Source organism: Paraburkholderia mimosarum LMG 23256 = NBRC 106338 (assembly GCF_000739815.1).
Classification (GTDB): Bacteria; Pseudomonadota; Gammaproteobacteria; order Burkholderiales; family Burkholderiaceae; genus Paraburkholderia; species Paraburkholderia mimosarum.
On record NZ_BBJJ01000010.1, the window covers coordinates 1 to 56,993 of the forward strand.

Consider the following 56,993-nt stretch of genomic DNA (forward strand, 5'->3'; position numbering starts at 1 on the left):
CGGACGCCGCCGCCGTCGCGCGCCTGCGCCGCGCGGGCGCGGTGCTCGTCGGGCGCACCAACATGAGCGAGTTCGCGTTCTCGGGGCTCGGTTTGAATCCGCACTACGGCACACCGCTCTCGCCCTACCACCGAGGCGTGCCGGGCGACGCGCGCGTGGCGGGCGGCTCGTCCTCGGGCGCCGCGGCCTCGGTCGCGGACGGCATGGCCGCCATCGCGCTGGGCACCGACACGGGCGGCTCCATCCGCATTCCGGCCGCGTTCTGCGGCCTCACGGGCTTCAAGCCCACCGCCGCACGCATCCCGAAACGAGGCGCCGTGCCGCTCTCGCCCACGCTCGACTCGTTCGGCCCGATCGGCAACACCGTGGCGTGCTGCGCGCTCGTGGACCGCGTGCTCGCCGGGCTCGAGCCTCACGTGCCGGCCGCGCGCCACCTCGAAGGCGTGCGCCTCGGCGTGCTGACCAACTACGTGACGGACGGCATCGACCCCGAGGTCGCCGAGACCATCGATACGGCGCTCAAGCACCTCGACGCCGCGGGCGCGATCGTGAGCGAGGTCCGCTTCGCCGCCTTCGAGCGCCTCGCCGACATCAACCGGATCGGCTTTTCGCCGATGGAAGCCTATGCGTGGCACCGCGAGCTGATTGCGAAGCATCGCGACCGGTACGACCCGCGCGTGCTCGTGCGCATCCTGAAGGGCGAGGCGGCCACCGCCGCCGATTACCTGGACCTCATCGCCGCGCGCGCGGCCGTGATGGAAGAGGCTCAGGCCACGCTCTGGTCGCGCTTCGACGCCGTGATCGCGCCGACCGTGCCGATCGCGCCGCCGCCCGTCGCCCCGCTCGTCGCCGACGACGACGTCTTCGCGCGCACCAACGCCCTCGTGCTGCGCAACCCGAGCGCGTTCAACTTCCTCGATGCCTGCGCGCTCTCGCTGCCTTGCCACCACTACGGCGCGGCGCCCGTCGGGCTGATGCTCGCCGCCGCGCCCGGGGCCGACGATGCGCTGCTCGCGATCGGCCGTGGCGTCGAGGCGGTGCTCGCGCCGCTGCGCTGATGTGCGCATGAGCGGCACAGCCAACCCCTGCGCGCGCGCAAGGACGCGTCCCACGCCGCGCGCGACCTTCGCGCTAGAATCCCGTCACGCCGTCGCAGCCGCCCTGGCACTGCGCCAAACAACCGAACGAACGAGTCACATGAACGACGATAATGCGCTGTTGCGCCGCGAGCGCCGCCTCCTGGTCCTCCTTGGCGTGATCTGCCTCGCGCTGCTGGGCGGCGCCTTGTACTTCCAGTATGTCGAGCACCAGGACCCCTGCCCGCTGTGTATCCTGGGACGCTACTTCCTGATTCTGATCGCGGTGTTCGCGTTCTTCGGCGCGCGCATGACGAGCTGGCGCGGCGTGCGCGTGCTCGAAGCGCTCGTGGCGCTCTCAGCGTTCGGCGGCGTGCTCGCGGCCGCGCGGCTCGTCTGGGTGCAGGCGTTCCCGAGCTTTAGCTGCGGCTTCGATACCCTGCAGCCCATCGTCGACGGGCTGCCGTTCGCGCACTGGCTGCCGGGCGTATTCAAGGTGCAGGGCCTCTGCGAAACGACTTACCCGCCGACGCTGGGCCTGACCGTGCCCGTGTGGTCGCTGATCGCGTTCGCGATCGCGTTCCTCGCGGTGATTCACAGCCTCTGGCGTAACCGCCGCCGCCAGGTGTCGTGGCCCGGCATCCGCCGCTGAACGACTCGCGGCGCGGGCTGCCGCTTGTCTCTGCCGCCCGCGCCTTCGCCCCAGCTTAGCGCCCCTCCCCGCCTCATCCGCCGCCCGTCCTGCGGACGGCGTGTCCCGTTCGGGGCGACTTGCGCGCCACCCTGCGCAGCTGCCCCGGTTTGCGCACGTCATCGGCACGGCCAGGACCGTCCACGCACGAATGCCGCGCCATGCGGCACGCTGAGCGAGGCGCAGCGGCGCATCGTCATGACCCAGGCCGCATAACCCCCATCTCGCGGCGGAAATACTTTCGCGACACGAGCAGTGCTATCTTCGGAACTGGATGGCGATCTACGTGCGCGAGGCCGGCTTTGGCGCGCCCCTCCCGTAACGCGCGCCTGATCCGCAATGTCCCCGGGTTCACCATGACAACGCAAACCATCCGCTTCCTCCACCGAGGCACCGTGCACGAAGTGCACGATCTGCCTCCCACCCGCACGGTGCTCCAGCACCTGCGCGAGGACCTGCGTGCGTGCGGCACCAAGGAAGGCTGCGCGGAAGGCGACTGCGGCGCCTGCACCGTCGTCGTCGGCGAACTCGATGGCGAAGGCCGTCTCGCGCTCAAGGCCGTCAACGCCTGCATCCAGTTCCTGCCTACGCTCGATGGCCAGGCGCTCTATACCGTGGAAGACCTGCGCCAGCCGGACGGCGCGCTACACCCCGTCCAGCAGGCGATGGTCGATTGCCACGGTTCGCAGTGCGGCTTCTGCACGCCGGGCTTCGTGATGTCCTTGTGGGCGCTCTATGAGAACCAGCCCGCCGGGGCGGCCCTGCCGGGCCGCGACGAAATCGACCAGGCGGTCTCCGGCAATCTGTGCCGCTGCACCGGCTACCGCCCGATCATCGAAGCCGCCCTGCGCATGTTCGATGAAACCTGCTATCCGCGCGTGGCGCTCGATCGCGGGAGCGTCGAAGCGCAACTGCGCGCGTTGCAGCGCTCTGGCACGTTCGAGTATCGCGGCCCGGATGTGCGAGGCGCCGCGCACGGCGAAAGCACGTTCTACGCACCGCGCACGCTCGAAGCCTTCGCGACCCTGCGCGCCTCGCACCCCGAGGCGCGCGTGCTCGCTGGCGGCACCGACGTCGGCCTGTGGGTCACCAAGCAGTTCCGCGATCTGGGCGAACTCATCTACACCGGCAACGTCGCGGAGCTGAGGGCGATCGCTCGCGACGCGCAGACGCTCACGATAGGCGCGGCGGTCCCGCTCGAAGAAGCCTGGGCGGCGCTCGCCATCGATTACCCCGAACTGGCGGAACTGTGGGCGCGCTTCGCCTCGCTGCCCATCCGCAACGCGGGCACGCTGGGCGGCAACGTCGCGAACGGTTCGCCAATCGGCGATTCGATGCCCGCATTGCTCGCGCTCGACGCCACGCTCGTGTTGCGCCGCGCGGCGCGCGTGCGCGCGCTGCCGCTTGCGGCTTTCTACACGGGCTATCAAAAGAACGCGCTCGAAGCCGGCGAGTTCGTCGAGTCGATCCGCGTGCCGCGCCCCTCGCCGACGCTGCGCTTTCGCACCTACAAGATCGCGAAGCGCTACGACCAGGACATTTCGGCCGTATGCGCGGCGTTTGCGCTCGACGTGCGCGACGACGGCACGATCGCGAACGCGCGCATCGCCTACGGCGGCATGGCCGCGATCCCGCAGCGCGCCGCGCACGCCGAGGCGCTCCTCACCGGCGCACGCTGGGACGAACACGGCGCGCAGCGCGCGATGGAAGCGCTCGCCTCCGACTATCGGCCGCTCACGGATATGCGCGCGAGCAGCGCGTATCGCCTGAAGGTCGCGCGCAATCTGCTGTGGCGCTGCTGGCTCGAAACGCGCGACGATGCGCCGCTCGCGCTACGCGACGTCGACGCATTCGCGTTCGCCTTCGCCGACGACGGCGAAACGGTAGCCGCGGGAGCCAAGCCATGAACGACCAGGCCGAACCGCTCGTCATGCCCCCGCAGCACGGCAATGCGCACATCCAGGAGCCCGCCCCCGAACGCGCGCTCGGCGCGCCGCTGCCGCACGAATCTGCCGAAGCGCACGTCAGCGGCGAAGCGCGCTACACCGACGACATCCCCGAACTGCACGGCACCGTGCATGCGGCGCTCGGCCTCTCGCGCCACGCCCATGCGCGCATCGTCGCGCTGGATCTCGAGCGCGTGCGTTCGTCGCCGGGCGTGCTCGCGGTCCTCACTGCGGCCGACATCCCCGGCACCAACGACTGCGGGCCGGTCGTGCACGACGACCCGGTGCTGGCCGGCGAGCTGGTGCAGTACCTCGGCCAGCCCGTGTTCGCCGTGATCGCCACGAGCCACGAACTCGCACGCCGCGCCGCGGCACTCGCGGCGAGCGAGGACGTCGTGCGCTACGAGCCGCTGGGGCCGGTGCTCACCATCGACGAAGCGCGAAGGCGCCAGCATTACGTGCTGCCGCCACTGCGTCTCGTGCGTGGATCGCCCGTCGAGCGCATCGCCGCGGCGCCGCATCGCCTTGCGGGCAGTTTCACCGTGGGCGGCCAGGAGCAGTTCTATCTCGAAGGCCAGGTGGCCTATGCGCTGCCGCAGGAGCAGACGGGCATGCTCGTCTACAGCTCGACGCAGCACCCGAGCGAGATGCAGCAGGTAGTCGCGCATCTGCTCGGCTGGCCCGCGCACCGCGTGAGCTGCGAATGCCGGCGCATGGGCGGCGGTTTCGGCGGCAAGGAATCCCAGTCGGCGCTGTTCGCCTGTGTCGCCGCGCTCGCGGCGCACAAGCTGCAGCGCCCGGTGAAGCTGCGCGCGGATCGCGACGACGACTTCATGATCACCGGCAAGCGTCACGACGCGCTCTACGCGTACGAAGCCGGCTACGACGACGAAGGACGGCTGCTCGGCGCGCGCGTCGAGATCGCGCTGCGCGCGGGCTATTCCGCCGATCTTTCGGGCGCGGTCGCCACGCGCGCGCTCTGCCACTTCGACAACGCCTACTATGTTTCGGACGTCGAAATCATCGCGCTCTGCTGCAAGACGAATACGCAGTCGAATACCGCTTTTCGCGGCTTCGGCGGCCCGCAAGGCGCACTCGTGATGGAGGTGATGCTCGACGAGATCGCGAAGACGCTCGGCCGTGATCCGCTCGACGTGCGGCGCGCGAATTACTACGGCATCGGCGAGCGCGACGTCACGCCGTATGGCCAGTGCGTCGAGGACAACGTGCTCGCGCCGCTCACCGACGAGTTGCTCGCGTCGAGCCGCTATCGCGAGCGGCGCGCAACGATCGCCGAGTACAACCGCGCGAGCCCCGTGCTCAAGCGCGGCATCGCGCTCACGCCGGTCAAGTTCGGCATCTCGTTCAACGTGCCGCATCTGAATCAGGCCGGCGCGCTCGTCCACGTGTACCGCGACGGCTCGGTGCTCGTGAACCACGGCGGCACCGAAATGGGCCAGGGGCTCAACACCAAGGTCGCTCAAGTCGTGGCGGGCACGTTCGGTTTGCCGCTCGCGCGCGTGCGCGTGAGCGCAGCCGATACGTCGAAAGTGGCCAACACGTCGGCAACGGCTGCCTCCACCGGCAGCGACCTCAACGGCAAGGCGGCCGAAGACGCCGCCCTTGCCATCCGCGCGCGCCTCGCTGCCCTCGCTGCCGCCCAGTACGGCGGCGCAGCCGAGGCGGTGACATTCGAGAACGGCGTCGTGCGGGCGAACGGCAGCGCCATCGCCTTTGGCGAATTCGTCGAAGTCGCTTACATGAAGCGCGTGCAACTGTGGTCCGACGGCTTCTACGCCACGCCCAAGGTGCACTGGGACGCGCGCACGCTCACCGGCCATCCGTTCTACTACTTCGCGTATGGCGCGGCGGTGTCCGAAGTCGTCGTCGACACGCTCACGGGAGAATGGAAGCTCGTGCGCGCCGACGTGCTGCACGATGCCGGCCAGTCGATCAATCCGGCCATCGATCTCGGCCAGGTGGAAGGCGCATTCATTCAGGGGATGGGCTGGCTCACGACCGAAGAGCTCTGGTGGAATGGCGACGGGCGGCTCATGACGCACGCGCCGTCCACGTACAAGATTCCGGCGGTGAGCGACACGCCGGAGGCGTTCAACGTGCGGCTCTATCGCAACGGCGGCAACGACAACGCGGAGCCGACCGTGTTTCGCTCGAAAGCCGTAGGCGAACCGCCGCTGCTGTTGCCGTTCTCGGTGTTCCTCGCGATTCGCGACGCCGTGGGCGCGGCGGTGCCCGAAGCGCGCGAGGCCGCGCCGCTGCGCGCGCCCGCGACGCCCGAAGCGATCCTCGATGCGATCGACACGCTCCGGGAGAGCAGCCGAAACATGAACTAAGCGCGCGAACCTGGCGGCGCTTCGCTCACTCCAACCGCGAAGCGCCACCCGCGCGAGGCCACGAAGATCAACCGGCGGCACAGGCAACGACGTGCCGCCCCGAAGGGAGAACCGCCAGATGCAAGCCTGGCTTTCCGATCTGCAGCAACTGCTCGCGCACGGCGACGCCGCCGTGCTGGTCACCGTCGCGCGCACCGAAGGATCGGCGCCGCGCGAGGCCGGCACGAAGATGATCGTCACGCGCGAAGCGGCCCGCCACACGATAGGCGGCGGCCACCTCGAATGGAAGGCCATCGAGATCGCACGCCAGGTGCTGCGCGACGGCATGCGCACGGCGCACGCGCGGCGTCTCGAGCGCCTCGCGTTGGGGCCGAGCCTGGGACAGTGCTGCGGCGGCGCCGTGGTGCTTGCGTTCGAGCGGCTCGACGTGGCCGATCTCGGTTGGCTCGCCACGCTCGCGCGGCGCCTCGCGGCAGGCACATCGACCGTGCGTAGCGTATCATTTCGCTCCTCGCGCAACGGGACCCCGGAGGCCGAGGGCACCGCAGCCGATCCGCCGATGCTTTCCGAGCCTGAAGCGGGCGTGGAAGCGCCCGACTGCCTGCTTTGGGAAACGGGCAGCACGATGCTGCTCACCGAGACCATCGCGCCGAACGACTTTCCCGTGGTGCTGTTCGGCGCGGGCCACGTGGGCGCGGCACTCGCGCGCGTGCTCGGCACGCTGCCCTGCCGCGTGCTGTGGGTCGACGAGCGCGACGCCGCGTTTCCGACGCCCGAGGCGTTCGCGCTGCTCAACGCGCCCAACGTGGCGATCGACGCCAACGACGCGCCCGACGAAGCCGTGGACACCGCACCGCCCGGCACGAGCTTCATCGTGATGACGCACGATCATTCGCGCGACCTCGATCTGGCCGAGCGCATCTTGCGCCGCGGCGATTTCCTGTTCTTCGGCATGATCGGCTCGCACACGAAGCGCAAGCAGTTCGAGCACCGGCTCGCCGCGCGCGGCATCGACCCCATGCAGATCGCGCGCATGCATTGCCCGCTCGGCGTCGACGGTATCGTCGACAAGTCGCCTGAAGTGATCGCGATCTCGGCCGCCGCGCAACTGCTGCAGGCGATCGAGGCGGCGAAACCGGCGAGCGCGACGCAGGCCGCTGCAACCCATTCCGCGTGAAGTCAAACAGTGAAGACCCCATAAGCCCAATCGAACCGACCATGACGATCACGACTACTGCGAACGCCGTCGCACATACACAGGCGCTCATCGAAAAGTCCGCCAACGCGCCCAAGGCCGAGCTGCATATCCATATCGAAGGCTCGCTCGAACCCGAGCTGATCTTCGCGCTCGCCCAGCGCAACAACGTGAAGCTCGCGTACGACTCGATCGACGCGCTGCGCGCCGCCTATGCGTTCACCGACCTGCAGTCGTTCCTCGACATCTACTACGCCGGCGCGAGCGTGCTGCTCGCAGAGCAGGACTTCTACGACATGACAATGGCCTACTGCGAGCGCGCACTGGCCGACCACGTCGTGCACGCAGAAATCTTCTTCGATCCGCAAACGCATACCGAGCGCGGCGTGCCGATCGAGACGGTGGTGGCCGGCATCGACCGCGCGCTCGCCGACGCCGAAAAACGCGGCCTCTCGAGCAAGCTCATCCTGTGCTTCCTGCGCCATTTGAGCGAAGCCGATGCGCTCGCCACCTTCGAAGCCGCGCGCCCGCTGTTCTCGCGCTACGCGCGCCTGATCGGGGTGGGTCTGGACTCCTCCGAGCGCGGCCATCCGCCTTCGAAGTTCGAGCGCGTGTTCGAGAAGGCGCGAGCGATGGGCCTGAAGCTCGTCGCGCACGCGGGCGAGGAAGGCCCGCCCTCCTACATCTACGAAGCGCTCGATCTGCTCAAGGTCGACCGCGTCGATCACGGCGTGCGCAGCATCGAAGACCCCGCGCTCGTCACGCGTCTCGCGGACACGCGCGTGGCGCTCACCGTATGCCCGCTCTCGAACACCAAGCTCTGCGTGTTCGACGACATGACGCAGCACACGCTCAAGCAACTGCTCGACAAGGGCGTGGCGGTGACCGTCAACTCCGACGACCCGGCCTACTTCGGCGGCTACGTCAACGAAAACTACCGCGCGATCATCGAAGCGCTCAAGCTCGACGACAACGAGGTGTACACGATCCTGCGCAACGGCTTCGAAGCGTCGTTCGTGACGCCCGATGAGCGCGCCGCGCTGATCGCGAAGCTCGACGCGAACTGGAGCCGCACGGCCAGCTAGGACGCAGCTCGATTCGCACGACAAGCCCCAGCCCGGGCTGCAACACCCCTCCGGCCCGGCGCGCGAGCGCCGGATCGCGGGCCGTCTCGCGCTGCGTTTTCCGCATCGGCGCGTGGGGACCGGAGCAAGCACTGGATAACTAACTGTTTATTGGATATCGGAGACGAAGTTCACATGACTCAATCGGCTTACCGCGCAAAACAGTTGACGTTCACCGGCGACCCTGCGCAATCGTCCGACGCCGCCGTCTATGACGAGGACGGCGTCGTGATCGTCGAAGACGGCCACGTGGTCGCCTCGGGCTCGTGGTCCGCGCTGAAGTCGCGCGTGAACGAACGCGCGACGGTCCACGACCTGCGCGACAAGCTGATCGTGCCGGGCTTCATCGACACGCACATCCACTATCCGCAGACGGACATGATCGCCTCGCCGGCACCTGGGCTGCTGCCGTGGCTGAACACCTATACGTTCCCGACCGAGCGCGGCTTCGGAAACGAAGCCGTGGCAAAGGAGACGGCGCGCTTCTTCGTCGACGAACTGCTCGCCTGCGGCACGACGACGGCGCTCGTGTATTGCACCGTGCACAAGCAATCGGCCGATGCGCTTTTCACCGCGAGCGAGGCGAAGAACCTGCGCATGGTCGCGGGCAAGGTGCTGATGGACCGTCACTGCCCCGAATTCCTGCGCGACACGCCGCAAACGGGCTACGACGACAGCGCGGAGCTGATCGGCCGCTGGCACAACCGCGGGCGTCAGATGTACGCGCTCACGCCGCGCTTCGCGCCCACTTCCACCGAAGCGCAGCTGGAGGCGTGCGGCGCGCTGGCGAAAGCGCACGCCGACGTATTCATCCAGAGCCACGTGGCCGAGAACCCGGACGAAGTGAAGTGGGTCAAGGAACTCTTCCCCGGCCATCGCAGCTATCTCGACGTGTACGACCACTACGGACTGTTGCGCCGCCGCGCCGTGTACGGCCACTGCATCTGGCTCGACGACGAAGACCGCCGGCGCATGGCGCAAACGGGCGCGGTTGCCGCGCACTGCCCGACCTCGAACCTGTTCCTCGGCAGCGGCCTGTTCGACTTCGACAAGGCGGGCGCAGCGTCGATGCCCGTGACGCTCGCCACCGACGTGGGCGGCGGCACCTCGTTCTCGATGCTGCAGACGATGAACGAGGCCCACAAGGTCGCGCGCATGGGCGGTCATCACCTCACGGCCACGCGCATGTTCTGGCTCGCGACGGCGGGCGCGGCGCACGCACTCGATCTCGCCGACCGCATCGGCACGCTTGCGCCGCAAAGCGAAGCGGACTTCGTCGTGCTCGATCCGCGGGCCACTCCGCTGCTCGCGCGGCGCACCGCGCGCGCCGAATCGCTGGAAGAGCTGCTGTTCGCATTCGCCCTGCTCGGCGACGATCGTGCCGTGTTCGAGACCTATGCGGCGGGCCAGCGCGTGCACAGCCGTGACGGCACGGGCCTCTGACACTCTTTCGCGAACCATAAAAAAGACGCGCCGGACACGAGGTCCGGCGCGTCTTTTCGCACTGCAAGCGCGGCGAACGTGCCTGAATGGGCCTATTTCGCCGGGGCCGCCTGCGGGGCGGCCGAATTGCCGTGGCCCGCATCCGTCGGCGCCGCACCGGTCTCGTTTGGCGTGCCGCCGCCCTTGCCAACCGGAATCTTGACCTCCGTCACCGTGCCGTTCGTCAGCGGGAAATTCCCCAGCGCGCTCTGCACGAGAAAAGGCATCGCGCGCACGAGCGAGGGGTCGTCGCCGGAGGTGCGCGCCGTCACGTTGTAGACCTCCTTGCCGCTCGCTCTGTCGGTGATGCGAATGCCGAGCGCATGCGAATACACCGGATACGTCTGGTTCACATAGGTGGGCTGATACGGTCCCCAGGCGCCCCATGGGTTCCATGGCCCCCAGTACGGGCCCGGCCAGGGGTTGTAGAACACGGGCTGCGCGACCGTGACCGTGTCCGTGCGGCTGCCATAGGCCAGGGCCACCAGATAGTGCGCCTGCGGCTCGGCCACCAGGCGGAACGCGTGCATCGCCAGCCCGTTGGCGACGAACTGCTCGTAGGTGCTCTGCTCGATGCTCTGATTCTGCTCGGGGCTGCGTTTGAACGCGAAGGTACGCATGGCATCGCTGCCGCCGTCCCATGCGGAGAAAGCGGTCACCTGGCTCGTCACGTAAGTCGTGCACCCGGACAGCGTGAGAGCGAGCGCCGCCAGCATCAGGAGCGCGCGGCGGGTCCATCGGTCATGCATCATGGTCTTCTCGTAGCAGTGTTGCGTCAGTTGGAAGAGTGCAGTCGTGGGGCCGCCCTCTCCGATACGTTATGGCTTGCGTGTTTATTCCGGGACCGCTCCTCGAACAATCCCGGGCCGGTCGGGCGTTATCGCGCGGTCCGCGAGCCATCCAGCAGGGCCCGATCATACTGACTCGCGCCGCCGTGCGAAAGTTCGGCTGCCGGGCCGTCCGCCTGCGGGCGGCTCCCAGGCGCTGACGGACAAAGCGGCCTGAGCCTTTGTACAATGGGGCGAACCGCCGCGTTTGCGCCGTCCCGCAAGGGCAGGCGAAGCGCGCCGGGCGCCGACGCTGTCGGCCACCCGATCCACCCGATCCGACCCGCCCTGTCCAGACTATGTCCGATACCGCCACGCCCTCCGTGATCCGCCGCGAAGACTACGCGCCGCCCGCGTTTCTGATCGATACCGTCGACCTCGAATTCGACCTCGTGCCCGAGCGCACCATCGTCAAGAGCACGTTGCGCGTGCGGCGCAATCCCGATGCAAGTCGCGCAGGCAACACCAGCGCGCATCTCGAACTGATGGGCGAGCAGCTCGAATTCATCGGCGCGGCCATCGACGGCAAGCCGTACGCGAACGTACGCGTGCACGAGCACGGCCTCACCGTCGAGAACGTGCCCGACGCCTTCGAACTCACGCTCACCGGTGCGTGCGACCCGGCCGCCAACACGACGCTCTCGGGGCTGTACGTGTCGGGCGGCAACTTCTTCACGCAGTGCGAGGCCGAGGGCTTTCGCCGCATCACCTGGTTTCTCGATCGCCCCGATGTGATGGCGACCTACACGGTCACGCTGCGCGCCGACAAGACCTCCTACCCGGTACTGCTCTCGAACGGCAACCTGATCGCGCAAGGCGATCTGTCCGACGGCCGCCACTATGCCAGATGGGAAGACCCGTTCCGCAAGCCCAGCTACCTGTTCGCGCTCGTGGCGGGCAAGCTCGTGGCGCTGGAAGAGCGCATCAAGAGCGGCTCGGGCAAGGAAAAGCTGCTGCAGGTGTGGGTCGAGCCGCACGATCTCGACAAGACGCGCCACGCGATGGACTCGCTCATCCACTCGATCCGCTGGGACGAGCAGCGCTTCGGCCTCGAACTCGATCTCGACCGCTTCATGATCGTCGCCGTGAGCGACTTCAACATGGGCGCGATGGAGAACAAGGGGCTCAACATCTTCAATACGAAGTACGTGCTCGCGAATCCGGAAACGGCCACCGACGTGGACTTCGCGAACATCGAGGCCGTGGTCGGCCACGAGTACTTCCACAACTGGACCGGCAACCGCGTGACCTGCCGCGACTGGTTCCAACTGAGCCTGAAAGAAGGCCTCACGGTGTTCCGCGATCAGGAGTTCTCGGCGGCGATGTCGGGCGGCGACGAAAACGAGGCAGCGCGCGCGACCAAGCGCATCGAGGACGTGCGCGTGCTGCGCCAGATGCAGTTCGCCGAAGACGCGGGCCCGATGGCGCACCCGGTGCGACCCGAAAACTACGTCGAGATCAACAACTTCTACACGATGACCGTCTACGAAAAAGGCGCGGAAGTCGTGCGGATGTATCAAACGCTGCTCGGGCGCGACGGTTTCCGTAAAGGCATGGATTTGTACTTCCAGCGTCACGACGGCCAGGCCGTGACCTGCGACGATTTCCGGCACGCGATGGCCGACGCCAACGGCCGCGACCTCGCGCAGTTCGAGCGCTGGTATAGCCAGGCGGGCACGCCGCGCATCTCGGTGACGACGAGCTATGACGAAGGCACGCACTGCTACAGCGTGACGCTCGCGCAGGGTTACGCCAATGGCTCACCCGCCGCGCGCGAGACGCAGAAAGGCCCGCTGCACATTCCGTTCGCCATTGGCCTGATCGGCCCGGATGGCGCCGACCTGCCGCTGCGCCTCGAAGGCGAGGCCTCGGCGCAGGGCACGACGCGCGTGCTGGAATTGACCGAAGTGCAGCAGACGTTCACGTTCGCCGACGTGATGGTCAAACCCCTGCCCTCGCTGTTGCGCAACTTCTCGGCGCCCGTCATCGTCGACTACGACTACGGCAACGACGAACTCGCGTTCCTGCTCGCGCACGACAGCGATCCGTTCAACCGCTGGGAAGCGGGCCAGCGCCTCGCCACACGCGAGCTGCTCGCGCTCGCGGGACGCGCCGCCGCGAATCAGCCGCTCCAGGTGGCCGACGCGCTCGTCGACGCATTCCGCCGCGTGCTGACCGACGAATCGCTCTCGCCGTCGTTCCGCGAACTGGCGCTCATGCTGCCTTCGGAAACCTATCTCGCCGAGCAGATGACGGAGTCGGATCCGGCCGCCGTGCATGCCGCCCGTCAGTTGGTGCGCAAGCAGTTGGCAACGGCGCTCAGGCGCGAATGGCTCGCGGCCTACGAACGCAACGTCACGCCGGGCAAGTACGAGCCGACGCCCGAGGCGGCTGGCCGTCGCGGGCTGAAGAACCTCGCGCTCTCGTATCTCTCGGAACTCGACGATACTGCGCAAGCAGTAGGCCTCGCCACCGCCCAATACGAGGCCGCGAACAACATGACCGACCGTTCGGCGGCGCTCTCGGCGCTGCTGAACGCGCAGGCGGCCACCGGCGACGATGTCGCGAGCAAGGCGCTCGAAGACTTCTACGTTCGCTTCGAGAACGAACCGCTCGTCATCGACAAGTGGTTCGCGCTGCAGGCCACGCAGCGCGGCACCGCGCAACGCCCGACCATCGAGACCGTGCGCGCGCTCATGGGCCACCCGGCGTTCAACATCAAGAACCCCAACCGCGCGCGCTCGCTCATCTTCAGCTTCTGCGCCGCGAACCCCGCTCAGTTCCACGCGGCGGACGGCTCGGGCTACGCGTTCTGGGCCGATCAGGTCATCGCGCTCGACGCGCTCAATCCCCAGGTCGCCGCGCGCCTCGCCCGCAATCTCGAATTGTGGCGCCGCTTCACGCCCGCGTTGCGCGATGCGATGCGCACGGCGCTCGAGCGGGTTGCGAGCGAGGCGAAATCGCGCGACGTGCGGGAGATCGTCGAAAAAGCCCTGGCCTGATCAGACGCAATGCGACCCAATGCGCGGCGCTTCCAGGCGCCGCGCGATAGCCAGTCGACCGACCACTCAACCGGCCTTCGCGCCGGTTTTTTTTGCGCATTTTTTCGATTATTTTCTGGCGGCGCGAGGCGCGCCGTCACCGGGCGAAAGCCTGCACCGGTAAGCCGCGCCACGTCCGCGCGCGAGATTTGCTGATCTGTGCGGCGGGCGGTCACAGGCGAGCGGGTAGAATTGCGCTATTCCCAAGCGCATCCGGAGTACCGCAATGGCTTTGCAACGTCGCACCACCCTCACCAAGTACCTGATCGAGCAGCAGCGCCAGCACCGCAATCTGCCCGCCGACCTGCGTCTGCTGATCGAAGTCGTCGCGCGCGCCTGCAAGGCGATCAGCTTCAACGTCAGCAAGGGCGCGCTCGGCGACGCCCTCGGCACGGCCGGCAGCGAGAACGTCCAGGGCGAAGTCCAGAAGAACCTCGACATCCTCTCGAACGAGATCCTGCTCGACGCCAACGAATGGGGCGGCAACCTCGCCGCGATGGCCTCGGAGGAAATGGAAACGTTCTTCCCGATTCCGGCCAACTATCCGAAGGGCGAATACCTCCTCGTGTTCGATCCGCTCGACGGCTCCTCGAACATCGACGTTAACGTGTCGATCGGCACGATTTTCTCGGTGCTGCGCTGCCCGGACGGCCAGCAGGCGACGGAGGAATCGTTCCTGCAGCCCGGCACGAAGCAGGTCGCCGCCGGCTACGCGGTCTACGGCCCGCAGACGGTACTCGTGCTCACGACCGGCCACGGCGTGAACTGCTTCACGCTCGACCGCGAGCTGGGCTCGTGGGTGCTCACGCAAAGCGACATGCGCATTCCGGAAGACACGCGCGAGTACGCGATCAACGCCTCGAATGCGCGCCACTGGTATGAGCCGGTGCAGCAGTACATCGGCGAGCTGAACGCGGGCAAGGACGGCCCGCGCGGCGAGAACTTCAACATGCGCTGGATCGCCTCGATGGTCGCCGACGTGCACCGCATCCTGAACCGCGGCGGCATCTTCATGTACCCAGCCGACAAGCGCGATCCGTCGAAGCCGGGCAAGCTGCGCCTGATGTACGAAGCAAACCCGATGTCGTTCATCGTCGAACAGGCGGGCGGCGCGGCGACCAACGGCGCACAGCGCATTCTCGACATTCAGCCGCAAAGCCTGCACGAGCGCGTTGCCGTGTTCCTCGGCTCGAAGAACGAGGTCGAGCGCGTCACTCGCTATCACCAGGACGCGAAGAAATAAAAAGATGAGGAAAGGGCTTGCATAGTTCGCTGCACTTTCCTATAATTTTTCTTCTCTGATGCGCGCCGGAATAGCTCAGACGGTAGAGCAGCGCATTCGTAATGCGAAGGTCGGGGGTTCGATTCCTCTTTCCGGCACCAGGATTCAAGCAAAAAGCCCAGTCTTCGGACTGGGCTTTTTGCTTTGCATACCGACAAGAATCTAGCCGCGTTCACGCTTCTCACGGAGGAAGTCGATGAACACGCGCAGTTTGGGCGGCAGCTGGGCACGCCCAGCCATATAGAGATAGAAGCCGGGAAACGATGGGCACCACGGCTCGAGCACCCGCACGAGCCGGCCTTCATCCAGCGGCGCGCGCACGTAGTCCTCGATCACATGCAGGAGACCTGCACCCTGCTCCGCGGCGCTCACCATCGTGCGCAGATCGTTCGTCACGAAGCGGCCTTCGGTGAGCACGTCGAACACGCGCCGGGGGTCGCCCGGCCGCGCGAACTCCCACCGATAGACACCGCCTGTAGCGAAGCGATAGCAAAGACAATCGTGCGCAGCCAGATCATCAGGCGTGACGGGCGGCGCGTGGCGTTGGAAATAGTCGGGCGAAGCGACCACGACAATGCGGATCGGGCCTCCGATCGGCACTCCCACCATGCCCGGCGCAACCGATTCGCCAAGGCGAATGCCCGCATCGAAGCCCTCGCCGACCAGATCGGCAAAGCCGTCGTCAAGGGCGAGTTCGAGTTTGATTTGCGGGTAGCGCGCCATGAACTCGGCGAGATGCGGCATGACGAGCAACTCGCTAGCCACGCGCGGCAGGTTGATGCGCAACGTACCCGCGGGTTCGTCGCGCGAGGCGTCGAGCGCGTCGAACGCCGCCTCGATCTGCGCGAGTGCGGGCTGGATGTTCGCGAGGAACTGCACGCCTGCCTCGGTCAGCGCGACGCGGCGTGTCGTGCGATTGAAGAGCCTCACACCGAGTTGCGATTCGAGCGCGCGCACGGTTTGCGATAACGCCGACGTGGAGAGGCCCGCGGCAGAGGCGGCGCGCGTGAAGCTCCCATGCCGCGCAACGGCCGCGACGGCAAGCACCGCTGGAAGACGGCCGGCCAGGCCCGACGCAGCTGGCACGGCCGGCATGGCTGGCAGATGGGCAGAAAGTGGGTTCATGGCACCTCGATTGTGAAGTCTGGCTTCACAGTCCTTTCACGTGCAGCCGATTTTTCCACAAAAAGGAAAGGCGCATGATGACTTCGCGTTCCACTCACCTCTTGAGGCAACCGCCATGAAACTCGATAGCTATACGCTCCTCGGCCGCTCCGGCCTGCGCGTCAGCCCGATCGCCCTCGGCACCATGACGTTCGGCACCGAATGGGGCTGGGGCGCCGACGAAGCCGCCGCACAGCGGCTCTTCGACCTCTATGTCGATGAGGGCGGCAATTTCATCGATACTGCCGATCTCTATACCGAAGGTACGAGCGAAACCTGGGTCGGCCGCTTCACGGCGGCGCGCGGCCTGCGCGAACGGCTCGTCATCGCGACCAAGTACACGTACAACGCCCAGCCGGGGAACCCGAACGCCGGGGGAAATCACCGCAAGAACCTTCTGCGTGCGCTCGATGGTTCGCTCAAGCGTCTCGGCACGGACTACATCGATCTCTATTACCTGCACACCTGGGATCGCATGACGCCGGCGGACGAAGTGATGCGCGCCATGGACGACGCCGTGCGTGCAGGCAAGATTCGCTATGTGGGTCTTTCCGATGTGCCCGCCTGGTACGCTGGCCGCGCACAGACGCTCGCCGACTGGCGCGGCTTCGAACCCGTCGCGGCGATGCAGGTCGAATATTCGCTGATCGAACGCAACGCGGAACACGAATTCGCGGATCTGGCTACACAGCTCGGCATGGGGCTGGTGCCGTGGAGTCCACTCGGCATGGGCGTGCTATCTGGAAAATATCGGCCGTCGCAGGCGGGAGCGCAAGGCACCCAGGGTCCAGGCGGGGTCAGCGGCACGGGGCGCCTGCAGACGGTGGGGCCGAAGCCGCCGCCCGGCTTCGACAAGCTTTCGCCGCGCAACTTCGCCATCGTCGGCGAACTCGAGCAGGTTTCGCATGAGGTCAACCGTCCCATGGCGCAGGTTGCGCTGAACTGGCTATATCAGAAACGCGGCGTGGCGAGCATCATCGTCGGCGCGACCAAGGCCGCGCAGCTCGCGGAATCGCTCGGAGCACTCGACTTCACGCTTGCCCCCGAACTGCTCGCGCGCCTCGATGTCGCCTCGGAGCCCGCGCACCCGTTTCCCTACTACATGTTCGCGGACGGGCACCAGTCGCGCATTCATGGTCAGGTGAACGTGCGCGCGGCGCCCGCGAATCACGCCCACGCGCAACGCGTTCCCGCGCCGACGGCAGAACCGACCTGACGAATTATGGAAGTGCATGAAGACGGGGTACTGAGACCGCTTTACGAACGCTCGATCGTTAAACACCGGCGAATTGACATTGCGCAAACAATAATAACGAACGAATGGGATAGAAACAGGCGCTTACATAGTTTCGGGCTTATTAACGTTTGGATGTCAACGGCCAGGCATAATAAATCGTTGTCGTTGTAAATGCATGGCGGGCGCTTCCGCCGCGGGCTTGCACGAGCTGCGGCGCCGCGCGGCGAGCGCGGCATGGCGTCGCGGGCCGGTTGTCAATCCGCCCAGCGTGCGACCGAACCGTGTTGTTGGCTGCGCGGCAGAGCGGCGGCCAGACATCCAGGTCGCATGCTGCAGTGCAAAGGACATCTGAACATTATATTCCTGCACCGTTAATCGATTGCATCGATGTGCGTATTAAGCAACACGCGCGCGGGAAAGGCACTGTTACGGTAAGCGGGGCTAGCGCAGGAGAAGCGCTGAGTCGGATAATCGGCTTACACAGGAGAAAGATCATGGACGCCAAACCGCCAAGAATTCCGACCCCGGACCAAGTCTTTAGCCCGGATCCGGAACCGGTGGCTGTCGAGTTTCTCGGCGACGAATTGCCCGCTCATGTGCGGGCGTTTCTTGACGAGCAGCGTAAGGCACACGAACAGAAGTGACGGGAAATGCCCACGTTCGCGCAACGCGTGATCACGCGCAGCCGGCGTTGATGTGCAAGTCGATACGCGTGACAGGGGACGCGTGTCGAGCCGTGCGCGACCAGGCGCGGCAGCGCTATCCGGTCGATCCAGTTGGCGTGCTCGCTCGCGTAGGCGCCGCTGAGTTCTCGTCGCCTCGCGCACAGCAAGCATAGTTGAGCGCAAGCAGGCCATAACCGGCTATGCTTCGCTTTTCATTGCCGGCGTCTTTCTTTCACTCGATGATCTCCCTCACCCGCGCAAGCGCGCATTGCGCTGCTGCGTTGCTGTTCGCCCTGCCGATCGCCTCCGCGCGAGCTGACAGCGACGACACGGCCCTCACCAACCTCGTCGCACTCGTTTCGCAGCGTCTCGCACTGGCCGAGCCGGTCGCGCAGTGGAAGTGGCAGCATCAGAAGCCGATCACCGATACACCGCGTGAAGACGCCTTGCTCGCCGACGTGCAAAAGCGCGCGGCGGTTGCCGGCGTCGATCCGGCGTTTGCTCGCGTGTTCTTCCGCGATCAGATCGACGCCAGTACGCTCGTGCAGAAGTCACTGTTCGATACCTGGCGAGCGTCTCAGGCGCCAGCCAACCCAGCCCCGGATCTCGCCACGGTCACGCGACCGCAACTCGACCAGCTCACCGGGAGGCTGATCGGTGCGCTCGCGCGCGTGCAGCCGCTGCGCGGCGCGCCGGATTGCCCGGCACGCGTCGCGCGTTCGGTCGAGAGCTGGAAGGAACTCACGCGATACGATTCCGCGCACGCGAAAGCAATGAATCAGGCGCTAGGCCATGTCTGCGAATCGGGCGGCGTAGGCGGTATGGCGTGATCGCGATTCGCTAGCGGAAAACCGCCGGCGCTAAACCTGGCTTGCGAGGCCATCCGCTTCCGAAAGTTGCAGCACCTGCACGCGCAGGCCGCGCTCGAAGCGGCTCTGCAGAATGCGCCACGTCGAAAGCTCGAACTCCGGCTCGACGCCCTGTTCCACCTGCGACCTTGCCGCGGCCGCAGTCGGAAACGCGCCTACATAGCACCACCGGTCGATCAGGTGGTAAACATCCGCGCCGTTAGTCGTGTCCTGTTCCTGCACGAGCACGGCGCCGACAAACGGCCAGGGCGCTGCGCCGAGGTTGGCCGGATCGCGCCTCGACACGCGCGGCACGCGGTTGAAAGCGGGCTTGAGCGATGCGATCCATTGCGCCTCGACGAGCAACGCGCCGAGCTCGCCGCCGGTCGGACGCCATTCCACCCTGCGCACCTGCTGCGCCATCCGCTGTTCGCGCGAGGAGCGCCGCTCGCCGCTGAGATGTGCACGCACACGCTGACGCACCCGTACGCTGCGTCCTACGTACAGCGGCACATCGTTTTCGCCATAGAACGCATAAACCCCGTGGCCTGCAGGCGCCGTATCGATGAGGTCGTCGGTGATATCGCCGGCCAGCACATGACGGCGCGTCGTGCGCTCGATCTGCGCCGCCAGCACCTCGGCGCCGACCAGCCCGGGCAGGCGCTGCCAGAACTGCCAGAGAAGGTCGGCATCAGCCAGTGCGCGATGACGGTCCGAGGGCACGAGCGCATGGCGCTCGACCAGCGCATCGAGACCATGGCGTTTCTCGCCCGGGAACAGCGCCCGGGAGAGGCGTACGGTGCAGAGCACGTCGGGGTTGAAGGAATAGCCGGCGCGCTCGAACTCGGCGCGCAGAAATCCTCGGTCGAAGGCCGCGTTGTGCGCGACGAAGAGCTTGCCCGAGAGGCGCTCGTGAAGTTTCGCGGCAATGTCGGCGAAGACCGGTGCACCGCGCACCATCTGATCCGTAATGCCGGTGAGTTGTTGAATGAAGGGCGGGATAGGCTGACCGGGATCGACGAGCGTGCTCCATCGTGTCACCTGCCCCTGCGCCACCTCGACGACGCCAACCTCGGTAATTCGATGCTCGCCTACCGAGCCGCCTGTCGTTTCCAGATCCACGAAAACGAGAGGCAGTTCGCCAGCAGCGGGGGCGGCGCTCAAGGAACATTCAAACATGGTGAAACGGCAGCACAAAATGAATAAGGAGCAAAGTATGCACCGTTTGGACGCGGTGCGGCTACGACTCGCGGCACGGCCGGCTCAACCCTTCACGTTTTCGCGGTAACCAGAAGCAGGGAATACGGACGGCCCCAGGGTTTTCCCGATTAAATGCGCCGCTGTAAATAACAGAAACTCACTTTCATCAAAATATCAATATGTCAAAAACAAAAAACCCCAGGTATTTTCCCGGGGCTCGATGCTTCAGCGGCGCGCACACGACGAGCGCCCGCACTTTCGTTAGAGCGGCTGGATGTTCGCGGCCTGCTTTCCCTTCGGACCGACCTTGACGTCGAACGACACACGCTGGTTCTCCTTCAACGACTTGAAGCCGTCGGCACGGATTTCCGAGAAGTGCGCGAACAGATCGTCGCCGCCGGCGTCAGACGTGATGAAGCCAAAGCCCTTTGCATCGTTGAACCATTTGACAATACCGGTTTCCATGTTTCAGTTTCCCTCGAGATTTAATGACGCGGGCATTAACCTCGCGCCGTAATACACTAGCCAACTTCCGCAATCCTCTGCGTCGAGCAAATCCACGACCTGCAATTGAAGGGGAACGAAAATCAGCCTTGCCGTTATACGGGGAACGCCTTTCGCCAGTCAAGCGAATTTTTTATAACAGGATTCCCGTTTCAAAGATAAAGCGGTTCGGATCAAAGCGTCTCGAGGAAAACGTATGCGATCCAAATGAACATGACGCAGGTCATTATCACCCTATTATCTCGACCAAGTCATTGGCACCGGAAAAATTTGCCGAAATGTAACCATTCGTGTCAAACGTAAGTGTTTCTCCCGGTTGTTCGAGTAATACATTCAATTCATGATGCTCATTATGATCGGCATCGGAGACTCATCATGCTGACGACTCTGCGGCAATGGATTCATTGGCTCGTACAAACCGAGGGGATTACGCCGACGGCGGAGGAAGCCGAGACCTATGGCGCATGGCACGGGGACCATTGGCACAACCTGCTGTGTTCCCCTATGGACGCGAGGCACTACGTGATGGAAGACTGGAGCATGCAGCCAGAGCCGCCCGAAGTGAAGGCTAGATAAGGGTGCGTGGCGCGTGCGCGGTTGATGGAGGCAAAAAAAAGCGCGGCTTGAAAGGCCGCGCCGACAAAGGTTTGGAGATCTTTTTCGTCAACGAAAAAGTCTGCTTCGGAAAGCAGCAGTTGCAGTATAGCTGGACACACGTCCGACGATTAAGCGCGCGGGGCACAACCATGTGTTACCTCGAACGCAATAATCGAGAAAACGGGACGTTCGCTTGTTTTTCGCGGTCGATTGTTGTCGCGGTAGCACAACGCTCATGCGGTTGACAGTCGCACACGCCCAACCCGAAATCCGCCGAAACCCCTTATCCAGCGGGGCTTGAGGCGCGCCAGATAATCATTTCCAATATCGCAATACATTATTGCGTAAATCGGAATCCCCGGTCTTCGAGCACCCTCTCTACACTCTGCCTGTCTGGAAACCGACTCGGACGGATTGGCTCGGACGGACTGTCTCGGACGGACTGTCTCGGACGGACTGTCTCGGACGGACTGTCTCGGACGGACTGTCTCGGACGGACTGTCTCGGACGGACTGTCTCGGACGGACTGTCTCGGACGGACTGTCTCGGACGGACTGTCTCGGACAGATTGTCTCTGACGGATTAATTCGTCCCATGCGAACTTGCCTCTCGCTGCGCTTCGCGTGGACGGTTTCCCAAACGGGGTTCAACGAAACCCATCTCTGTTCTCGGAGTTTACAAAGATGAAAAAGACTCTCATGGTCGCTGCCCTGTCGGGCGTTTTTGCAACGGCTGCACACGCGCAAAGCAGCGTTACGCTGTACGGCCTGGTCGACGCAGGCATCACCTACGCAAACAACGCCGGTGGTCACAGCCTCTGGAAGGCGACGAGCGGCACGGTCAACGGCAGCCGTTGGGGCCTGCGCGGCTCTGAAGACCTCGGTGGCGGTCTGAAGGCCATCTTCACGTTGGAAAATGGCTTCAACATCCAGAACGGCACGCTGGGCCAGTCGAGCCGCATGTTCGGCCGTCAGGCTTTCGTGGGTCTGGCTAGCAACCAGTTCGGTGCGGTCACCCTCGGTCGTCAGTATGACTCCGTGGTCGACTACCTCGCACCGCTGTCGAACACCGGCACGCAATACGGTGGCACGATTGCCGCTCACCCGTTCGATAACGACAACCTGAACAACTCGGTCCGTTTCAACAACACGGTCAAGTACTCGAGCATCGACTACGCTGGCTTCAAGTTCGGCGGCACGTACTCGTTCTCGAACAGCACCAGCTTCGCGAACAACCGTGCATACAGCTTCGGCGCCAAGTACAGCTGGGGCGGCCTGAACGTTGCTGCAGGCTACCTGCAAACGAACAACGACATCAACAACCTGCAAATGAACTCGAGCTCGTTCTCGGGCGCGCAGGCCGGTGACTTCACGTTCGCAGCAGGCCGTCAGCGCACGTTCGGCGGCGGCGTGAACTACACGTTCGGCCCGGCGACGGCTGGCTTCGTGTACACGCAAACGAACCTGAGCAACGCAGTCGGCATCTCGGCGGCGCAGTCGGGCAGGTCCAACGGCCTTGCCTTCAACGCCACCAGCGCGCGCTTCCAGAACTTCGAAGGCAATATCCGTTACGCTCTGACCCCGGCTCTCAGCCTGGCTGGCGCGTACACGTACACCCGTGGCAACTTCGGCGGCGGCGAGAACCCGAACTACAACACGGTCGCACTGCAGTCGGACTACGCACTCTCGAAGCGCACCGACGTCTACCTGCAAGGCGACTGGCAGCACGTGTCGTCGAACCCGCAGAACATCGGTGCGTACCTGAACGGTCTCGGCTCGGCATCGACCCGTCAAGACCAGGTTGCTGTGACGGTTGGTATGCGTCACCGCTTCTAAGCAGCACACGGCTGGCCGTTTCGGCCGGCACACTGCAGCTGAAAAGGCACCCTCGGGTGCCTTTTTTCATTTCTACCGCGGCTTGCTGCTCACGCGCCGGGCGGCGGGTAGCGCACGTCGAGCACGTCGATGGGCTCCGGCCCCGCAGGGGTATGCAGCGTGACCTGATCGCCGATCTTCGCTTTCAGGAGCGCGCGCGCGACGGGCGAGATCCAGCTTACGTGACCTCGGTCGAGATCGACTTCGTCGATGCCGACGATCGTGATGGTATGCGCCTCGCCGTCCTGCGTACCGTACTCGACGGTGGCGCCGAAAAACACCTGATCGACACTCTCCTGCCGGCTGCTGTCCACGACTTCAGCGAGATCCAGCCGCTTCGTGAGGAAGCGGATGCGGCGGTCGATTTCGCGCAGGCGACGCTTGCCGTAGATGTAGTCCCCGTTTTCGGAGCGGTCGCCATTCGAGGCCGCCCACGAGACCAGCTTGACCACTTCGGGCCGCTCCTCGTCGATCAGATGGAGCAGTTCGCTGCGCATGCGCTCATAGCCGGCGGGCGTGATGTAGTTCTTCGTGCCGGCGGGAATCTCGGGGTAACCGGTTTCGAGATCGTCGTCGTCGCTATCGGTCGATTCTTTGACAAAAGCCTTGTTCATGATGGATCACTGCTGTGCGTGTTGCTGTGCATGCGCTGGCTCGCTGATTTGCTGCCTCGCAGCCGACCTGACTGACCGGATACCGCCAGCGTACACGAACCTCGGCCCAGGACAAATCGCGATAAGGGTCTTCCCTTTTTTTGAACCTTTGCTATAATCTCACTTCTGCGTGCGGCTGTAGCTCAGTTGGATAGAGTACTTGGCTACGAACCAAGGGGTCGTGGGTTCGAATCCTGCCAGCCGCGCCACTTATTCGAAGCGTTTCCCACTTGCTGTTCGGGAAGGGTTTCAGGCAGTATCGTGTTGTACCGCGTGTTGTACCGCTTTTGCGTGCGGCTGTAGCTCAGTTGGATAGAGTACTTGGCTACGAACCAAGGGGTCGTGGGTTCGAATCCTGCCAGCCGCGCCACCAATCGAAGGGCCTTTCCGAAAGGAAAGGCCCTTTGTCTTTTTAGCGCCGATAGCCGAGTCCCCTGCCCTCGTCTTACCGATCGAAGGCGACTTAAGGTGATCTAGGGCAATCTAACGCGGCGCAGCCCCAATGTCGCCGATCTGTGCGTCAGGACGCGGCAAATCCTCCACATCGCCAATGGCACTAGGCTCCGCCACGGGCTCCATGCCCGAACCGATCAGCGTTTGAGGCTGGCGCAGCATCTCCCCGACAGTCTCGCCAAAGCGGCTCGCCACGAACGCCCGCAGCAATGCCTCGCGCGTCGTCTCTCCGCGGGCCTCGACCACGCGAGGCTCGCCCTCGAACTCGGCCACACATGATGCGGGGTCGCCTTCGCGCAGTTCGACGCGTCTGGAGCGATCGAGCACCACGCCCGCCGCTTCCCACGAGTCGGTGGGCATGAAGCGGCCGTCCCAGGGGCGCCCGCGATCGTTGCCGCGCACGGCAACCGTCTCGCCGCTGTCCGTGAAATAGATCTCGCGCACGAAATCCGGCAAGCTGCGCGCGACCCAGTAGTCGAGCGCGAGGCCGGTCAGTTCAGCTACATTCATTTCGTGTCCCTCGTTGCGGGTCACCGGAAGATCGCGCCATGACCGGTATGCCCGAAGGCTGCCGCAAATATACGGCCGATGCGATAACGCTAGATTACCGCGCCGGGCGCCTCATGACAGCGGTCCGCGTCACGCACCACGGCCGCACGGCGCATGCGCCCAGAGCTACGCATCGATCAATAATCGGCGCGCTCGCGGTCGATGCGCATACCGCCATCATGGCGATGGTGACCTTCGTCGCTCGGACGCTCGCGCGCTATGCGCATCACGTCCGGATTCGTGCGCACGCGGCGCATGACGTTCGCGAGGTGCACGCGATCGCTCACCTGAATCACGAAGCGCAGCAGGTTCGACTCCTGGGCGAGATCGTCGTCCATGGCGATGTGCACGATATTGGCGTCCGCCGACGTGATATCGGCAGCCACCCGCGCGAACACGCCCTTGGTGTTCTTGACGAGCACCTTCACCGCGACGTCGAACAGGCGCCCCGGCTGCGGCGCCCACGCCACGTCGATCCAGCGGCCCGGATCGCGGCGATGGATGCGCTGCGCGACGCGGCAGTCCGTCGTGTGGATCGCCATGCCAAGCCCGATGCCGATATAACCCATGATGCTGTCGCCCGGAATCGGACGGCAGCACGCCGAAAGCTGCACGGACATGCCTTCCGTGCCCGTGATGACGACCGGCGGTGCCGCAGGCGCGTTCGGATCGCGCGGCGGATGATGGTGCTCGGGGTCGTCGGCGTCCTGGCCGCTCATCAGCACTTCGATGCGCTTGGCCATGACGGCCGCCACGCGCCGGCCGAGGCCGATGTCCGCGAAAATTTCCTGGCGGTCCTTGTTGCCGGTCCACAGAACCAGCTTCTCCCAGACTTCCGGCGTGACTTCCGAAAGCTGATAACCGTAGCCCTTGAGCGCTTGATCCACTAGCCGCTCGCCCAGTTGCACCGACTCCGTGAGACGCATCGTCTTCAGATAGTGCCGGATCGCGGAGCGCGCCTTGCCGGTGCGCACGAAGCCTAGCCACGCGGGGTTCGGCTTGGAGTACGGCGCGGTGATCACCTCGACGATGTCGCCGCTCTTCAGTTCCGTGCGCAGCGGCAGCAGTTCGTTGTTGATCTTCACGGCCACGCACTGATTGCCGAGGTCGCTATGGATCGAATATGCGAAGTCGAGCGCCGTGGCGCCGCGCGGCAGCGCCATGATCTTCGACTTGGGCGTGAAAACGTAGACGGCATCGGGGAACAGGTCGATCTTGACGTGTTCGAGGAATTCGCTCGAATCGCCGACCTCGCTCTGGATGTCGAGCAGCGACTTGAGCCACTGGTGGGCGCGCTTCTGCACGTCGTTGAGGTCGGCGCCGCCGTTCTTGTAGAGCCAGTGCGCGGCGACCCCCGCTTCGGCGATCTCGTGCATCTTGCGCGTGCGCACCTGGAACTCGATGGGCGCGCCGAACGGGCCCACCAGCGTGGTGTGCAGGGACTGATAGCCGTTCACCTTGGGAATGGCGATGTAGTCCTTGAACTTGCCCGGCACCGGCTTGTAAAGCGCATGGAGCGCGCCGATGCACGTGTAGCATTCCAGCGCCGATTCGACCACGACGCGAAAACCGTACACATCTAGCACCTGCGAGAACGACAGCTGCTTGTCGCGCATCTTCTTGTAGATGCTGAAGATGGTTTTCTCGCGGCCCGTGACTTCAGCGTCGATCTTCGCGTCGGCGATGGCGCGCTGCACCGCTTCGAGAATCTTGCTCACCACCTCGCGGCGATTGCCGCGCGCGGCTTTCACCGCCTTTTCGAGCGTGGCGTAGCGATTCGGATTGAAGTTCGCGAAGCTCAGATCCTGCAGTTCGCGATAGGTGTTGTTCAGGCCGAGGCGGTGCGCGATCGGCGCGTAGATGTCGATGGTCTCGCGCGCCACGCGGCGGCGCTTCTCGGGCGGCACCGCGCCGAGCGTGCGCATGTTGTGCAGCCGGTCGGCGAGCTTCACGAGAATCACGCGCACGTCGCGCGCCATCGCGAGAAGCATCTTGCGGAAGTTTTCCGCCTGCGCTTCCTCGCGATTGCGAAACTCCATCTTGTCGAGTTTCGACAGGCCATCCACCAGTTCCGCGACCTTGGGACCGAAGCGCTCGGCGAGTTCGGTCTTGGTCACACCCTGGTCTTCCATCACGTCGTGCAGGAGCGCGGCCATGATCGACTGCGCGTCGAGCTTCCAGCCGGCACAGATTTCGGCAACGGCGACGGGATGGGTGATATAGGGTTCGCCGCTCTGGCGATATTGCCCCAGGTGGGCTTCATCGCTGAAGTGGAACGCCGCCTTGACCTCCTTGATTTCCTCTGGGGTGAGGTAACCGGAGAGCGCTGCGGTCAGATTGGCGATGGAGACGACCCCGTGCTTGCGGGGCTGCTCCGGCGTCGCGGTCGGCCCGAACAGATGTCGAAACGACTGTTCGAGGACCGCGTCGATGTAATTGCGCGCGGGGCTCGCAGTCTCGGCTTCCTGGTCCACTTCCGTGGCCGGCGAGGGCGTGGTGCTCATGTTCCCCTCCGTATCAGGTTTCGCGTTGACGATTCAAGCCGGTTGTTGCAGTTGCGCGCGGCACGAACTACATGATTAGCGCAGATGCGTGCGAACGCGCCCTTAGACGGGCACCTTCTTCAGCATCTCGAGGCCGACCTGGCCAGCCGCGATCTCGCGCAGCGCGACGACGGTAGGCTTGTCGCGGCTTTCGATCTTGGGCGTGTGACCTTGTGCGAGCTGGCGAGCGCGATAAGTCGCGGCGAGCGCCAGTTCGAAGCGGTTCGGAATCTGTTTCAGACAGTCTTCGACGGTGATGCGGGCCATGTCGGGTTCCTTCTCATTCTCAGCAGATTCTTATTCTACCTTATGTGCCCGATGCGCCGGGCTGCGGGTGGTGGATACCGAGCTGCACGAAGAGCTCGGTATGCCGCGCATATTGCGAAGCGAAGCGCAAGCGCGTTGCGCTCACGATATTGCGCAGCTCCTGCAGCGCGCGATCGAAGTTCTCGTTGATTACTACGTACTCCGATTCGCTTGCGTGCGCAATCTCGCTGCCCGCTGCCAGCAGGCGTCGCGTGATGACGTTCGGCTCGTCTTCGCCGCGCTTTTGCAGACGGTCGGCGAGCGCTTCGAGCGACGGCGGCAGGATGAAGATTTCCACGGCATTGCGGAACTGCTTCTTCACTTGCTGCGCACCTTGCCAGTCGATTTCGAGCAGGACGTCATGGCCGATCTTCATCTGATCTTCAATCCACACGCGCGAGGTGGCGTAATAGTTGCCATGCACTTCGGCGCTCTCGAGAAACTCCCCGGCAGCATGGCGCGTAAGGAAGTCGTCGACGGTCGTGAAGTGGTAGTGCTCGCCATCGCGCTCCTTCGAGCGCGGCGCACGCGTCGTGTAGGAAATCGACAGGCGAATCGCACTGTCTTCGGCGAGCAGCGCGTTCACGAGCGTCGACTTCCCCGCACCCGAGGGCGCCACCACCATGAAGAGGTTGCCGGGATACATCCCTGCGTACGGGTTGCGCTTCTTGTCCTGCGGCTTGTCGGTCATGTTCGTTGCTTCCTTCATTCGAGATTCTGTACCTGCTCGCGCATCTGCTCGATGAGCAGCTTGAGCGTCATCGAGGCGTCCGCCAGTTCCTTGGCCGCCGCCTTCGAGCCTAGCGTGTTCGCTTCGCGGTTGAGCTCCTGCATCATGAAGTCGAGGCGCTTGCCGACACGGCCGCCCTTCTCGATCACATGGCGCGTTTCGTTCAGATGCGCCGTGAGACGCGAAAGCTCTTCGGCGATGTCGATGCGAATGCCATAGATCGTCACTTCCTGGCGGATGCGCTCGGCAATTTCTTCACGGGAAATGTTGCCGATGCTGCCGCCGTTACCGTTGCTGTCCGGCGCGACGATGCCGAGCGCCTCCTGCAGACGCTCCACGATCTTCTGCTGATGCTTCGCGATCAGTTCCGGCACGAGCGGCGTGATGCGCGCGACGATCGCTTCCATTTCGGTGACGTTCGCGAGCAGCATGTTGGCGAGCTGCGCGCCTTCGCGGGCGCGCACTTCGATCAGGTCGGCGATCGCCTGCTTGCCGCAGCCGAGCACCGCGTCGCGCAGCACCTCGGGGGCGACACCGCTCTCGGCCAGCACGCCGGGCCAGCGCAGGATCTCGCCGGTGCGCAGGTGGCCCGATTCGGGGAACGCCTCGAGCACGGCACGCTCGAGCACGGCGAGCTGGTCGAGCGCTTCGCGGTTGAGCGCGCCGGCATTGGCGCCCTGCTCGCTGCGCTGGATGTTGATGCGGATGTCGACCTTGCCGCGCGAGAGCTTCGTCATCAGCATCTCGCGCAACGTGGGCTCGCACACGCGCACGTCTTCGGGCATGCGGAAGTTCAGGTCGAGAAAGCGCGAATTCACCGTGCGCAATTCCACGGAGACACTGGCGCCGCCCGTGCCCGATGCCGCAGCGAGCTCGCGCGTGGCGCTTGCATAGCCGGTCATGCTGTAAATCATGGTTCGTCTCGCGAAGGAGCCGTGACGACGTGCGGCGCTCGCGCGGGTCACGGCGGAGGAATCGAGGCGCCCGGCGTGTAGTCGCGAACGGACAATTACGCAGGGCGGAGAAACCGCATTATCCCATTTTTGACGTCGCACTCCCTCTCGCGCAGGCCGCATGGCCCGCCCGGCCGCAACGCGCTCCTTGCCGGCTTCCCGCTGGCTTCCGGCCGCGCGTTCGTGACCCGCGCGAAGGCGGTAAAATTACGGTTTCCCCTTCCCTCGTTTGCCTCGCGCACGCCCCACAATGATCCAATCCAGCCAGCGCCCCTCCGGCCGCGCCGCCGACCAGCTTCGCGAAGTCCGCATCACCCGCCACTACACGAAGTACGCCGAGGGTTCGGTGCTCGTGGAGTTCGGCGACACGAAGGTGCTGTGCACCGCGAGCGTGTCCGAAAGCGTCCCGCCCTTCCTGCGCGACAAGGGCCAGGGCTGGCTCACCGCCGAATACGGCATGCTGCCGCGCGCCACCCACACGCGCAGCGACCGCGAAGCCGCGCGCGGCAAGCAAACGGGCCGCACGCAGGAAATCCAGCGCCTGATCGGCCGCGCGATGCGTGCGGTGTTCGATCTCGAGGCACTCGGCGCGCGCACCATCAACCTCGACTGCGACGTGCTGCAGGCTGACGGCGGCACGCGCACGGCGAGCATCACGGGCGCGTTCGTTGCCGCGCACGACGCCGTTTCGAAACTGCTCGCCACGGGCCGCATCGAACGCTCGCCGATCACCGACTACGTGGCGGCGATTTCGGTGGGCGTGTACGAAGGCATGCCGGTGCTCGATCTCGACTACGACGAAGACTCGCAGTGCGACACCGACATGAACGTCGTCATGACGGGCTCGGGCGGCATGGTCGAAGTTCAGGGCACGGCCGAAGGCGCGCCCTTCACGCGCACGGAACTGAACGCGCTGCTCGACCTGGCGCAAAGCGGCGTCCGCTCGCTGATCGACAAGCAAAAGGCGGCGCTGGAGATCGCGCATGGCTGATTCGCAAGCTAAAACGGCGGAGCAAGCGCTCTCGCGCGTCGTGCTCGCCTCGAACAACGCGGGCAAGCTGCGTGAGTTCGCGGCGCTGCTCGGCGCGGCGGGGATCGAACTGGTGCCGCAAGGCGCGCTCAACGTGCCCGAAGCCGACGAACCGCATCCCACCTTCGTCGAGAACGCGCTCGCGAAGGCTCGCCATGCGGCAAAGCTCACGGGGCTGCCCGCGCTCGCCGACGACTCGGGCCTGTGCGTGCGCGCGTTGCGCGGCGCGCCCGGCGTGTATTCGGCGCGCTATGCGCAGCTCGCGGGCGGCGAGAAGAGCGACGCGGCGAACAACGCGCTGCTCGTCGCGAACCTGAAGGACCACCCGGATCGCCGTGGCTACTACTACTGCGTGCTGGCACTCGTGCGCCATGCCGACGACCCCGAGCCGCTCATCGCCGAGGGCCGCTGGCACGGCGTCGTGCTCGATGCGCCGCGCGGCGACAACGGCTTCGGCTACGACCCTTACTTCTACGTTCCCGCGCTCGAAGCAACGGCCGCCGAACTCGATCCGGCGCTCAAGAACGCGTCGAGCCACCGCGCGATCGCCTTGCGTCAACTGCTCGCGCGCCTCCAGGAGGAAGCGTGAGTCAGCAGCATCAAACGGGCATCGACGTGGTCCGGTCGTTCACGATGCCTGGCAGCATTCGCCTGAGCTCGCTGCCACCGCTCGCGCTCTACGTCCATTTCCCGTGGTGTGTGCGCAAGTGCCCCTATTGCGACTTCAACTCGCACGAGTGGAAAGGCGAGCGCTTTCCCGAAGACGATTATCTCGATGCGCTGCGCGCCGATCTCGAACAGGCGCTGCCGCTCGTGTGGGGCCGCCCGGTGCATACGGTGTTCATCGGCGGGGGCACGCCGAGCCTGCTTTCCGCGGGAGGGCTCGATCGCCTGCTTTCGGATGTGCGCGCGCTCCTGCCGCTCGACGCCGATGCAGAAGTCACGCTCGAAGCGAATCCCGGCACGTTCGAGGCCGCGAAGTTCGCGCAGTTTCGCGCGAGCGGCGTGAACCGTCTCTCGGTCGGCATCCAGAGTTTCAACGAAGGGCATCTGAAGGCGCTCGGCCGCATCCACGACGCGGCGCAGGCGCGCCATGCAGTCGAAGTCGCAGCCAACACCTTCGACAATTTCAACCTCGATCTGATGTTCGCGTTGCCGCAGCAGACGCTCGCAGAGTGCCAGGCCGACATCGAGACGGCGCTCTCGTTCGCGCCACCGCATCTGTCGCTCTATCACCTGACGCTCGAACCGAACACGCTCTTCGCTAAATTCCCGCCCGCGCTGCCCGACGACGACCAGTCCGCCGACATGCACGACTGGATTCATGAGCGCACGTCCGGCGCGGGATACGGACGCTACGAGGTTTCGGCTTACGCACAGCCGAACCGCCAGTGCCGGCACAATCTCAATTACTGGCGATTCGGCGACTATCTGGGAATCGGCGCGGGCGCGCACACGAAGCTCTCGTTTCCGAACCGCATCGTGCGCCAGGCGCGCTACAAGCATCCGGCGACCTTCATCGAGCAGGCGCGCGCGGGCACGCCGATCCAAGAGGAGCACGAAGTGAACGCGCGCGACTTGCCGTTCGAATTCATGCTCAACGCGCTGCGGCTCGTGGAGGGTTTTCCGGTGCATCGCTTCATCGAGCGCACGGGCCTGCCCATCACGACGATCGAACCGGCGCTGCAGGAAGCCGAACGGCGCGGGCTCATCACACGCGATTACGAAAAAATCGCGCCGACCGAGTTAGGGCAGCGCTTTCTGAACGATCTTCAGGCGCTGTTCCTGAAGGATTCGCACTGAGGTCGACGCGTTGATCGATTGGGCGACTGCCGCCGCGCCCACGTTTCGGGTTACAATGCGCGGCTCCGGAGGTGTGGCAGAGTGGTTGAATGCACCGGTCTTGAAAACCGGCGAAGGGGTAACCCTTCCGTGAGTTCGAATCTCACCGCCTCCGCCAGTCCCAGACACCTGGCCTTGTCACACGATGCCGTGCCAGCGTTCCGAAAAGGCCCTTCTGTTTCGCCCCGCCTCTTGTAGCTGCCGCCGATCCTCTGAATGCGGTTCCGCCCGAGACGACGCGGCGACTGTGGCGGGAACGATAGTCAGGACTGCCATCCATCTAGTCTGGCAGGACCGCAGCGCGATGCGAATCCCGTTTCTCATCGCATCGTCCGGTCGATCGCACCACCAGGGGGCCCGAGAATAAAGGGTCGAAGCGATTACTCGCGCTGCCCAACGTGCAATCGCCCATCGAATCCACTAGGTGAAAACCCTAATCATGAGGTAAAATCCTGCCCATCGATGGGAAAAATCACCATGCCGCACCAATACCAACTGCTCGAAAAATTCGCGTTTTCGCTCGTCGTCCTGTTTGCCGTGATGTGCTCGAGCTACATCGCATGGGAAAGCTCGCCCGATCTTCGCGAGAACTTCCAGGTCGGCAAGGAATTGTTCCTCAAGAGCGGCGAATATTCGTATGCCTGTGCGACGACCGTCGCCGACCCCTGCGCGCAGTTCCCCGTCGAATAAGCGGTAAGCCCCGCCTTGCATCTCGTCCCTGCGCGCCTGCCGTGTGCGACGCGGGACACTGCTGATTGCTTCCCGCTGCGTATCGACTAAGCTCAATTCAGGTTCCGCCACCGAGCTTGTTCGAGATGCTCATCTGCGTACACGGTTCTTGCGGTTCGCCATCGCCTCGCGCCACCCTCGCACGGCGCCTAGGTCTGATTTTGCTGCTCGGCGTCCTCGGGTGCTTCGGCGCCTGCACGATCACGCCGCCGCCCAAGCCGCTCGTCGCCATTCCCCCCGCGGCAATCAACAGCGCAACACTTGACGACTACCGCGCCGAAGTCGCGAAACACATTGTCGAGCGCAACCCGTCGTATGTCCTGCACGGCACGCCTCAGGCCATGCTGCGCTCGCTGGTGGTCGTCTCCTTTACGGTCGATCGCAACGGCCAGATCGTCAAGTCGTCGGTGTTCCGCACCAACGGCGACAACGACGCCGAAATCACCGCCCTCGCGACGCTGCGCCATGCCGCACCGCTCCCCCCGCCACCGGGCCGCCTGCTCAACCCGGCGGGCCAGCTCGAGATGTTCGAGGACTGGCTCTTCAACGACAACGGCAAGTTCCAGCTGCGCACGCTCGCCTCTCCGCAGGCGCAGAACTTCCAGTGACGAACGCGGCCTGCGCCGGCGCCTGAGCACCGGCTGTCGCTTTTGCTCGTCTTGCGCCTGCCTTGCTGCCCGGCGCGCACGGTCGTTATAATTTTTCGCTATCCCCGCCGGCACGCGCCGGCCATGCCTCCCGCCACGCGTCATCCACGCCGCCGCGCGAGGCTTCGACCGCGCTCCCGTCCGCCTGCGCCTATCGGCGCACGCCATGGCCGGTCAGGAAACCGCACGCTGCGTGGGCGCTGTGCGTTGCATACCGGCAAAGCGTCGTCGGCTGACAACCTCCGCCGGAGCAGCAGGCGCCACGCATGCGGCCGCCACGCTTTCGAGCCCGAACAAAGACACCCGCGCGCCCTGGCAAGTCCCAGGCGCCAGCGCGCGTCACAACGACTGGAGACCCTTGAATGTCCACCTCCCCCATTTCGCCCGCGCGCGCCGATCAGGCGAGCACGGCGAAGCAGCAAAGCACGGCGCGCGTGATATTCGCGAGCTTCATCGGCACCGCGATCGAGTTCTACGACTTCTATGTGTACGCAACGGCCGCCGCACTCGTGATCGGCCCCGTGTTCTTCCCCCACGGCTCGGCCACGGCGCAGGCACTCTCGGCGTTCGTGACGTTCGGCATTGCATTCGTCGCGCGGCCGATCGGCTCGTTCATCTTCGGCCACTTCGGCGACCGTATCGGCCGTAAATCGACGCTGGTGGCCTCGCTGCTCGTCATGGGGGTCTCCACCACGCTGATCGGCTTCCTGCCCGGCTTCGACGCGATCGGCAGCCTTGCACCGGTCCTGCTGTGCATCCTGCGCTTCGGCCAGGGCATCGGTCTCGGCGGCGAATGGGGCGGCGCGGCGCTCCTCGCGACCGAGTACGCACCGCAAGGCAGGCGCGGCTGGTTCGGCATGTTCCCGCAGCTCGGGCCGTCGGTCGGCTTTCTCGCCTCGAACGGCCTCTTCTTCGGGCTCGCTTCGACGCTCTCCGACCAGCAGTTCCGCGACTGGGGCTGGCGCGTGCCGTTCATCGTGTCGGCGGTGCTCGTCGCACTCGGTCTCTACGTGCGTCTCAGGATCGCCGAAACGCCTGCCTTCAAGGCCGCCGTCGAGCGCGAGGAGCGCGTCAAGGTGCCGGTCGCGACGTTGCTCTCGAAGCACTGGGTGCCGACGCTGCTCGGCGCGCTCGCGATGGTCGTGTGCTACACGCTGTTCTACAACGCCACGGTGTTTTCGCTCTCGCACGGCGTGACGGCGCTGCACATTCCCCGTCCGACCTTCCTCGGCATGCTGTGCATTGCGGTGGTGTTCATGGGCATCGCCACGCCGATCTCGGCCCGGCTCTCCGACCACTTCGGCCGCAGGCCGGTGCTGATCGTCGGCTGCATGCTGGCGATTCTCTCGGGCTTCACGATGGAGCCGCTGCTCGGCAGCGGTGCAACGCCGCTCGTGCTGCTCTTTCTCGTGATCCAGCTGTTCCTGATGGGCGCGACCTTCGCACCGATGGGCGCGCTGCTGCCCGAGCTGTTTCCAACGAGCGTGCGCTACACGGGCGCGGGCGTGGCGTACAACCTGGGCGGGATTCTCGGCGCGTCGGTCGCGCCGTATATCGCGCAGGTGCTGGCCGCGCGCGGCGGTCTCTCGTGGGTTGGCGCCTATGTGTCGATCGCAGCGTGCGTGAGCCTCGTCGGTGTCCTGTGCATGCGTGAGACGCGCCACACGTCGCTGACATAACACATCACGCCTCAGCGAAAAAGCGGAGTCCGCCTTGCGGACTCCGCTTTTTTTGTGCTCCTTCATCGCGCTTTTTGGTCGCTTTGGGCGCGCGCGAGGCGTGTCTATACTCGAATCGACAGGCGGGAACGAATCTCGGGGAGGCGCCGACGATGAACCTGCATCTGACCAACGCGGACATTGTTCTGATCATCGCCCTCGCCCTGGGCATCTCACTCCTGCTGGCGTTCCGCCTGCGCACCGCAAGTTGGCGCGCCGTGTTGCTCGAAGCGTTGGCGGCGAACGCCGCGGCAATTGCCGCGGTCGTCGCAATCGAAATGCTGCTCGCTTGAGGTCCACCGCGGACAGTCACGCCGCTGGCGCCACCCGGTCTGGCGGACCTCAGCGATAGTAGTAGCCGTGATGGTAGCCGCCGCCGTAATAGCCGCCGGCCGGCACCACGATGCAGCCGCCCAGCGAAGCGGCTAGCAATGCGCCAGCGATGAGGGTAAGCGTCAATCGTTTCACAGTGTTCCCCTTCGAGTCAGTGTCGATGTCCGGCCATGCGATATCGGGCGGGACGGTTCAGATTGAACACGACGGCGAAGGCGTGAGGCGTTGCAATTTGTAAGCAGCGGTATGGCCCATGTAACAGCCTGAGCGTCAAACCGCAGCGGCAGGCGGGCCAGACGCGCGCCTGCAATACAGACGCGACACTTTTAACAAGCTCGTAATGCAGAAAGCGCGTAAGACGACGCCGCGAAAACGCGCGGCGCGACGCGAAGATTCAGGCAGCGCGAGCGCGCGAAGGTTGCGTGGATGTGCCGCCGTCACGCGCAGGATAGATGCGATCGACGGCATCGATCGCCACCTGCACGGGCGGCACATGATGGCCGTCGCCGATCGAGATCGAGCGATTGGGCGCATGCACGCCGCTGTGCCCGGCGTCGGTCGACACGAAGACCATCACGGTCGGCTTGAGCAGCGCGTGGCTCAGATGCACGAAGCCCGTATCGGTGCCGACCACGAGCGCGCAATCCTCGATGCGCTGCGCGACCTGCGAAACCGTCAGGCGCGGCAGCACCGTCGAGCCCGGTATGAGCGCCGCGATCTCACGCGCTGTGGCGTGCTCGGCGTCGGAGCCCCAAGGCAATTCGACGCGCAGGCCGCGCGCAACCAACGCATTGCCCAGTTCGCCCCAATGGGCGACCGGCCACTTCTTCTCGTCTTTCGATGTTGCGTGAAAGAACAGTGCCGTGGGCGCGGCGGGCGCGGGCAGCGCGGTGCCGTCGCGCGGAACCCGCATCTGGAAGTCGGGCGGCGTGTCGACTGTGTAGCCGAGCGCCTCGCCGGCGCTGATGCGCAACCCATGCCACGCATTGCATTGCGGACGCGGACCGAAGCGCCCGTTGTATGCGAAGGCCGCGCCACGCTCGCCGAGATCCTGCGAGAGATAGCCGAAGCGGCGGCGCCCGCGCGCGATAAACGCGATGATCGCGCTCTTGTACACGCCGTGAATATCGATGATGGCGTCGTAGCGCTGGGCGCGCAGTTCCGAGATCGACGCCCAGATCGCCTTGAGGTCGCCCCAGCGGCGCGCTTTCTTGAAACGGCGCAGCGGCGCGCAGAGCACGCGGTCGACGCCTGCGTTCCAGCGCACGATATCGGCGAAGGCTTCGTCCGCGGCCCAGTCCACCTTCACGCCTGGAAATGCGCGCTGCACGTCTGCAACGACCGGAAGCGCTTCGACGATATCGCCGAGCGAAGTCACTTTGACAATCAAAACTCGTTTCATTGTGCTGCGGACCGCAGGTCCGATGCTCCAGTCTGCCAGTAATTTCCTGAGATTTTAGCCGACTAACCTTGCGGCAGCCTGAGGAAACGTTGGTGAGAACGAGCGATATCGGCCCTTTTTTCAAGACCCGGCGAAACGTCGACAACGCGCCGCAAACATACCGGGCCCCACACGCCACTGCGCGTCGAGCCCGGCATGGACGATCCGCGAGGGATCGACAAAAGCGGTCAACGGATCACGCTAGTAGATCACGACCGGCGCGGGTCTCATGTACATCGGCCGCGCCGGCACGACGATGCAGCCCGCCAGCGTTAGCGCGAGCATGGCCGCCGCGAGCAGCTTTTTACTCATGATGCGCCCCCTCCCGGCTCGTCAGGCGGCCCAGTGACCTTCGACCCAGTGCCAGTTCGGGCCATGCGCGATCCAGTGTCCCGCCACCCAGTGATACCCCACGCGCCCGGCCTGCCAATGGCCCCTCACCCACACGTACCGGCCGTGGTCCCAACGCCAGTGGCCTTTGTCCCATACGTAGCCCACGCGCGGCGCCGGCACCACTTCCACGCGCTCGACGGGCGGCGGCGCGCTCGGCTCGACAACGACGATTTCGGCGAATGCGGGAGCCGCCACGGCGCACGTGCCGGCGGCGAGGATCGCAGCCTTCGCGATGAAGAGGCGAATGGAGTTGTTCATGTTGATCACCCTTGATTTGGACGCCGTGATTGGCGTCACCCGATCAATGCGCGAGCACGGCGCGGCGCTGACATCGGCGGTGTTACGGCACAGGGTGAAGTGAAACCGGATATTTCGGTAAAGGCGCGCGCAAAGGCGGAAGCGATACGACAAACGGCGCGCGCAGCGCAGCAGCTGCGCGCGTTGAATCTCAGGCCTGCGGAATCTCGATCTTGACCTCGAGCACTTCGAGATCGTCCTGACGTTCGAGGCTCACGCGAATGTCTTCGTCGGAGATCTTCACGTACTTCGAGATCACCGCGACCAGTTCGCGTTGCAGGGCCGGCAAATAATCGGCGGGCGGATGGCCGCCTGCGCGCTCGTGAGCAATGATGAGCTGCAGGCGTTCCTTCGCTACCGAGGCGGACTTCTTCTTCTCGCCGAGAAAAAACGAAAGAAACGACATGACGTGCGCCTCCTTTACTTGCTACCGAAGAGGCGCTGGAGCAGGCCCGGCTTCTGGTAATCGGTGAAACGAAGCGACTTGTCCTCGCCGAGAAAGCGCGACACGACGTCCTTGTACGACTCGGCGACATCGGTGCCGTCCATATGCACGGCAGGCAAACCCTGATTCGATGCGTGCAGCACCGCTTCCGATTCGGGAATCACGCCGATCAGCTCGATGCGCAGGATCTCCTGAATGTCGCTGAGCGACAGCATCTCGCCCTCGCTCACGCGCTTCGGGTTGTAGCGCGTGATGAGCAGGTGCTCCTTGATCGGGTCCTTGCCTTCGATCGCCCGCTTCGTCTTCGACGACAGCATGCCGAGGATACGGTCCGAGTCGCGCACGGACGACACTTCCGGGTTCGTCACGACGAGCGCTTCATCGGCGAAGTGCATCGCAAGCAGCGCGCCCGACTCGATGCCCGCGGGCGAATCGCACACGATGTACTCGAAGTCCATCTTGCGCAGGTCCTCGATCACCTTTTCCACGCCTTCCTTCGTGAGCGCGTCTTTATCGCGCGTCTGCGAGGCCGGCAGGATGAAGAGGTTTTCGCACTTCTTGTCCTTGATGAGCGCCTGATTGAGGTTCGCCTCACCCTGGATCACGTTGATCAGGTCGTACACGACGCGGCGCTCGCAACCCATGATGAGGTCGAGATTGCGCAGGCCCACGTCGAAGTCGATGACCGCGGTCTTGTGGCCGCGCAACGCGAGGCCCGATGCGAAACTCGCGCTCGTGGTCGTCTTGCCGACACCACCCTTGCCCGAAGTCACCACAATGATTTTTGCCATTCCCTTACCTTGCGTTCGTCAGTTTCTCAGTTTGGTCTCATCGTGCCCTGCTCAAACACGCGCGCATTGCGTGGTTTGCGTGCATGCGCCCGAACAGGGATCAGGTGAGCCTCAACGGTTCGATCAACAGCTTTTCTTCCGACAGCCGGACTTGAGCCGGCTTGCCTCGCACATCGTCGGCGAGCGGCACTTCAGTGGTACGGTAGATGCCTGCAATCGAAATCAGTTCCGCCTCGAGGCTCGTGCAGAAAATGCGGGCGTCGTGGTTGCCGTGCACGCCCGCAAGCGCGCGGCCGCGCAACGGCGCGTAAATGTGGATGTTGCCTTCGGCGATCACTTCCGCGCCGTTGGACACGAGGCCGAGCACGACCACGTCGCCCTTCGCGTAGATGCGCTGGCCCGAGCGCAGCGGCCGGTCGATCACGAGCGTGGGTTCCGCGCGCGCGCCCGATGCACCGGCGTCGAGCGTCGCCGCCGCGGCGATATCGGCGGCGGCGGGATCGGCTTCGGCGGAAAAGAGTTCGGGCTGCGCAGGGCTCGCTTGCGATACGGCCGCATCTGCGGCAGACGCCGGGGCCGATGCCTCGCCCGCGCTCGCCGGCTCTTCGCCGCCCGGCTTCCCACCCGCGCCGCGCCGGTCGCGCGCTTCGAGGAACGGCAGCCCCGCTTTCGCGGCCCAGTCGTGCTGCCCGGGTTGCGCGACCACGCCCACCGGGCGCATGCGCACGCTCTCGAGCAGACGCGCGATGTCGCCAAGCGCCACCTCCTCGCCGTCGGCGAGACGCCGCACGTCGATCGCGACGGTATCGTTGGCGAAAAATTCGGGCGTCGCCTCGAAGCGCCGCGTGAGCTCGGCGCGCATGGCATCGAGCTCGGTCGTCTTGACCACGAACAGAAGCGTATCGACTGAACCGCTCTTCAGTTCAAAATATGGCGATTTCCTGGGCGACATGGCGTTCGGCTAAAAATTTTGCGTATTTTACAGGCGCGGGCGCACACGGCCATTATTTTTCATGGTGTATTCGGCCAGATTCGCCGCCGAATTCGCCGGCACAGACGGGCACGCAACTATGGGCGCAAGAAAACGCGCGAGGCGCGAGCGCACGCATGCGCACGCGATCGGCTTGGGGTTCTATTCGCAGGGAGGTGAGACGCGCGCGCGGCTGCACACAGCAGCGCCCACGTCATCCATTACGGCGACGGCGCAGACTGCGTGCGCCCGCCAACGGCGCGCATCAGCAGCGTTTCCCACTGCTCTGGCTGTTGCTCGCTACGCGCATGATCGCCGGTGGCGACGAAGCCGAGACGCTCGTAAAAGCGCATAGCCGTGGTGTTGGTGTCGGTCACCCAGGCGTAGACCTCGGTAGCGCCTTCGCTCACGAGCCAATCGATGGCGCTGTTGACGAGCAGTTCGCCACCGCGCAGATGACGTACCGCGGGCGCGACCCAAAGCGCCGATACGAACGCGCGGCGCGCCGGCGCGCTCTCGAAGCTCGCGCCGATCAAACCAGCCGGATGGCCCTCGGTGTAGAGAATGAACGACGTGCTCGTGTGCGAGTCCGCATGCCGGGCCGCCGCGGCGTCGAAAACGGCCGCATCGGCGGATAGCGCGTCTTCGAGCGTGTCGCCGAATGCATAAGGCGCGTCGCGCAGCGAAGCCGTTCGAAGCTCGCGGAGCACGGCACCCTGATCGGCGGCGGTACGGCGAACGGTCAGTGACGGACTCATGCAGTCGTAAACCCCAATAAAACGCTAACGCGTAGCTTTAACCGAACTGGCTTGAGAGTCAAATCCTTATTGGAGAAGTGCCGGCACACGACGCCCGGCGCGCGAGCCTTGACAGACGGCCCCAGAGGCCGCACAGCCGCGCTCACGGGGCCTCGTAGCCGCCCGTGCCGTCCGGCCAGGGCGTGAGCAGCTCGTAGCCGTCGTCGGTGACGGCGACCATGTGCTCCCACTGCGCCGAGAGCGAACGATCCTTGGTGACGACCGTCCAGCCGTCGCGCTGCACCGTCGTGCCGGCGCGGCCCGCATTGACCATCGGCTCGATCGTGAACACCATGCCAGGTTTGAGGCGCACGCCCTGCCCCGGCTGGCCGTAGTGCAGCACCTGCGGTTCCTCGTGGTAGACCTTGCCGATGCCGTGGCCGCAATACTCGCGCACGATCGAGAAGCCGTCTGCCTGGGCGCGCTTCTGGATAGCGTTGCCGACATCGCCGAGCGTCGCGCCCGGCTGCACCTGACGGATGCCCGCAAGCATCGCCTCGTAGGTCGTGTCGATCAGCTGGCGGCCGACCGTACTCGGCGTGCCGACGCAGTACATGCGGCTCGTGTCGCCGAAATAGCCGTCCTTGATGACGGCCACGTCGATGTTGATGATGTCGCCGTCCTTGAGCACCTCGTTGCGGCTCGGAATCCCGTGGCAAACCACGGAATTGACGGACGTGCAGATCGTCTTCGGAAAGCCGAGGTAGCCGACGTTGGCGGGCACGGCCTTGAGCCTGTTGACGATGTAGTCGTTGCAGATGGCATCGAGGTCGTCGGTCGAAACGCCGGGCTTCACGTGTTCGCCGATCATCGCGAGCACGTCGGCGGCGAGCCGGCCCGAAATGCGCAGGCGGGCGAGATCGTCGGCAGACTTGTAGGTGATAGGCATCAGTGGGCTGAAATGGGGCGCGGCAGCGCAAGAAGACGCTTCGCCGCAAATTCAAAGGAACGATTGTACCGGCGCTGCAGCGCTGACGGCGCCGCAACCCGTGGCGGGCCGGGCACCGGATTCTGCTATCTCCAGCTGTTCGAGCGCAAGCCACTGTCACGGATGTAAAACATCTTACATCGCGAATCGGCGGTGCGATCGCACGCCTCCGGGAAAAGTAGATCGCGATCGCGACGTTGGGCTCGCCCCGTGCGAATGGCAGGACGCATAGACAAACGGCACGCAACCAGTGCGACGCGCCGCTGCATCTGAAAAGCAAAAACCCTGCAGCGGGCAAGCACGGGTTTTCTGAATTTGGCGGATAGGGGCGACTTAGCCGAGCGGGGGCATACAGTCTCGAACAAGGTCGAAGCTGCCTGAGACCACACGGATTTGCTCGAAAATGCCGCCCGAGGATGAAAAAATGAGCGGCGTTTGTACTGCCTGAATGGTATCCATCGCCCATTGGACCGGCATCACGCCGTTTCGGTGGGGCGGTCCTTGGCGGCATCGGCGTAATACTTTTCCCCGTCGCAGTACAACCCTCGCGGGTCATACAGCGCGCACGGCCACGAAGTGAAGTGCGCCACGGAATCGTGGACATACTCTGCCAGAAGACTATCCACGGGAGCCGGGACAGGCGCGCGGTTGTCCCATGCGCCGAGAATCAGGTCCTCGTATGCCGTTCGCTGGCGGGGCTGCGGCGGCGGCCAGTCGCGATCACCCGCAAGGCGCTCGATCGGGTTGCGCAGAAATGCAACCCGGTTCGCCAGCCGGCGCTGTTCCGCAATCAACTGCTTTGCCTGTTCAAGCGGGCGAGGCGGAATGTCATAGGTCCAGGCAGTCGGGGCGCAAGCGGGATGGCTGGCATCGGAGGCGGCCGGCACGCTCGCGCAGACAGAGGCACTGACTTTTCCATGCAGGCGCCCAAGCACGCGGGCGTCGCTGGGCTGGCGGTCGATCCCGCCGCGCCACTGAAAATTCAGGCGGCGGTGGGCTTGCATGAGTAATTCAACGTCGTCGCCATCGGCGGCAGGAAGTACCGACATGTAGCCCTGGTACAGGTTCGCCACCGGGTCGTTGTCGGCCAGGATGTAATCCTCGCGCAATTTCGGATCGAGATTCTCTGGCAGCTTCAGCAGAACCCCCGCGCGTATCGCGTCCGCCAGCATATGACGCAAGGGAATACGCGACAGCAGGTTGCTGCGCCCCTGTTCGTGCGGCCCGTATCCGCCGCCCACGTCCGAATGTACGCCCGGATACACCACTTCCTCGCAGTTCGCCGGATAGGCCCGTCCCACCCGGACCGAATCAAGCGGGAAAGCCCCACGGACCTCATGCGCCGACACGTAATGTACGCATCGCTCGACCTCGGGCGGAATCGCCAGTTCACCGCCCCAGTCGAGGTGCAGAGTCGGCCCGCCAACCGACGCCACGGTATCGAACAAGCCCATGAACTTGATCCTTACAGGCGTACATTCGCCGTTGCGCGCTCGCCAGATCAGTCCGTTTTCCGTCCGCTCGCATTTCTTTTCTATCAACTGGCGCACGAAAGCCCTAGCTTCCGTCGCGCCGCGCGAGAAGCCGAAGACGGCGACACTGATGAACTGCATGCATTTCCAGGCGGCGGAACTCCATTCAATTTCGAGGATTCGCGAGAATTCGGCCAGCGCATACTGGATGCGCATGTCGCCGCCCTTGCCAAGGCCCAGCCCCAGAGCGCCGCCCCGGTCGTCGGAAAGCTTGTCGGTATAACCGACAAGCTTGGGGACCATGAACGGGGTGCCGACACCCGGAATGTAAATCGAGGAAGCCCCTTTACCGACACGATCATCGAAAGCCGCCCGATAGAGCTTGGCAACGTTTGACAGTCGCCCTAACGGGGCGTCGATGTCGAGGTTGTTGCCTGTACCGTCGAAAAAAAACGAGAGTTTTGGATAGAGGCGGCACTTGGTATCGCGAAGCGAAATTGGTCCCGCCTTGTTGGCGGGCGACGATAACTCCCGCATGTTTTTCATGTCACCAAACATTGCAGTGCTCTGAAGCCCGTCGTCCGTGATGGGCGCGCCAGCCTGGCGTACAGTCATGATGTAGCGGTTCCCTTGTTGTCATTTGTCGGCGCAACCGGAAGCCGAAGGCGAAAACGCCAGTTCGACGGTACTTAGATCGCGGAAAATTACGCAGGCGTAGGCGTCAGCCTTGTACGGGTCGGGGTCGTTATGTGGCCCCTTGGATGGGAAATGAAGGACAACGGTGTGGGATTCATCCGGCTTCGTCATTGCCTTTGTCTTGGGGTCTTCCTCCCAGCCCCACGTCCACCTGACCGTAACGGGCTCGCCCCAGTCCTTGATGCCTGGATAGCAACAGGTAATCTTGCCCCCGCCCCCATGACTGCTTACATCCCCTGCCCAATACTTGTCGACGAAGATATTGACGGCGTAACGATCCGTGTGATTGATCGGCACCATTGACAGCGCCGCGCCCTCGCCATCAAAGGGATCGTCGGGCAAGGCATGGCCGCAGGCCGAGAGCGCGATCATTGCGCCAGCGGCGAGTGCAGCAGTACGACAGGACATCGCCATTGAGTGTTGGTATGGCGTTTTGCCGGAGAAATACTGCTGACACCTGGATATCGCGCGATGCGCGACTTGCAGGTCCACCATAGGCTGGCCTCTTTGCTGGGTTATCGGAGCCGCGGCCAGATGCACCAAGACTGCAAAGGCAAGGCTGGCCACACAATACGGAGCTATTTCAGCCCTTCACCGCTTATAACCTGCAATACGGGGCGCCTAAATATGGAAAAGTCTGAAAATGGTTCAATAGCTGTCAAGCCGCAATGTTGAATGCTGTTCAATTGAACACGCGCTTGGATCGGCCAGGTTTGAGAGGGCTTCTGGTCGTCTCCCTCGGATACAGCGCTATTCGGTGGACTCTGTACTCTTCCCTTTTAAGGCCGCGCGATCGCCTGGCAGGTTGCGGAACTACTCCCCCGACGGAAGCGGCCGCCCCGATTAACGCACCAGCCATCGCTCAATCTTTCGCATTGTGCAATTTCAAAGCTAATCAGTTTTTAGGCGGAGTGGAGGCGAACTCCTGCCTCATTGCCGTCTCGTCCCGCCACAGCTGGCGGATTTGTGCCCGGGATCGCATGCGCACGTCGTCGAAGTTTTCGCGGAGCGATTGTTTGAGCGCAGAGAAGGTGCGGGTCAACCCCGGCAGTTCGGCATACAGGCCTGTCAAGTCATCGCCGAAATGTTGGACATCACGGCCAGAACGCGCCCGCTGGTGGCCCCGAGAAGAGCGCGGGTTTCTGCTCGATTGATGGGCTGATTGGCGGCCCAGAAAAACAAAAACCCCTGCAGCTGTTGAGCATGCAGGGGTTTTCTGAATCTGGCGGAGAGGGTGGGATTCGAACCCACGGTACGGGGAAACCGTACGCCTGATTTCGAGTCAGGTACATTCGACCACTCTGCCACCTCTCCGGTGTACTGCTGTTTTACCGCTTCTCCGGCCTTGGTCGGCGACCAGAGAAGCGAGGATTATAGAACATTTTTTGCCTTTGGCAAGCCCTCTTTTGAAAAATTTCCGAGGGGCAAGCCAATCACATGCGACGCCGCGCAGCGCGTGTCAGGCGACCGCTTCCAGACGCGCCACGCCGCCCATGTACTGGCGCAGCACCTCGGGCACCGTGACCGAGCCGTCCGCTTCCTGGTAGTTCTCGAGCACGGCAACGAGCGTGCGGCCCACAGCGAGGCCCGAGCCGTTGAGCGTATGCACGAGCTCAGGCTTGCCCTGCGCATTGCGGTAGCGCGCCTGCATGCGCCGAGCCTGGAACGCTTCCGTGTTCGAGCAGCTCGAGATTTCGCGATAGGTGTTCTGCGCGGGTAGCCACACTTCGAGGTCGTAGGTCTTCGCGGCCGAGAAGCCCATATCGCCCGTGCACAGCGTGATGACGCGGTACGGCAGGCAGAGCTTCTGGAGAATGGTTTCCGCGTGCACGACCATCTGTTCGAGCGCGTCGTACGACGTTTCGGGCGCAACGATCTGCACCATCTCGACCTTGTCGAACTGGTGCTGACGGATCATGCCGCGCGTGTCGCGGCCGTATGAACCGGCCTCCGAGCGGAAGCACGGCGAATGCGCCGTGAGCTTGATCGGCAGCGCGCTGCCTTCCACGATGCTCTCGCGCACGGTGTTCGTGAGCGAGATTTCCGAAGTCGAGATGAGGTACTGCGTGACCGTGTTCTCGCCGCCGCCCTTCTCCACGCGGAACATGTCCTCGGCGAACTTGGGCAGCTGGCCCGTGCCGTAAAGGATCTCCGGGTTGACGATGTAGGGCGTGTACGTTTCGGTGTAGCCGTGCTGCAGCGTATGCGTGTCGATCATGAACTGCGCGAGCGCGCGGTGCAGGCGCGCGATCTGGCCGCGCAGCATCGTGAAACGCGCCCCCGAGAGCTTCGCGCCGGTTTCGAAGTCGAGGCCGAGCGGCGTGCCCACATCCACGTGATCCTTCACCGCGAAGTCGAACGCGCGCGGCGTGCCCCAGCGGCGCACTTCCACGTTGTCGGCCTCGTCCTTGCCCACGGGCACGCTCTCGTGCGGCAGGTTCGGCACGCCGAGCAACAGGTCCGAGAGCTTCGACTGGATCTCTTCGAGCTTCGCGGCCGAAGCCTTCATCTCGTCGCCGATGCCGCCTACTTCGGCCATGACCGCCGAAGTGTCCTCGCCGCGGCCTTTCATCGCGCCGATCTGCTTCGAGAGGCTGTTGCGGCGCGCCTGCAGTTCTTCGGTGCGGGTCTGGATGGCGCGGCGTTCCGCTTCGAGCGCGGAAAAGGCCGCGACGTCGAGGGTGTAGCCGCGGTCGGCGAGGCGCTTCGCGACGCCGTCGAGGTCTTTGCGCAGCAGCTGGATGTCGAGCATGGGATTGTGAGACGCAGTTTCGTTGTATGAAGGGACGATTTTAGCGCACCGGCCGGCGCATCCCGGCGGGACCGGCATCACCGTTACCAGGGAATGGCGACTCAGCCCTTGCGCTTCCTCTCGCGGGTTTCGTCGCCGGGTTTGCCACCGGGTGTGCCACGATGGGCTTCGCGCCATTGCGCGTCGAGGTCGGCGAGGCGCGCGAGCTTTTCGCCGATCTTGCCTTCGAGCCCGCGCGGCGTGGGCTGGTACCAGTGCGGCTCGCGCATGCCGTCGGGCAGATAAGTCTCGCCGGCCGCGTAGGCGTCGGGTTCGTCGTGCGCGTAGCGGTATTCGTGGCCGTAGCCCAGCTCTTTCATGAGCCTCGTGGGCGCGTTGCGCAGGTGGATCGGCACCGCGCGCGACTGGTCCTTGCTCACGAAGCGCCGCGCCTCGTTGTAGGCGTTGTAGCCCGCGTTCGACTTCGGGGCGACGGCGAGATAGATCACGGCCTGCGCCAGCGCGAGTTCCCCTTCGGGGGAGCCGAGGCGCTCGTAGGTCTCGGCGGCGTCGAGCGTGATGCGCCCGGCGCGCGGATCGGCGAGGCCGATGTCCTCCCACGCCATGCGCACGATACGGCGCGCGAGATAACGCGGATCGGCACCGCCGTCGAGCATGCGGCAGAACCAGTAGAGCGCGCCGTCCGGGTTGCTGCCGCGCACCGACTTGTGCAGCGCGCTGATCTGGTCGTAGAAGGCGTCGCCGCCCTTGTCGAAGCGGCGCAGGTTCTCGGCGAGCGCGCTGCCGAGCAGTTCGCCGTCGATCTCGGTCTTCTTCTGCTGCGCGGCCGCGCGTGCGACGATTTCGAGGTTGTTCAGAAGCTTGCGGCCATCGCCGTCGGCGGAGCCGATCAGCGCCTTTTTCGCTTCGTCCGTGAACGTGAGGCCGCCCAGCTCCTCGCTCGCGCGGGCGAGCAATTCGCCCTGCTCATCCTCGTCGAGGCTCTTGAGCACGTAGACGGCCGCGCGAGAGAGCAACGCGCTGTTCACCTCGAACGACGGATTCTCCGTCGTCGCGCCGATGAACACGAAGAGTCCCGACTCCACGTGCGGCAGGAAGGCGTCCTGCTGGCTCTTGTTGAAGCGGTGGACTTCGTCGACGAACACGAGCGTCTGGTGCCCGTGCGCGCGATGCAGTTGCGCCTGCTCCACCGCCTCGCGGATGTCCTTCACGCCCGAGAGCACCGCGGAAAGCGCGATGAATTCGGCGTGGAAGGCATCGGCCATGAGGCGCGCGAGCGTGGTCTTGCCGACGCCCGGCGGCCCCCAGAGAATCATCGAATGCGCTTCGCCGGACTCGAAAGCGACGCGCAGCGGCTTGTTGGGCCCGAGCAGATGCTTCTGGCCAATGACCTCGTCGATGGAGCGCGGGCGCAGCCGCTCGGCGAGCGGGACGTTGGCACGGGTTTCTTCAAACATGACGTTTTCGCGATAATGACGGCTTGCCGGCGGGCGGCGCGCGTGGCGCCGGATTCGGGGACGGAGCTCCCCGCCGCCCCGGATGCAGTCGTGCATTATGACAGCGGGAGCCGCAGCGCGAGACGCGGGCTCCCGCGCTCGGGCTGACGGAACCGGACAAAACAGACAAAACCGGCAAAACACACGATATAGAGGAAAAGGAAAGCGTTCCCCATGACTCAAGATTCGCACGCCGGCGAGGCCGGCTCCACTTACGCACCGAACGTGCCCGTGCCCGACACGCGCCGCCAGTTCCGCACCGGCGACGCCTTCGCGTTGTGGTTTTCGCTCGGCATCGGCCTGCTGGTGGCGCAGGCGGGCGCGCTGCTCGTGCCCGGCCTCTCGCTGCCGCATGCGCTCACGGCCATCGTCATCGGCAGCGTGATCGGCGTCGTGCTGCTCGCGCTCGCGGGCGTGATCGGCACGGACACGGGCCTCGCCGCGATGTCGTCGCTGCGCCCGACGCTCGGCATCCGTGGCGTCTCGATTCCGGCCGTGATCAACATGGTGCAGCTCGTCGGCTGGGGCGCTTTCGAGATCATCGTGATGCGCGATTCCGCCGATGCGCTCGCGAAGCAAGCCTTCGGCCTTTCGATGCCGCTCATCTGGACCGTGATCTTCGGCACGCTGGCGACGCTGCTCGCCGTGAGCGGCCCGCTCTCGTTCGTGCGCCGCTTCCTGCGTACGTGGGGCATCTGGCTCCTGCTCGCGGGCGCGGGCTGGCTCACGTGGAGCCTGCTCGTGAGGCACGACCTCGGCGCGCTGATGCGCCGCCCCGGCACGGGCGACATGCCGTTTGGCAGCGCCATTGACCTCGTGGTGGCGATGCCGCTTTCGTGGCTGCCGCTCATCGCCGACTACACGCGCTTCGGGCGCAAGGCGGGCGAGACCTTCCGCGGCACGCTGGTGGGCTATGGCATCGCGAACCTCTGGTTCTACGCGCTGGGCGCGATCTATGGCCTCGCGGCGGGCGGCGGCGACGCGCTCCTCACCACGGCGCTCGCCCAGGCGGGTGGCGGCTTCGCGCTGCTGCTCGTGCTCATTGACGAAATCGACAACGCCTTCGCCGATATCCACTCGGCCGCGGTCTCGACCGGCACGTTCTGGACGCGCGCCAGCGTGCCCTGGCTCTCGGCGGCGTTCGGCGCGCTGTGCACCCTGATCGGCCTCGTCGTGCCGATGGCGAAATACGAGAACTTCCTGCTCTTGATCGGCTCGGTGTTCGCGCCGCTCTTTGGCGTGGTGCTCGCCGATCACTTCATCGTGCGCCGCCGCCGTATCGACGCCGAGGCGCTCGCCGATCTCAACGGTGCGTATGGCTATTCGGGCGGCTGGCACGTGGGTGCGTTCGTCGCGTGGGCGCTCGGCATCGGCGCGTATCACGCGCTCAACCAGTGGCTGCCGAATCTCGGTGCGACGCTGCCCGCGCTCGCCATCGGCGCGCTGTGCTATCTCGTGCTCGCTGGGCGCCGGCGCGCGGCTTACGCCTAACGCTTCGACGTTCGATCGAGCGATAAAAAAACGCCACGAGCGATCGTGGCGTTTTTATTGGCGGAGTGCCAGGCGTTATTCGCAGTGGCCGCAGCCGCCTCGGTGTCCGTGATGCGCATGCTGCGCCTGGTCATCGGCGCTCAGCTGCTGCGCGGCCTGAGCCGTGATGCCCAGACGCTGCAGCAGCTTGCGGTCGGCTTCCGCCTGCGGGTTGCCCGTGGTCAGCAGCTGGTCGCCATAGAAGATCGAGTTGGCGCCCGCCATGAAGCACAGCGCCTGGAGCGCGTCGTCCATCTGCTCGCGGCCCGCCGAGAGACGCACCATGGCCTTCGGCATCGTGATGCGCGCCACCGCGATCGTGCGCACGAACTCGAACGGATCGAGCGGATCGGTGCCTTCGAGCGGCGTGCCGCTCACCTGCACGAGATTGTTGATGGGCACCGACTCCGGGTACGGCTCCATGTTCGCGAGCTGGGCGATCAGGCCGGCGCGCTCGCGGCGCGACTCACCCATGCCGACGATGCCGCCGCAGCACACGTTGATGCCCGCATCGCGCACGCGTTCGAGCGTCTCGAGGCGGTCCTCGTAGGTGCGCGTCGAGATGATCTGGCCGTAGAACTCGGGCGAGGTGTCGAGGTTGTGGTTGTAGTAGTCGAGGCCTGCTTCGGCGAGCGCCTTCGCCTGATGATCTTCGAGCATGCCGAGCGTCACGCAGGTTTCGAGGCCCATGGCCTTCACGCCGCGGATCATGTCCTTGATCGGCTCGAGATGGCGGTCCTTCGGATTGCGCCATGCCGCGCCCATGCAAAAGCGCGTCGCGCCGTTCGCCTTCGCGTTGCGCGCGGCGGCCAGCACGGCGTCGACTTCCATCAGCTTGCTCGCGTCGAGGCCAGTATCGTGATGCGACGACTGGGGGCAATAGGCGCAGTCCTCCTCGCAGCCGCCGGTCTTGATCGAGAGGAGCGTCGAAAGCTGCACGGCGTTCGCGTCGAAATGCTCGCGATGCACCTGCTGCGCGCGGAAGATCAGATCGTTGAACGGCAGCTCGTAGAGCGCGGCGACGTCGGCGACGCGCCAGCGCGAAGCGGCATCGCTTTGCGCCTGAGCGGCGGCTGCGGCCTTCGTGACGGGAACGCTGACGGTTTGGGTTTGAGTCATGGTGTCGTGGTCCTTCGTGACGGTGACGGTATATGAGGAGACGCCAACTCAGCGCGGCGCGACGAGGTGCGCGAGCAGGGCGTCGATATTCAGGTGTTCTGCAGCCTGGTCGGCGCTCGCGCCGCGCATGTGCGGCACGACGCCGATGAGCGGCGCGCGGTACTGTGCGGCGAGCCGTTCGCGCAGGGCGGCGATGTTCTCTTCGGGAAACGCCATGGCCGGGTCGATGCGGTTCGCGACCCAGCCCGCGAGCGTCAGGCCGCGCGCGGCAATGGCTTCGGCGCTGAGCAGCGCATGGCTGATGCAGCCGAGACGCATCCCCACCACGAGCACGACCGGCAGGCCGAGCGCGACGGCCAGATCCGCGGTGTCCTCGGTCGCCGTGAGCGGCACGCGAAACCCGCCCACCCCTTCCACGACGACGGCATCGGCACGCTCGCACGCCGCCTTGTAGCACTCGATGATGCGCGCCATATCGAGCGTCACGCCTTCCAGGGCGGCGGCAATGTGCGGCGCGGCGGGCTCCTTGAGCAGGAACGGCGTGCGGATTTCAGGCGGCAGCAGCACGCTCGCGGCGGCGTCGAGCTGATCGGCGTCCTCGTTGTGCCAGACGCCGTCGCGCTCCGAGGCGCCCGCGGCGATCGGCTTGAGCGCCGTGGCACGCAGCCCCGCGCGCGCGAACCCGCGCAGTAGCGCGGCGCTCACGAAGGTCTTGCCGATCTCGGTATCGGTGCCGGTGACGAAAAGCGAAACCGTCATTGCGCGAACTCCTGCGCGTTTGTGCGCGCCTCGAGGCTCGCGCGCTGCAGCGACGCGTTCAGGCGGTCGAGGTCCGCATCGGAATGCGCGGCAGAGAGGGAAATGCGCAGCCGCGAGGTGCCCTCGGGCACGGTGGGCGGGCGGATGGCCGGCACCCACAGGCCGTCGCGTTCCAGTGCGGCCTGGAGCGCCAGCGTAGCCTCGTTCCCGCCGATGACGAGCGGCTGCACGGCGGTGTGCGAATCGACGGGCTGCCAGCAGGTGTGCGCAAGCAGCGAACGCGTGCGAGCGATCAGATGCTTGAGATGCGCGCGCCGGGCATCGCCCTCCTCGCCCTCGATCAGACGCAGGCTCGCGGACACCGCATGCGCGACCGCCGGCGACGAAGCCGTCGTGAAGATGTACGGACGCGCTCGCTGCACGAGCCATTCGATCACGGTGCCGTGCGCGCAGACGAACGCGCCCGCCACGCCCGCCGCCTTGCCGAGCGTGCCGACCATCACGAGATGCTCAGAGCGCAGCGCGGCATCCGCCAGCGCGCCGCGCCCTTGCGGACCGAGCACGCCCAAGCCGTGCGCATCGTCGACCACGAGCCACGCGCCGTGCATTTGCGCGAGTTCGACGAGACGCGCGAGCGGTGCGACATCGCCGTCCATGCTGAACACGGTGTCGCTCACGATCACCTTTGCGCTCGCGCCGGAGGCTTCGAGCATCGCGGCGAGCGCCGTCATGTCGGCATGCGGATAGACCTGGATTTCGGCGCGCGATAGCCGCGCGCCGTCGATCAGCGACGCGTGGTTGAGCGCATCGGAGAAAATCGTCGTGCCGCGGCCCGCGAGCGCCGTGAGCACGGCGAGATTCGCCATGTAGCCGGTGCTGAAGTACAGCGCGCGCGGCGCATCGACGAAACCGCCTGCGAACGCCGCGAGATCGTCTTCGAGTTGCGCATGCGCGCGCGAATGGCCGCCCAGCAGATGCGAGCCGCCGCTGCCCGCGCCGTAGCGCTGCGCGCCTTCGGCCACTGCCGCGATCAGTTGGGGATGCGCGGCGAGGCCGAGGTAGTCGTTGCTCGCAAAGCCAACGGTTGCGCGGCCATCCACCTGCATATGCGCGCTGCAAGGCGTGTCGGCAGTGCGGCGGCGGCGGCGCAAGCCGCGCGCGTCGATGTCGCGCAAGCCCTGTTCGAGGGTATCGAGCAGCGCGTTGTGTTGATGCGCCATGTCAGAGGTCCTCCGCGACGGTGGCGTCGAATGTCTCGCGCGTGCGGGCTGCGAGCAACGCCTGCATTTCGTTGTCCAGAACATAGGGCGGCATGACATAGACCGTCGTGCCGATCGGGCGCAGCAGCAGTTCGCGCTGCAACGCGTGCTCGAAGAAGCGGCGCGAGAACGTGGCCGCGCGCTGCGGGTCGGCAAGCGCCACGTCGAACGCGAGTATCGTGCCGCTCTGGCGCAGGTTGCGCACGAGCGGATGCGCCGCGAACGGCTCGAACAGCGCGCGCAGTTGCGCCGATTTGCGCGCGTTCGAAGCGAGCACGTCGTCGCGCTCGAAGAGGTCGAGCGTGGCGAGCGCCGCACGGCACGCGAGCGGGTTGCCCGTGTACGAATGCGAATGCAGGAAGCCGCGCGTGGTGTCGTCGTCGTAGAAAGATTCGTAGATGGCGTCGCGCGACAGCACGATCGAAAGCGGCAAATAGCCGCCGCTGATACCCTTTGAAAGCGTGAGCAGATCGGGCCACACGCCCGCCTGCTCGCACGCGAAGAACGTGCCGGTGCGCCCGCATCCCACGGCGATTTCATCGGCGATCAGGTGGACACGGTGACGATCGCACAGGGCGCGCAACCCCTTGAGGTACGAGGGATCGTGCATGGCCATGCCCGCCGCGCACTGCACGAGCGGCTCCACGATCAGCGCGGCGATGCGCCCTTCCCGTTCGACAAAAAGACGCTCGACATCGGCGAGCGCGCGCGCCGCCACGTCGGCTGCGGTTTCGCCGGGCAGCACCGCGCGCGCGTCGGGCGAAGCGACCACATGCGCGTGATGCAGCAATGGATCGTAAGCATCCCTGAATAGCTTGACATCGGTCACGCCGAGCGCGCCGATGGTCTCGCCGTGATAGCTGTTGGCCAGGCAGACGAACTCGCGTTTCTCGCTCTCACCACGGTTGCGCCACGAATGAAAGCTCATCTTGAGCGCGATTTCGACTGCCGACGCGCCATCGGAAGCGAAGAACGCATGGCCGAGCACGCCGCCGGTCAGCGCCGAAAGACGCTCGGCCAACTCAACGGCCGGCTCGTGCGTGCAGCCCGCAAGCATCACGTGCTCGAGCGTATCGAGTTGCGCCTTGAGCGCGGCATTGATCGAAGGATTAGCGTGGCCGAAGAGGTTCACCCACCAGGAACTGATCGCGTCCAGATAGCGTCGGCCTTCGCGGTCATAAAGCCACGGACCGGCGCCCCGAGCGACGGCCACGAGCGGCAGGCGCTCGTGATGCTTCATCTGGGTGCAGGGGTGCCACACGGCGCGCAGGCTGCGTGCGACCCAGTCGGTCGCGGCGCGATCTTCGCGGGTAAAGGGCGATTGCGAATTCAAGTACGGCTCCTGATACGACAGCGGGACCGAGATTAACGTTTTCGCCGCCGCAATGCACTACCCCGAAAAACGCCCTCCAGGCTGCGCCGGCGCGGCGTTTGGCGCGGTTGGGCACAGCTGGAAACGGATCGGAAATGAAGACGTGAAATGCGCGGAGATGACGACGGCAAAGTGAACCCGCCTTACGCAAAAAATCTGCGCGCCGGTGCGTAATTGCAGAACATGTAGCGGCTGGCGCGGCATTTTTGGCGCCGCGCTGCTAATCGAAAAGGGGTGGGAGGGGGACGCGAAGGCCCGGCGCCAGAGGCGCGTTTGCGGAATCTCGCGCGCAGCGCAAAAAGCAAAACGGCCCACTATGGGGCCGTACGCCGCTGCGGGGCGAGAAGAAACGGAAACAGCTTGAATGCGGCAGCGCGCGCCGGAGGGAGAGGCTTAGCGGCTCGCCAGCGCGTGGCCGCTGCCGCCGGTGTTGTCGTTGTCCGCGGTGGCGTGCGCGTCGTCGCCGCTCTCGCCGTTCTGCGCGGTTTGCGTTCCGCCGTTGTTCCAGACCACCGAGTTGTTCACGGCGTAGAGGCGGCAGGGATCGGAGCTGTGTTTTTCGCAGTTCGCGATGGCCACGGCCATCGGGTTGTCGCCGCCTTCGGCCCACGACCACGCGCCGGAGTCGGACACCGCGAATGCGCGGCTCGGATACTGCTTGAGGAAGTTGCGATAGCCGTCGCGGCCTGCCTGATCGACGAAGGGCACCGCACCCACTGAATCGATCGCCGCGTAGCCCGTGCCGTGCGGCGCCACCGGCGTGGCCACGCGGTACTGCACCGCAGTCGGGAGACCACGGTTCGCGAGGAACGCCTCGACCGTGGGCCACCAGATCTTCACGCCGTCGCGATCGCCCACGAGGCGATGCGCGTCGTTCTTGTATGCGCCGAAGTCAACGAGCTTCGCCATCGCGGCCGGGCGATCCGCATCCGTTTGCGCATCGCGGTACGCGGCGAACATCTTCGTGACGAGATCGGGCGACCACACGGAATCGTTGTCGCCGTAGAGCCAGAGCGAGGCCACGCGCGCCTTGCCGCCGTAGTCGCCGAACGCCTGGGTGAGGTTGTTCTGCCAGCCCGTGCAGGCATCCTGGCGCAGGCCGCCGGAGAAGTTGATGAGCGCGCGCACGCCCTTCGCCGCTTCGGTGCCGTAGGCCATGGTGGCGAGGCCGCCATGCGAGGTGCCCGCGACGATGATCTGGCTCGCGTCGATATACGACTGTTTCGACATGTACGCGATGGTCGCGGCGACATCCGCCGCCTGGCTAAGACCATTGCTCGCGACGTCGCAGCCGTTCTGCTGGTACGAGCCGCCCGAATCCGAGAAGCCCTGGCGGTTCGGCGCGACGACGACATAGCCGCGGCGCACGAATTCGCGCGCGAACGAAAGCGGATCGCTGCGCGCCTGAAGGCGCGGGTCGCCGGGGATCTTGCCGTGATTGAAGATCACCATCGGGAACGGGCCTGGGCCGTTCGGACGGTAAATCGTGGTTTCGAGCGTGACGTCGCCGGCGGCGTCCACCGGCACGCGGATCACCTGCTCGTTCATGTCGGCGCGCACGACGGGCAGCCAGGAATCGTCGAGCGCAATGCGCGGGACGTTGGCGCTACCGAGCGGGCCGCCCGCGAGGTCCGATTGTGAAGCGCTGGAGGAATGCGTTGCCGTGGCGTGGGCGCCGACTTGCGGATTTGCGTTCGCACCTGCCGGTTCGGAGAGCGACGCTGCGTGCGCAACCGAAAGCACACACGCGGTGCCGGCTACAACCCATCCGGAAAGGAGCTTTCTGAACGCCATACGCAACACCCACCTGCAAAAGACCTGCCGAGAATCCGACTTACGTCCGGTCCGCACTCCAGCCCGCTTGCTGCCACTGCCCTCTCAGGGCACAACGAGACACCGTTGCGCCTGGCCGCGAAGCCAGGTGCGGGCGTGTGACCCGTAACGGGGGAGTACTTCGATCGGAACACCTGCGCGGCGCAGTTCTATCGTCGATCAGACCCGCCGCCAGCGCCCATTGGCAGTCGATAAGGGTGCATGGGAAAAGGCTCTTTTCACTATGCACTTACGTATCGCGCGGGGCACCGTGATTAGATACTCGCACGACAAATATTTATTGTGCAATTGAGGGGTAACCCGGCATAACGCGTGCCACAATCGCGCAGGCCTTGAGGCGCGGCAGGCGTGCGCCTTTCCGTCGTGCGCCCGCAGGGGCATGAAGAAAAAAGGTCCGGTTGGGGGCGTTGCGTGTGACCAACGGTCGCAGGCTTGTGCAGTAGGTCCCTGTTTGCAAAGGTGTGTGGAACGGCGTTATCGCGCCGGATCAGGTTTCGTCAGTCACGAAACTTCGTCAGTCACGAAACATCGCCGTCGACATAGCGCCAGCGACCGTCGCCGCCACGCTCGAAGCGGCTCGTCTCATGGAGCCGGAACGCGCGGCCGCCCGTTTTGTAGCGCGCGACGAATTCGACGATCGCATGGTCATCGTCGCATTGCTCGTGGCGCTTGATGGAAAGGCCCAGCCAGCGCGGCGCGCCTTCGGCTGCGGGGTCGACGTCGAGATCGGCGGGACAAGTCTGCGACGCCCACGTCGCGCGCAAATACGCTTCGGCACCGAGCGCATAGGCTGTATAGCGCGAACGCATCAGTTCGAGCGCCGTGGCGGGCACGGCCAGCCCATCGATGAAACGGCCACAGCAGTCGGCGTAGCGCGGCGCCCTGGCGGCGGGCTTCTGGTTGGGCGCGGCTCCGCCGCACGGGCAATCAACGGGCCGGGCGGCGCGAGGGGTGTCAGCGTTCATCGGTTCGGGGCTCCGTTCGCAGGCCGCGCGGGTGCGCGGGGAAGGCGAATGACGTGCGGAGCGCCATCGCCCCGCTACGCGAGGC

At 65.1% G+C, this 56,993-nt stretch carries 50 protein-coding genes and 5 tRNA genes; 26 read left to right on the forward strand and 29 right to left on the reverse strand.

The annotated features are described in order from the left end of the window. The 7 genes from BMI01S_RS10545 to guaD form a co-directional block, all read left to right on the forward strand. Window positions 1-1,058 (forward strand): amidase (locus BMI01S_RS10545; protein ID WP_042289129.1); only part of this gene is annotated, 1,058 nt, incomplete at its 5' end. A gap of 139 nt (window positions 1,059-1,197) precedes the next feature. Beyond that, window positions 1,198-1,728 carry a disulfide bond formation protein B gene (locus tag BMI01S_RS10550; RefSeq protein ID WP_028211668.1) on the forward strand — a complete coding sequence of 177 codons (531 nt, stop codon included), beginning with the start codon at window positions 1,198-1,200 and terminating at the stop codon, window positions 1,726-1,728. A 395-nt stretch (window positions 1,729-2,123) separates the two neighbouring features. After that, a complete protein-coding gene (xdhA, locus tag BMI01S_RS10555; protein WP_028211667.1) occupies window positions 2,124-3,674 on the forward strand; it encodes a xanthine dehydrogenase small subunit in 1,551 nt (516 codons plus the stop codon). After that, the gene (xdhB, locus tag BMI01S_RS10560; protein WP_036018803.1) at window positions 3,671-6,067 is read left to right on the forward strand and encodes a xanthine dehydrogenase molybdopterin binding subunit; all 2,397 of its coding nucleotides are present in this window, start codon (window positions 3,671-3,673) and stop codon (window positions 6,065-6,067) included. The genes xdhA and xdhB overlap by 4 nt, the downstream gene beginning before the upstream one ends. Window positions 6,068-6,185: 118 nt before the next feature. Next, a complete protein-coding gene (gene xdhC / locus BMI01S_RS10565; protein ID WP_028211666.1) occupies window positions 6,186-7,244 on the forward strand; it encodes a xanthine dehydrogenase accessory protein XdhC in 1,059 nt (352 codons plus the stop codon). 41 nt (window positions 7,245-7,285) lie between these two features. Then, complete coding sequence (locus BMI01S_RS10570; RefSeq protein ID WP_036018801.1) at window positions 7,286-8,347, forward strand: adenosine deaminase; 1,062 nt, start codon at window positions 7,286-7,288, stop codon at window positions 8,345-8,347. Between the two features lie 174 nt (window positions 8,348-8,521). After that, window positions 8,522-9,829, forward strand: a complete 1,308-nt coding sequence (gene guaD, locus BMI01S_RS10575; RefSeq protein WP_028211664.1) for a guanine deaminase — start codon at window positions 8,522-8,524, stop codon at window positions 9,827-9,829. Between the two features lie 92 nt (window positions 9,830-9,921). On the opposite strand, the gene BMI01S_RS10580 is transcribed toward guaD, so the two are convergent. Further along, the gene (locus tag BMI01S_RS10580; RefSeq protein WP_028211663.1) at window positions 9,922-10,620 is read right to left on the reverse strand and encodes a DUF4136 domain-containing protein; all 699 of its coding nucleotides are present in this window, start codon (window positions 10,618-10,620) and stop codon (window positions 9,922-9,924) included. 374 nt (window positions 10,621-10,994) lie between these two features. Here BMI01S_RS10580 and pepN point away from each other — a divergent pair, with 374 nt between their 5' ends. From pepN to BMI01S_RS10595, 3 genes are all read left to right on the forward strand, one after another. Beyond that, complete coding sequence (gene pepN, locus BMI01S_RS10585; protein ID WP_028211662.1) at window positions 10,995-13,697, forward strand: aminopeptidase N; 2,703 nt, start codon at window positions 10,995-10,997, stop codon at window positions 13,695-13,697. A gap of 265 nt (window positions 13,698-13,962) precedes the next feature. Beyond that, window positions 13,963-14,979: a class 1 fructose-bisphosphatase gene (locus BMI01S_RS10590; RefSeq protein WP_028211661.1), complete on the forward strand. Its 1,017-nt coding sequence runs from the start codon at window positions 13,963-13,965 to the stop codon at window positions 14,977-14,979. A gap of 64 nt (window positions 14,980-15,043) precedes the next feature. Then, a tRNA-Thr gene (locus tag BMI01S_RS10595) sits at window positions 15,044-15,119 on the forward strand. Window positions 15,120-15,180: 61 nt separating this feature from the next. On the opposite strand, the gene BMI01S_RS10600 is transcribed toward BMI01S_RS10595, so the two are convergent. After that, a complete protein-coding gene (locus BMI01S_RS10600) occupies window positions 15,181-16,143 on the reverse strand; it encodes a LysR family transcriptional regulator (RefSeq protein WP_238327772.1) in 963 nt (320 codons plus the stop codon). 115 nt (window positions 16,144-16,258) lie between these two features. On the opposite strand from BMI01S_RS10600, the gene BMI01S_RS10605 reads away from it, so the two are divergent. The 3 genes from BMI01S_RS10605 to BMI01S_RS10615 all read left to right on the forward strand — a co-directional run bounded on the left by BMI01S_RS10605 (window position 16,259) and on the right by BMI01S_RS10615 (window position 18,914). Continuing rightward, window positions 16,259-17,398, forward strand: a complete 1,140-nt coding sequence (locus BMI01S_RS10605; RefSeq protein ID WP_028211659.1) for an aldo/keto reductase — start codon at window positions 16,259-16,261, stop codon at window positions 17,396-17,398. A gap of 515 nt (window positions 17,399-17,913) precedes the next feature. Next, entirely contained in the window at window positions 17,914-18,063 is a 150-nt protein-coding gene (locus BMI01S_RS41895; RefSeq protein WP_027795377.1) for a hypothetical protein, read from the forward strand. A 260-nt stretch (window positions 18,064-18,323) separates the two neighbouring features. Next, window positions 18,324-18,914, forward strand: coding sequence for a chorismate mutase (locus tag BMI01S_RS10615; protein ID WP_028211658.1), 591 nt, complete (start codon window positions 18,324-18,326; stop codon window positions 18,912-18,914). 30 nt (window positions 18,915-18,944) lie between these two features. On the opposite strand, the gene BMI01S_RS10620 is transcribed toward BMI01S_RS10615, so the two are convergent. Together BMI01S_RS10620 and BMI01S_RS10625 are read right to left on the reverse strand one after the other, a co-directional pair. Continuing rightward, window positions 18,945-20,096, reverse strand: a complete 1,152-nt coding sequence (locus BMI01S_RS10620) for an exonuclease domain-containing protein (RefSeq protein WP_028211657.1) — start codon at window positions 20,094-20,096, stop codon at window positions 18,945-18,947. A 297-nt stretch (window positions 20,097-20,393) separates the two neighbouring features. Further along, window positions 20,394-20,597, reverse strand: coding sequence for a cold-shock protein (locus tag BMI01S_RS10625; protein WP_028205165.1), 204 nt, complete (start codon window positions 20,595-20,597; stop codon window positions 20,394-20,396). 414 nt (window positions 20,598-21,011) lie between these two features. On the opposite strand from BMI01S_RS10625, the gene BMI01S_RS10630 reads away from it, so the two are divergent. Next, on the forward strand, window positions 21,012-21,212 hold the full coding sequence (locus BMI01S_RS10630; protein ID WP_042289142.1) for a hypothetical protein: 201 nt from the start codon (window positions 21,012-21,014) through the stop codon (window positions 21,210-21,212). Window positions 21,213-21,916: 704 nt separating this feature from the next. Beyond that, the gene (locus BMI01S_RS10635) at window positions 21,917-23,068 is read left to right on the forward strand and encodes a porin (protein ID WP_028211656.1); all 1,152 of its coding nucleotides are present in this window, start codon (window positions 21,917-21,919) and stop codon (window positions 23,066-23,068) included. Window positions 23,069-23,157: 89 nt separating this feature from the next. Here the strand turns inward: BMI01S_RS10635 and greB are convergent, their stop codons facing one another. Next, window positions 23,158-23,721 (reverse strand): transcription elongation factor GreB, encoded by a 564-nt coding sequence (gene greB / locus BMI01S_RS10640; protein ID WP_028211655.1) that lies wholly within the window; start codon window positions 23,719-23,721, stop codon window positions 23,158-23,160. A gap of 171 nt (window positions 23,722-23,892) precedes the next feature. Between greB and BMI01S_RS10645 the strand changes: the two genes are divergently transcribed. Beyond that, window positions 23,893-23,969, forward strand: a tRNA-Arg gene (locus BMI01S_RS10645). A gap of 84 nt (window positions 23,970-24,053) precedes the next feature. Beyond that, window positions 24,054-24,130, forward strand: a tRNA-Arg gene (locus tag BMI01S_RS10650). A gap of 113 nt (window positions 24,131-24,243) precedes the next feature. On the opposite strand, the gene BMI01S_RS10655 is transcribed toward BMI01S_RS10650, so the two are convergent. From BMI01S_RS10655 to BMI01S_RS10675, 5 genes are all read right to left on the reverse strand, one after another. Further along, window positions 24,244-24,723: a phage protein NinX family protein gene (locus tag BMI01S_RS10655; protein WP_028211654.1), complete on the reverse strand. Its 480-nt coding sequence runs from the start codon at window positions 24,721-24,723 to the stop codon at window positions 24,244-24,246. 176 nt (window positions 24,724-24,899) lie between these two features. Continuing rightward, a complete protein-coding gene (locus BMI01S_RS10660) occupies window positions 24,900-27,266 on the reverse strand; it encodes a RelA/SpoT family protein (protein ID WP_028211653.1) in 2,367 nt (788 codons plus the stop codon). A 102-nt stretch (window positions 27,267-27,368) separates the two neighbouring features. Beyond that, window positions 27,369-27,572: a DNA-directed RNA polymerase subunit omega gene (rpoZ, locus tag BMI01S_RS10665; protein WP_006400783.1), complete on the reverse strand. Its 204-nt coding sequence runs from the start codon at window positions 27,570-27,572 to the stop codon at window positions 27,369-27,371. A gap of 40 nt (window positions 27,573-27,612) precedes the next feature. Beyond that, a complete protein-coding gene (gene gmk / locus BMI01S_RS10670; protein WP_409372312.1) occupies window positions 27,613-28,320 on the reverse strand; it encodes a guanylate kinase in 708 nt (235 codons plus the stop codon). Continuing rightward, window positions 28,317-29,255, reverse strand: a complete 939-nt coding sequence (locus BMI01S_RS10675) for a YicC family protein (RefSeq protein ID WP_028211651.1) — start codon at window positions 29,253-29,255, stop codon at window positions 28,317-28,319. The genes gmk and BMI01S_RS10675 overlap by 4 nt, the downstream gene beginning before the upstream one ends. Before the next feature lie 289 nt (window positions 29,256-29,544). Here BMI01S_RS10675 and rph point away from each other — a divergent pair, with 289 nt between their 5' ends. The 8 genes from rph (at window position 29,545) to BMI01S_RS10715 (ending at window position 35,553) form a co-directional block, all read left to right on the forward strand. Beyond that, entirely contained in the window at window positions 29,545-30,285 is a 741-nt protein-coding gene (rph, locus tag BMI01S_RS10680; RefSeq protein ID WP_028211650.1) for a ribonuclease PH, read from the forward strand. Further along, entirely contained in the window at window positions 30,278-30,913 is a 636-nt protein-coding gene (gene rdgB / locus BMI01S_RS10685; RefSeq protein WP_028211649.1) for an RdgB/HAM1 family non-canonical purine NTP pyrophosphatase, read from the forward strand. The genes rph and rdgB overlap by 8 nt, the downstream gene beginning before the upstream one ends. A 44-nt stretch (window positions 30,914-30,957) precedes the next feature. Next, window positions 30,958-32,127 carry a radical SAM family heme chaperone HemW gene (gene hemW / locus BMI01S_RS10690; RefSeq protein WP_407668969.1) on the forward strand — a complete coding sequence of 390 codons (1,170 nt, stop codon included), beginning with the start codon at window positions 30,958-30,960 and terminating at the stop codon, window positions 32,125-32,127. Between the two features lie 67 nt (window positions 32,128-32,194). Beyond that, a tRNA-Ser gene (locus BMI01S_RS10695) sits at window positions 32,195-32,284 on the forward strand. 359 nt (window positions 32,285-32,643) lie between these two features. Further along, on the forward strand, window positions 32,644-32,856 hold the full coding sequence (locus tag BMI01S_RS10700; protein WP_028211647.1) for a hypothetical protein: 213 nt from the start codon (window positions 32,644-32,646) through the stop codon (window positions 32,854-32,856). A gap of 200 nt (window positions 32,857-33,056) precedes the next feature. Next, entirely contained in the window at window positions 33,057-33,503 is a 447-nt protein-coding gene (locus BMI01S_RS10705; protein ID WP_407668968.1) for a TonB family protein, read from the forward strand. A gap of 401 nt (window positions 33,504-33,904) precedes the next feature. Further along, a complete protein-coding gene (locus BMI01S_RS10710) occupies window positions 33,905-35,221 on the forward strand; it encodes an MFS transporter (RefSeq protein ID WP_028230523.1) in 1,317 nt (438 codons plus the stop codon). Window positions 35,222-35,373: 152 nt separating this feature from the next. Next, window positions 35,374-35,553 carry a hypothetical protein gene (locus BMI01S_RS10715; RefSeq protein WP_028211644.1) on the forward strand — a complete coding sequence of 60 codons (180 nt, stop codon included), beginning with the start codon at window positions 35,374-35,376 and terminating at the stop codon, window positions 35,551-35,553. 49 nt (window positions 35,554-35,602) lie between these two features. On the opposite strand, the gene BMI01S_RS42925 is transcribed toward BMI01S_RS10715, so the two are convergent. The 13 genes from BMI01S_RS42925 to BMI01S_RS10780 all read right to left on the reverse strand — a co-directional run bounded on the left by BMI01S_RS42925 (window position 35,603) and on the right by BMI01S_RS10780 (window position 48,032). Next, entirely contained in the window at window positions 35,603-35,728 is a 126-nt protein-coding gene (locus BMI01S_RS42925) for a hypothetical protein (RefSeq protein WP_255217796.1), read from the reverse strand. Window positions 35,729-35,987: 259 nt separating this feature from the next. Beyond that, entirely contained in the window at window positions 35,988-36,995 is a 1,008-nt protein-coding gene (gene waaC, locus BMI01S_RS10720) for a lipopolysaccharide heptosyltransferase I (RefSeq protein ID WP_028211643.1), read from the reverse strand. A 372-nt stretch (window positions 36,996-37,367) separates the two neighbouring features. After that, window positions 37,368-37,685 (reverse strand): YXWGXW repeat-containing protein, encoded by a 318-nt coding sequence (locus tag BMI01S_RS10730; RefSeq protein ID WP_028211641.1) that lies wholly within the window; start codon window positions 37,683-37,685, stop codon window positions 37,368-37,370. Between the two features lie 190 nt (window positions 37,686-37,875). Continuing rightward, the gene (gene minE, locus BMI01S_RS10735; protein ID WP_027795398.1) at window positions 37,876-38,130 is read right to left on the reverse strand and encodes a cell division topological specificity factor MinE; all 255 of its coding nucleotides are present in this window, start codon (window positions 38,128-38,130) and stop codon (window positions 37,876-37,878) included. Between the two features lie 14 nt (window positions 38,131-38,144). After that, window positions 38,145-38,960, reverse strand: coding sequence for a septum site-determining protein MinD (gene minD / locus BMI01S_RS10740; protein ID WP_028211640.1), 816 nt, complete (start codon window positions 38,958-38,960; stop codon window positions 38,145-38,147). Between the two features lie 100 nt (window positions 38,961-39,060). Next, window positions 39,061-39,912 (reverse strand): septum site-determining protein MinC, encoded by an 852-nt coding sequence (gene minC, locus BMI01S_RS10745; RefSeq protein ID WP_028211639.1) that lies wholly within the window; start codon window positions 39,910-39,912, stop codon window positions 39,061-39,063. Window positions 39,913-40,151: 239 nt separating this feature from the next. Next, on the reverse strand, window positions 40,152-40,688 hold the full coding sequence (locus tag BMI01S_RS10750; protein WP_028211638.1) for a GNAT family N-acetyltransferase: 537 nt from the start codon (window positions 40,686-40,688) through the stop codon (window positions 40,152-40,154). Window positions 40,689-40,830: 142 nt separating this feature from the next. Then, complete coding sequence (gene map, locus BMI01S_RS10755) at window positions 40,831-41,616, reverse strand: type I methionyl aminopeptidase (protein WP_028211637.1); 786 nt, start codon at window positions 41,614-41,616, stop codon at window positions 40,831-40,833. Between the two features lie 515 nt (window positions 41,617-42,131). Beyond that, window positions 42,132-43,742 (reverse strand): T6SS phospholipase effector Tle1-like catalytic domain-containing protein, encoded by a 1,611-nt coding sequence (locus BMI01S_RS10760; RefSeq protein WP_028230522.1) that lies wholly within the window; start codon window positions 43,740-43,742, stop codon window positions 42,132-42,134. A gap of 21 nt (window positions 43,743-43,763) precedes the next feature. Beyond that, window positions 43,764-44,318: a DUF3304 domain-containing protein gene (locus tag BMI01S_RS10765; RefSeq protein ID WP_238327770.1), complete on the reverse strand. Its 555-nt coding sequence runs from the start codon at window positions 44,316-44,318 to the stop codon at window positions 43,764-43,766. Window positions 44,319-45,046: 728 nt separating this feature from the next. Next, a tRNA-Ser gene (locus BMI01S_RS10770) sits at window positions 45,047-45,137 on the reverse strand. Between the two features lie 145 nt (window positions 45,138-45,282). Beyond that, on the reverse strand, window positions 45,283-46,575 hold the full coding sequence (gene serS / locus BMI01S_RS10775; protein ID WP_028211615.1) for a serine--tRNA ligase: 1,293 nt from the start codon (window positions 46,573-46,575) through the stop codon (window positions 45,283-45,285). A 101-nt stretch (window positions 46,576-46,676) separates the two neighbouring features. Continuing rightward, window positions 46,677-48,032: a replication-associated recombination protein A gene (locus BMI01S_RS10780; protein WP_042289148.1), complete on the reverse strand. Its 1,356-nt coding sequence runs from the start codon at window positions 48,030-48,032 to the stop codon at window positions 46,677-46,679. 213 nt (window positions 48,033-48,245) lie between these two features. On the opposite strand from BMI01S_RS10780, the gene cytX reads away from it, so the two are divergent. Beyond that, window positions 48,246-49,562, forward strand: coding sequence for a putative hydroxymethylpyrimidine transporter CytX (cytX, locus tag BMI01S_RS10785; protein WP_028211594.1), 1,317 nt, complete (start codon window positions 48,246-48,248; stop codon window positions 49,560-49,562). Window positions 49,563-49,637: 75 nt separating this feature from the next. Here the strand turns inward: cytX and bioB are convergent, their stop codons facing one another. The 6 genes from bioB to BMI01S_RS10815 form a co-directional block, all read right to left on the reverse strand. After that, a complete protein-coding gene (gene bioB / locus BMI01S_RS10790) occupies window positions 49,638-50,720 on the reverse strand; it encodes a biotin synthase BioB (protein WP_042289151.1) in 1,083 nt (360 codons plus the stop codon). Between the two features lie 48 nt (window positions 50,721-50,768). After that, entirely contained in the window at window positions 50,769-51,479 is a 711-nt protein-coding gene (gene bioD / locus BMI01S_RS10795) for a dethiobiotin synthase (protein ID WP_028211593.1), read from the reverse strand. After that, a complete protein-coding gene (bioF, locus tag BMI01S_RS10800; RefSeq protein ID WP_028211592.1) occupies window positions 51,476-52,699 on the reverse strand; it encodes an 8-amino-7-oxononanoate synthase in 1,224 nt (407 codons plus the stop codon). Before bioF ends, bioD begins: the two co-directional genes overlap by 4 nt. A gap of 1 nt (window position 52,700) precedes the next feature. Further along, the gene (gene bioA / locus BMI01S_RS10805; protein ID WP_028211591.1) at window positions 52,701-54,071 is read right to left on the reverse strand and encodes an adenosylmethionine--8-amino-7-oxononanoate transaminase; all 1,371 of its coding nucleotides are present in this window, start codon (window positions 54,069-54,071) and stop codon (window positions 52,701-52,703) included. A gap of 432 nt (window positions 54,072-54,503) precedes the next feature. Then, the gene (locus BMI01S_RS10810; protein ID WP_042289154.1) at window positions 54,504-55,904 is read right to left on the reverse strand and encodes a dienelactone hydrolase family protein; all 1,401 of its coding nucleotides are present in this window, start codon (window positions 55,902-55,904) and stop codon (window positions 54,504-54,506) included. Window positions 55,905-56,461: 557 nt separating this feature from the next. Further along, window positions 56,462-56,908: a YchJ family protein gene (locus tag BMI01S_RS10815; RefSeq protein ID WP_028211590.1), complete on the reverse strand. Its 447-nt coding sequence runs from the start codon at window positions 56,906-56,908 to the stop codon at window positions 56,462-56,464. Between the last annotated feature and the right edge of the window lie 85 nt (window positions 56,909-56,993).

What these genes read in the sequence shown, in the direction of transcription:
- BMI01S_RS10550 (WP_028211668.1), top strand. Translation starts at nt 1,198, where the DNA reads ATGAACGACGATAATGCGCTGTTGCGCCGCGAGCGCCGCCTCCTGGTC.
- xdhA (WP_028211667.1), top strand. Translation starts at nt 2,124, where the DNA reads ATGACAACGCAAACCATCCGCTTCCTCCACCGAGGCACCGTGCACGAA.
- xdhB (WP_036018803.1), top strand. Translation starts at nt 3,671, where the DNA reads ATGAACGACCAGGCCGAACCGCTCGTCATGCCCCCGCAGCACGGCAAT.
- xdhC (WP_028211666.1), top strand. Translation starts at nt 6,186, where the DNA reads ATGCAAGCCTGGCTTTCCGATCTGCAGCAACTGCTCGCGCACGGCGAC.
- BMI01S_RS10570 (WP_036018801.1), top strand. Translation starts at nt 7,286, where the DNA reads ATGACGATCACGACTACTGCGAACGCCGTCGCACATACACAGGCGCTC.
- guaD (WP_028211664.1), top strand. Translation starts at nt 8,522, where the DNA reads ATGACTCAATCGGCTTACCGCGCAAAACAGTTGACGTTCACCGGCGAC.
- BMI01S_RS10580 (WP_028211663.1), bottom strand. Translation starts at nt 10,620, where the DNA reads ATGATGCATGACCGATGGACCCGCCGCGCGCTCCTGATGCTGGCGGCG.
- pepN (WP_028211662.1), top strand. Translation starts at nt 10,995, where the DNA reads ATGTCCGATACCGCCACGCCCTCCGTGATCCGCCGCGAAGACTACGCG.
- BMI01S_RS10590 (WP_028211661.1), top strand. Translation starts at nt 13,963, where the DNA reads ATGGCTTTGCAACGTCGCACCACCCTCACCAAGTACCTGATCGAGCAG.
- BMI01S_RS10600 (WP_238327772.1), bottom strand. Translation starts at nt 16,143, where the DNA reads ATGAACCCACTTTCTGCCCATCTGCCAGCCATGCCGGCCGTGCCAGCT.
- BMI01S_RS10605 (WP_028211659.1), top strand. Translation starts at nt 16,259, where the DNA reads ATGAAACTCGATAGCTATACGCTCCTCGGCCGCTCCGGCCTGCGCGTC.
- BMI01S_RS41895 (WP_027795377.1), top strand. Translation starts at nt 17,914, where the DNA reads ATGGACGCCAAACCGCCAAGAATTCCGACCCCGGACCAAGTCTTTAGC.
- BMI01S_RS10615 (WP_028211658.1), top strand. Translation starts at nt 18,324, where the DNA reads ATGATCTCCCTCACCCGCGCAAGCGCGCATTGCGCTGCTGCGTTGCTG.
- BMI01S_RS10625 (WP_028205165.1), bottom strand. Translation starts at nt 20,597, where the DNA reads ATGGAAACCGGTATTGTCAAATGGTTCAACGATGCAAAGGGCTTTGGC.
- BMI01S_RS10630 (WP_042289142.1), top strand. Translation starts at nt 21,012, where the DNA reads ATGCTGACGACTCTGCGGCAATGGATTCATTGGCTCGTACAAACCGAG.
- BMI01S_RS10635 (WP_028211656.1), top strand. Translation starts at nt 21,917, where the DNA reads ATGAAAAAGACTCTCATGGTCGCTGCCCTGTCGGGCGTTTTTGCAACG.
- greB (WP_028211655.1), bottom strand. Translation starts at nt 23,721, where the DNA reads ATGAACAAGGCTTTTGTCAAAGAATCGACCGATAGCGACGACGACGAT.
- BMI01S_RS10655 (WP_028211654.1), bottom strand. Translation starts at nt 24,723, where the DNA reads ATGAATGTAGCTGAACTGACCGGCCTCGCGCTCGACTACTGGGTCGCG.
- BMI01S_RS10660 (WP_028211653.1), bottom strand. Translation starts at nt 27,266, where the DNA reads ATGAGCACCACGCCCTCGCCGGCCACGGAAGTGGACCAGGAAGCCGAG.
- rpoZ (WP_006400783.1), bottom strand. Translation starts at nt 27,572, where the DNA reads ATGGCCCGCATCACCGTCGAAGACTGTCTGAAACAGATTCCGAACCGC.
- gmk (WP_409372312.1), bottom strand. Translation starts at nt 28,320, where the DNA reads ATGAAGGAAGCAACGAACATGACCGACAAGCCGCAGGACAAGAAGCGC.
- BMI01S_RS10675 (WP_028211651.1), bottom strand. Translation starts at nt 29,255, where the DNA reads ATGATTTACAGCATGACCGGCTATGCAAGCGCCACGCGCGAGCTCGCT.
- rph (WP_028211650.1), top strand. Translation starts at nt 29,545, where the DNA reads ATGATCCAATCCAGCCAGCGCCCCTCCGGCCGCGCCGCCGACCAGCTT.
- rdgB (WP_028211649.1), top strand. Translation starts at nt 30,278, where the DNA reads ATGGCTGATTCGCAAGCTAAAACGGCGGAGCAAGCGCTCTCGCGCGTC.
- hemW (WP_407668969.1), top strand. Translation starts at nt 30,958, where the DNA reads ATGCCTGGCAGCATTCGCCTGAGCTCGCTGCCACCGCTCGCGCTCTAC.
- BMI01S_RS10700 (WP_028211647.1), top strand. Translation starts at nt 32,644, where the DNA reads ATGCCGCACCAATACCAACTGCTCGAAAAATTCGCGTTTTCGCTCGTC.
- BMI01S_RS10710 (WP_028230523.1), top strand. Translation starts at nt 33,905, where the DNA reads ATGTCCACCTCCCCCATTTCGCCCGCGCGCGCCGATCAGGCGAGCACG.
- BMI01S_RS10715 (WP_028211644.1), top strand. Translation starts at nt 35,374, where the DNA reads ATGAACCTGCATCTGACCAACGCGGACATTGTTCTGATCATCGCCCTC.
- waaC (WP_028211643.1), bottom strand. Translation starts at nt 36,995, where the DNA reads ATGAAACGAGTTTTGATTGTCAAAGTGACTTCGCTCGGCGATATCGTC.
- BMI01S_RS10730 (WP_028211641.1), bottom strand. Translation starts at nt 37,685, where the DNA reads ATGAACAACTCCATTCGCCTCTTCATCGCGAAGGCTGCGATCCTCGCC.
- minE (WP_027795398.1), bottom strand. Translation starts at nt 38,130, where the DNA reads ATGTCGTTTCTTTCGTTTTTTCTCGGCGAGAAGAAGAAGTCCGCCTCG.
- minD (WP_028211640.1), bottom strand. Translation starts at nt 38,960, where the DNA reads ATGGCAAAAATCATTGTGGTGACTTCGGGCAAGGGTGGTGTCGGCAAG.
- minC (WP_028211639.1), bottom strand. Translation starts at nt 39,912, where the DNA reads ATGTCGCCCAGGAAATCGCCATATTTTGAACTGAAGAGCGGTTCAGTC.
- BMI01S_RS10750 (WP_028211638.1), bottom strand. Translation starts at nt 40,688, where the DNA reads ATGAGTCCGTCACTGACCGTTCGCCGTACCGCCGCCGATCAGGGTGCC.
- map (WP_028211637.1), bottom strand. Translation starts at nt 41,616, where the DNA reads ATGCCTATCACCTACAAGTCTGCCGACGATCTCGCCCGCCTGCGCATT.
- BMI01S_RS10760 (WP_028230522.1), bottom strand. Translation starts at nt 43,742, where the DNA reads ATGACTGTACGCCAGGCTGGCGCGCCCATCACGGACGACGGGCTTCAG.
- BMI01S_RS10765 (WP_238327770.1), bottom strand. Translation starts at nt 44,318, where the DNA reads ATGGTGGACCTGCAAGTCGCGCATCGCGCGATATCCAGGTGTCAGCAG.
- serS (WP_028211615.1), bottom strand. Translation starts at nt 46,575, where the DNA reads ATGCTCGACATCCAGCTGCTGCGCAAAGACCTCGACGGCGTCGCGAAG.
- BMI01S_RS10780 (WP_042289148.1), bottom strand. Translation starts at nt 48,032, where the DNA reads ATGTTTGAAGAAACCCGTGCCAACGTCCCGCTCGCCGAGCGGCTGCGC.
- cytX (WP_028211594.1), top strand. Translation starts at nt 48,246, where the DNA reads ATGACTCAAGATTCGCACGCCGGCGAGGCCGGCTCCACTTACGCACCG.
- bioB (WP_042289151.1), bottom strand. Translation starts at nt 50,720, where the DNA reads ATGACTCAAACCCAAACCGTCAGCGTTCCCGTCACGAAGGCCGCAGCC.
- bioD (WP_028211593.1), bottom strand. Translation starts at nt 51,479, where the DNA reads ATGACGGTTTCGCTTTTCGTCACCGGCACCGATACCGAGATCGGCAAG.
- bioF (WP_028211592.1), bottom strand. Translation starts at nt 52,699, where the DNA reads ATGGCGCATCAACACAACGCGCTGCTCGATACCCTCGAACAGGGCTTG.
- BMI01S_RS10810 (WP_042289154.1), bottom strand. Translation starts at nt 55,904, where the DNA reads ATGGCGTTCAGAAAGCTCCTTTCCGGATGGGTTGTAGCCGGCACCGCG.
- BMI01S_RS10815 (WP_028211590.1), bottom strand. Translation starts at nt 56,908, where the DNA reads ATGAACGCTGACACCCCTCGCGCCGCCCGGCCCGTTGATTGCCCGTGC.